Consider the following 52,324-nt stretch of genomic DNA (forward strand, 5'->3'; position numbering starts at 1 on the left):
ATTCCCGCAGTAGTTCTAGTGCCGCTTCGCGGAAGTAATAAGTAATAAGTAATGAGTAATAAGTCTTGATACATCGGCTTTTTGCTCTTCGTTGATAGATAGCTTATTTACGCCCGCGTTCACTAGTAGTTTACCAAGTTAATTATTACAGGTGAATATTCTCCCTAATTCCCCATTTCCCTAATTCCCCATAACTTAAACTTTGAAGGCAGACGGCAGAGGGCAGACGGCAGAAGGTTCAAATCCACTTCTTACTTCCGTGTAGCAGCACTAGTTAACAATTAGAGGGTAATCGGGAGTGGGATTTAAAGGGCAACTAATCCAATATTTCCCAGGGCGTAAAGTTACCTTATATTCTTTGGTAGTTCCAGCAGTTAACCCTCCACCACTAGTAGTAGGTAAAGTTGCTCGACTAATGCCTTGTCCCCGCAGAAAAAAGCCTAGTTCGTAGGGAACATTTTCGTTAGTAACCTGGAAAACATATTCCCCTGCTGCTAACTCAAGGGGTTTAAATTCTTTTTCTCTCTCAGCTAAAGTATCCCCATTAATTTTTTTGCAATCAGCAGCACTTGTCGTCTGGTAATTATAATTTTGGGCTTCTGTCTCGACAAACTGGCATCCTGTTTGAGTCAGGGCAATAACGGTGGCATTGTCTGATTGCGAGTTCACAGGAGAACTGAGATTAGCGATCGCGATCGCACTTATGCTAGCGGCTAAGAATAGTTGACTTCCCTTAAATAATTTGTTTTTCATGTCTGTATGTATCCCCATCTACAACATTAAAATTTCTTTTGTTAGTATCACTACCAAAAATGATTTTTTGCTGAGATTTCTTAAGGAAAATTTCTAATTTCTTTTGCACAGGTTTCTCAGGTTATTTTAATATTTCCAGCTTTAGATGATAAACAAGCTTTAAAGTTCAAAATACTTCACATAAGGAGAACAAAAATTATGAAATTGCAATATATCGCCACCGTTGCTGCGGCTTCCCTCTTATCTACTAGTCTAGTTGGGTTCTTTCCCACTAATGCCAGCGCTTCACCCTTAAGAGGTTCATCCATTCTAGTTGCCGACGGCCATGCAGATGCTTGTGCTGGGGCAAAACCTTGTGCCGCTTCTGACCCTTGTGCGGGAGCTAATGCTTGCGCCGGTGTTGATCCTTGTGCAGGAGTTGATCCCTGTGCGGCAGTTGATCCTTGTGCTGGAGTTGACCCTTGTGCGGCAGTTGATCCTTGTGCTGGGGTTGATCCTTGTGCGGGTTCATAGTAATTAAATTATTCAGATACTATAGATTTTTTCTTATCAAGGATCTTATTTATTTTGTATGCGGAAATAGGTTAGCTATTAGGAGTATAGTTGGTTGCTATACTCCGTTTTTATTTAGGTATTTAGGTTTTATCCGGTAACCCCAACATCTGAGCATTGCTTTTCCCTGGGGCAATCATGGGGTAACAATTTTCGTCTTTCTTCACCCTAGCATCAAGTAATACAGGGCCATCATAGGCCAGCATCTCGGCGATCGCATCTTTTAATTCCGAGCGGTTGCTAATAGTCATTCCTTTAATGCCATAGGCTTTAGCCAATAATTCAAAATCAGGCATTCCCACTTCCATATTGGAAGAAGAATAACGTTCCCCAAAAAAGGTTTCTTGCCACTGCCTAACCATGCCCTGCCAACCATTGTTGATAATGATGGTTTTAACATTAATTCCAAATTGAGCTAAAGTTCCCAACTCTTGAGGATTCATTTGAAAACTAGCATCACCACTAATGCAAATTACCTCTTCTTCTGGCACAGCAACTTTAACCCCCATCGCAGCAGGCAAGCCATAGCCCATAGTGCCCAAACCAGCACTAGAAATCCAACGCCGAGGCCCATTTTTCAGGAATTGAGCGGCCCACATTTGATGTTGACCCACATCTGTCGTGTAATAGGCATGAGGAGCTTGATTGCCGACCTCTGTAATTACCTCCTGAGGAGATAAGCTATCTTCAGGATAGGGCACAACGAGAGGATAATCAGCACGCCACTGGTCGATCTTTTCCAGCCAAGGCTTGGTCTTGGTGTTATCAACTGGTACATTGAGCTCTTTGGAGCGGGCAATCATCTTTTCTAATACCCAGCGGACATCTCCCACAATTGGAACTTCGGGGCTGCGGTTTTTGCCTACTTCAGCGGGATCAATATCAATATGAATTACTTTAGCCGTCGAAGCAAATTCATCTAGTTTCCCCGTAACGCGATCATCGAATCTTGCCCCTACAGCAATCAGCAGATCGCATTCACTAACAGCAAAATTAGCATAGGCTGTCCCATGCATTCCCAACATACCAACGGACAGAGGATTATGCTCATCAAACGCCCCCAATCCCATTAAGGTCGTGGTGACAGGGAGATTAAATCGTTCTGCCAACTCTTGAATCTGAGCATGGGCATCAGCGGAAATAGCTCCGCCACCAACGTAAAGCAAAGGTTTTGTTGCCATCTCCAGCAATTCCACAGCCGCATTAATTTGGCGGGGATTGCCTTTCAATGTTGGTTTATATCCTGCAATGTGAATTGTTCCTGGTTCAACTGGAATATAGTCAAATTCTTCTAACCCAACATCCTTTGGCACATCAATTAGGACAGGGCCAGGGCGACCAGTGCTAGCAATATGAAAAGCCTCAGCGACAATTCTTGCCATATCTTTGGCCTGCCGCACGACATAGGAGTTTTTGACAATGGGAAGGGTAATCCCAAAAATGTCCGTTTCCTGAAATGCATCAGTGCCGATCGCCGCGCGGGCTACCTGTCCTGTAATAGCAACCATCGGAATAGAATCCATATGAGCTGTAGCAATGCCTGTAACCAAATTAGTTGCTCCTGGGCCAGAGGTGGCAAAGCAGACTCCGACTTTACCTGTTGCGCGGGCATAACCATCAGCGGCGTGGGATGCGCCTTGTTCGTGTCTGACGAGAATATGTTGAATTTCACCCCTAGCTTCTGCGAGATACAGCTCATCATAGATTGGGAGAATTGCCCCACCAGGATAGCCAAAAATATGTTTAACGCCATGACGGCACAAGCTATCAATTAGGGCAAAACCGCCTGTATGACGCTCTGGAGAAGAAATCGGACTGTTAGTTTGGGGAATGCTTGTTGAAACCACTAGGTTAACCGTAATACTTGCCTACTGTTTATCTTAGAATTTGTTGCCTATAATGCAACAGAAAATTTTGTGATCTGATATGTCTAAATTCTTAATTCTAGAGGAATATTGATTGACTGTCGATATTGTGAAGATCTTGTTTACAAAGTTATGTAGCATTCATCTATAAATTCCTCTGCTTGTGCATTGAGCAATGCTTGTATGGGATGTAAAGGTCGCCATTGGTCTAGTCGTGTTACTTGAGAACGACAGGAAAATCCTGTTGCTAGATAATAAGGTTTATCTTGGGGATCTGTGGGTAAATGTTGGCCCCAACTAAGTTGATAAATAGCTTTTGAGCTTGCTACATGTTCAGCTTCATAACCATAGAGCCCCGCCATTCCACAACAACCGGTTTCAATAACATTCAGTTGTAATCCTGCTGATTGAAATACCTGCTGCCACTGACGTTGCGAAGCTAATGCTAGGGTTTTTTCACTACAATGTCCGAGTAGATTATAGGGCTGAGCAAGTTGAGATGGGCTTAAGCAATCTTTGAATAATGTTGCTATGCGATCGCGATTGGCCAGAAGAAATTCTTGGGGCAATTGAATATTAAGGGAATTTACGCGATCGCGCTGTGAAGGAGAAACTAGATGGGCAAAATCAGCATATTCATCCCGATAGGTAAGGACAATACTGGGTTCAATCCCCACAATGGGAATTCCTAAATCTTGAACTTTTTTAATATACTTAATGTTCTTTTTTGCTGCGATCGCAAATTCTTCGAGAAAGCCTAGAACATTCAATGGTTTGCCACTAAGCAATGGCGGCAAGAGATGGACTTGTAATCCTAGCTTAGTAAATAAATCATAAGTGGCCAAAACCAATTCTGCTTCGTAATAACTGGTAAAAACCTCAGGTAGCAGAATAACGCTGTTGCGAGGATCAGCCTTGCTCAATTTCTCTAGGTCAGACGAGGCCAGGGTTTTCTGTTTCAGGTTTGAGATTAGGGCTAAAGAACTCATCCTTGGGGGATCGAAAATGCCGAAACCAGATTGCAATAATTTGCGAGTGAGGGGATTTTGTAGCGCCAGATTGGTTAGCCGGGGAAATTTGCCTTGCCATTGAGTTAGGAATTCGATGTGCCCCATCAGGAAATCTCGGGGCGATCGCAGATAACGAGTATGATAATGCTGCAAAAATTTAGCTTTCAGACTGGGAATATCGACATGAATCGGACATTCGCTGGCACAAGCTTTGCAAGAAAGGCAGCCGTGCAAACCCTCATAAACCTCATGGGAATAATCATATTGACCAGCCATTTTCCCCAAACTATTCCAGAATTTGACCAGAATATTCCCAGGTTGCCCTGAATCTTGATGGGGATGCAGAGCAATTTGGCGTAACCATTCCCGTAGCAAACCAGCACGACCTTTAGGCGAATGAATTCTATCTAAAGAACCCTTATAGGAGGGACAAATAACCTGATCTGGATTGACAGTAAAACAGGCCCCATTGCCATTGCAATTAAATGCCACCTCATAATCTGCTTGACTGGCAAGAGAAACTTGTCGATCAAAATGCCCTCTAAGAGGTGATTCTAAGCTGACAACCTGGTCTTTGCTATCAAAAGGAGTGACAATCTTCCCAGGATTTAAGCGATTATCCGGATCAAAAGCTGCCTTAATTTTCCTGAGATCTTCATAAAGTTCCGTACCAAAAAACATACTGGTATATTCACTCCGAAAACCCCGCCCATGTTCTGCCCACATCACTCCGCCATATTTGCGCACCAGGGCAACTACTTGATCTGATATTTCACGAATTAGTCTTTCATCTTCGCTAATTTGTAAGTTTAAGGCTGGACGCACATGGAGACAGCCCACATCCACATGCCCAAACATGGCATAGTCTAGGTTGTAGCGATTTAATAAAGCTTTGAATTCTTGAACATAGTTCGCCAGATTGACTGGAGGAACTGCCGTATCTTCGATAAAAGCAATGGGCTTAGGTTTTCCTGGGCGATTTCCTAATAAACCGACACCTCGTTTGCGCAATTCCCAAAGATACTTGGTCTCTTCTGGGGAGCCCGCTTGATAGTAGCCGATCGCGGTGGGACTTATTTCTAATTCTTGTTGCAGTTGCTCTGCCTTTAACTGTAACTTGCGAGCATCTTCTGAGATAAACTCCACCAAATTAATTGCGGCTGCATCAGCAATAAAGTCTTTCACATATTGATAAATTTCATCTTGTTTCGCCAGTTCAAGAATTGTTTCATCAATAGTTTCAATGGCCGCAGGCTCAAAATCTAGCAAAGTTTGAGACGCATTCAGCGCATCATCAAAGCAGGCGTAACGAATCACCAATAATTCTTGGAACCGAGGAATCGGGTTAAGCTTAAGTTTTGCCTCTGTGACTACGGCCAAAGTACCTTCGGAACCAGCAAGAATTCGGTTGAGGTCAAAAAATTCGCGATCGCAATCGTAAACTTTTGCCAAGTTATATCCCGTAAGAAAGCGCGGCATTTTGGGAAACTGCTGCTCAATCAACTCTTGTTTGGTTGTGACAATTTGCTCCACCTGCTGGTAAATTTTTCCCAAGGGATTAGATTCTGATTTGAGTTGATTTAGTTGTTCCTTATTTACCGGTTGGGATTGAAACACATTGCCATCGGGAAGCACCCCAGTGAGCTCTAAAATGTGATCGCTAGTACGACCGTAGATACGAGAACCCTTACCACAGGCATCAGTATTAATCATGCCGCCCAAAGTAGCTCGACTACTAGGTGACAGATTGGGCGCAAAGAAAACACCCTGAGGTTTGAGATAATTATTTAATTGATCCAAGACGACCCCAGGTTGCACCCTAACCCAACCAGCCGACAAATTGACTTCGATAATCTGGTTCAGATATTTGGAGCAATCGAGTATGATTCCTGTAGCTAAAGATTGTCCATTGGTTCCTGTTCCACCACCGCGAGGAGTAAAGGTTAGCTTTTGGTAGGCAGGCTGATTTGCTAATTGAAATACTGTGGCGATATCTGCTGTCGTGCGTGGGAAAATAATTGCTTGAGGCAGGATTTGATAAATACTATTGTCGGTAGAGGAGAGTAAACGACTCGCAAAATCTGCCCGAATTTCCCCACTAAAATCAGTTTTCGCGAGTGAGTTGAGAAATCTATCAACCTCATTTTCTGGAGTAGCTTGTTGAGATAAGCGAGGAAGCATTGCTTGGATATTAACTTCAGGGCTGCGACCTTGGAGGCAGCCCTATTCAATTATTACTTACTTAGTTTTGATGGAATTAACCCAAGAACGTAATTGTTCTTTGGCAACATCTCGACCACCAAGACCAAAAGCCAGCGCGATCGCTACTGCAACAGCACCTAGTAGTAAACCAAAAGCTAGGTTAACGATATCAGGAGCAACCCCAACTCTCGACAATGCCATCGCACCAACGAAAATAATGATAATCGCTCTAGCAGCTTGAGCTAATAAGCTGGATTGATTGGTACCAGAAGCAATAATCAATTTGTAAACCCAGTTAGCAAAGAATAAGCCAATAGCAAAGAAAATTCCCGCAATTACTACTTGACCCGCAAGTTCTATTAGTACGCCGACAATTTCTTCTAAAGCTTCATTTCCTAAAAGACTAAGAGCTTCTTTAATCGCAAACAGCATAATTGCGACGAACAGAATTAGCCCTGCAAATTCGGAAGGAGTTTTAGCCCCAACAGAACTAGGTTGTAATAAGGTGGGTTGTTCAGTAGATTCTGGATCTGCTACTTCCTGAGGTTCTGGACCAGCAATTCCCACCCATTCGAGAACATTATCAAACCCAATATCGGCCAAAAATTTGCTGACCAATTCAGAAATAAATTGTCCTATAACATAGAAGATCACGAGCACTACTGCTGCGGAGAAGAGATTGGGTAGTAATCCAAATACTTCGTTGAGCATATCTGTTGCTGGTGCAGAGATCGCTTCAATTTGAAGTTTCTCTAGAGCAGATATAACCCCTGGAACCAATATTGTGATAAAAACAATTGTCCCAATCAATGAGGACAAGGTTGGTCTTCCTGAGTTGGAGGATAACCCTATTTTTTCTCCGATACTATCAATACCTGTTGCCGAGAGTAATCCTGCAACAATACGGCTCACAATCTTAGCGACAAACCAGAATACAGCACCGATCAGTAGGGCTTCTAAGATATGGGGTAAAGATCCGAGGATCTTATCCATCATTCCCTGAACTGGAGCTAATGTTCCATCTAGTTCGAGGGTACTCAGAATAGAAGGCAAGAACAATAGGAAAACAAACCAATAGATAACGTTCCCAAGAGTATCTCCCAGCGCAAAATCCGTGCCATCGCCGGTGGCTTGCTCCAACTTTTCATCAATCTTAAATGCGCTAAGACTTCTGGTAACTAAAGTTTTTGCGAGAGTGGCTAAGACCCAAGCAACCCCTAAAAGAATTCCGGCACCAATCACTTGAGGAATGAATCTTGTTACCTGCTCTAGTAATGAGTTCAAAGGAGCAGATACGGCTTCTAAATTCAGAGCATTTAAAAATGCCACGATTACAAAGAGCCGGATTAACCAACAAAATAAATTGGCGACCCATTCTTCTATCGGGAGAGATTCCCCCCCTCTTTGGCCTGTGACCCAAGCGGCAATGCGATTATCAATGTCGGTAGAATTAAGGATTTTCTTGATGATGCTTTTGGCTATTCCAGAGATAATCCAACCAACAATCAGAATAATGACTGCTTTGATTACATTAAGCAATGATGAACCAAAGTCGGTACCTACATTCGATATTAACTGGTCTACCCCCGAAATTTGGGCCAGCACCAGTGGTGATTCTGACGTAAGGGGACTAATGAGATGTGTCATGTCTTTTAATTGTGTTAATTTACCTAATGATTTTCGTCAGATTAACGACAAAAACTCGAAATAAACATTGTTCTTTTGAATAAGTCAATATATTTTCTGCGACAATTATGCCAAACTTACACGAAAATACGGAAAAAATTAAGAATATTTTGTTAAATGGTGGCAATTACTTAGTAAAACGTCAACGAAAAGAAAAATTATCTAATAAATGTTTTCTTAAATACTGTAATTGATTAGTATTGTTTGTTACGATTAGAGGCTATATAGTTTTTTATGTCCAAATTTCAAGTCTTTGAACAATCCATTCCCATCAAGGCAAGCGCGATCGCGGTAGAAAGCTGCCTCCAAGATCTAGAGTTAATGCATCGTTGGCTCAATCCTGCTCTCAAATGTGAACCTATTGGTACCTGGAGCACTACCGAGGGTAGTTTTAGTCGCTTCACAATCAAGATCCCTTTTTGGCAACCATCTTTGAGAAGCGTGGTTATAGAAAGAGAGCCTGGGTTAATAGTTTGGCAATTTGACGGGTTTTTCCGAGGTCGCGATCGCTGGGAATGCCGGCCCACTGCTCAAGGTACTTTATTACTGAATCGTTTTGAGTTTGAAATTCCTAATCCAATTGTTGGCTGGGGTTTTAAAATTTTTGCGCAAAACCTAACCAAAAAAGATATGGAAGCCCAACTGAGGAGATTAAAAAAGGTAGCAGAGGAAGTCTATATCAGAGATCAATTCTAGTATTCTTACCCAGTAAATAGCAAAAACTGCTAAGTAATTACCGATTTATCATCATCCAAACTTTATCTAAAAATAACGCAAAGTTGCAGAAACTTTAAATTATTACTTAAGTAATTGGGTTAGATTAAGAAAGTGAAAAGTTAATACTTAATTACACAGTAATTTTTTATAAAAAACTATCTAACTCTGTTATGAAAACTATTGATGTTGACCAAAAAACAGTTCGTGTTTTAATTGTAGATGATCAAAAATCTGTCAGACATACTCTTAAATTATATTTAGAATCAAATTCTCAGATTGAAGTAGTTGGTTTAGCAGAAGATGGAGTCGCAGCTTTAGAGAAAATAGCTGAACTCACACCAGATATTGCCATTATAGATTTGGAAATGCCTGGTATGAATGGCATTACCACTATTGAAATTATTAATGAACGCTTTCCCTTGACTAAAACATTAGTACTTAGTAGTCATGATCAAAAAGAATATATTCATCAATCCATAGTTGCTGGTGCTAATGGTTATTTGATGAAAGGAGCTTCCGAAGAGAAATTGACCACAGCTGTCTTAAAAATGAATCAGGGGTATTTTCAGCTAGACACAAAATTATCAGAGAAAATCGCCCTCAATACTAAGGTGAATTTTGAGGAAGAATATCTTGCTGTTGATATAGATGAAATAGATTTATTGCCCATGGCAGGGAATAAGCAAGAAAACTCAGCCGAAGCGAGTAATGAAGACCTTACGGCAATGCGACGGGAAATAGTTGATATTTTAGAATTTAAAATTCATTTACTAGAATCCAAAAAAAATACAATTAATCTAAGCTTTCAAAAACTGCAACGTAGATTTGCTTGGCTGCTAGCTTCCCAATTAGTCTTATTCTTTATGGTGCTTGGCTCAACCTCTTCTATGTTAAAGATGAGACAACAAACTAAAAACAATATTCAAAGTTCTAATTTTGTAAATATCGCTCAATTAGTAGAATTGCCACAATATCATCGATAGGACAAGGGGGAATTCGCATAGTTTGAGGGATAAGTTTTCTTAGCCCTTTCGCGGGATAAAGTTCCCAATAGCGATCGCGTGCTTCTAAGCTACTGTTGTTTTCATCAACCATGACAATCGGAGTCTGCTCAAAATTAGCTGTCAATTTTTTGTGCCAAGTTTTTGCAGTGGTCAAGTTTCCCATGACGATTAATCCTACAGAATATTTTTGGGTTAATTGCTTAATCTTTGCGATCGCGTCAGCCGATTTTATTACCTGGTGATAATGTACATTCAGATCTTCATCAGCAACGGCAACTCCACATTTATCTCGTCCAGGGTCAAAACCTAAAATCATTTTATGGGCTCCTAATGGCTTAGTATTTAGGCAAGAGGCCATGAGGAAATAGAAAAAATCCTGGGCCAAAAAACAAGAGCAAACAGATAACTAGTTTCCTAGCAGGTAACTTTGTACCGCATAGGGTTGCTGAGCTGAGTTTGTAATCCTCTTTTTCCATAAAGGATTATATGGTAAATCTTGCAGCTTGATGTAACCTTGAATTTCTTGGAAGGATTTATTGAGTTGCTTGCTTATTATTTGAACATCCTGGAATTTTTCGCCTTCTTTCATATGTGAGATAAAAATTACGGGAGAATTTAGTTCATTATTATTTATTTTTTTTAGAGTATTGCTTCCCAATTTAACTACCTGCGCTGCTTCGATTTTAGATTGTTCTATTTGCTGGCTAAGATAGCGTTCAATCGATAGGGAATTCAAAGAATTGTTTGATAATAGAATGGTATTTGCCTTTTGACTCTTTGCCAAATTTAAAGTATCTGTCGCAATTTGTTCATAAGGGATTAAATTATAAAGTCTTAACGTTGGTCTGATTACTTCCTTGAGGCAAAGAGATATCATCAGGCCCAGGATCAGATAGCTCGCGACTTTCCATGTTTTGCTCATAGAGCTAACATGATAAACAATAATGAAAACCATAAAAAAATGGCTAGGTAAAAAAATACGAGTAAAAGAATATCCGGTAACAGAAGCAAAGACCCAAATAACTGAAGATATTAAAATCAATTGCACAGCTAAAGAACTTTTATGTGTCTTCCAAATTGAGACAAAACTATAGGCATACAAGAGTAGTAGGACAATTGGTAAGCCCAAGGCCAAAGGCAGACTAATCCCCGCACTATAAATTAGATCCAAGCCAGGTCTAAGAGACAAATAGGCTAATTTGGCAAGCTCCACTAATCCTCGGCTTGAATTATTAATATTTTGAGAAGCGGCTACAGGCCAATTGAGAATATTATGTACAGTTTCTAGAAAGTTAAAGCAAGAAAAAATAATTATCACAAATATTAAAACTGATACCAAAATAGGAATCAGTGGTTTATAGGAACGCATACGAAATGCTTGAACAATCAAAAATATTAAGCCAACTAAAAAATATACTATTCCTGAATAATCACTTAGTAACAATCCTAGAGAGGACAAACCCAAGGCTGTAATTTGCCATTGGCTGAGATTCTTGCTGTTTTCCTGTAATATCCAAGCTACTGTAGCAATAAATGCCATTGAAAACATAAACAATAATGAGTACATTCTCAGGTTCGTAGCATAGAAAATATAGTTTGGAAGAATAACTGCGATACAAAAGCTTATTAGTGAACTTCTTGTTCTGCCAAAAACATTGACTAAAGTGAAATATCCCAGTAGCAAGCCAATGATAAAGGGTATTGTATGGATAACTCTCAGGAGGACTTCTCTTTGTATTCCTAGTTGTCTGATCAGTTTTAATAATAGATAGTAGGTGGGTGTATGTGTGGAATTTACCATCAAAATATTTGCGATCGGAGACTCAGATGAAACCATTGACATTGCTTCATCTCCCCACAAATTAATTTGAGTTGCATAATTCAGGCAAATTAGAAAAAATATTAGAGAAGTTACTACTAGTACTAATGATCTTGACGATAATTTTAATGGTTTTACTGGCATAAGTTGACTTTCGTTTCTGATTGGCTATTAGCTTTAGCTTAAATGGAGTTTTTCTTGTCTACTAGATCATAAATTTTGCCAGATCGTCTGTAAGATGATAATTCGGCTCTCCCATTGCACTAGTACTCAGTAATAGCTAAAGTCTATGCAGATTAGTACATTACTTTTGACTTATTTACTCTTCAACGATAAATAAATTATAATTGCTTAATAATTGGTATCATCACCATAACCATTGCCAACATAGCAATATTATGGATGGTTAAATTATGTTTTATCCAGTTTGGATATCCAGCGACCAGCCTTTTGCTGGCGCTTCGCGATCGCAAAAGCTCTTGAAATCTTACTTCAAGACAATCTCTGATGGAGATCCCTTCGCCGATCCGCCCAAAAATTCTAACAATTAGTTACACAGTAAATTATGAAAGACCTCACTCGTTACCGAAATATTGGCATCTTTGCCCATGTAGATGCTGGAAAAACCACCACAACCGAAAGAATCCTCAAATTAACGGGTAAAGTCCACAAAATCGGTGAGGTGCATGACGGTGAAGCGACAACTGATTTCATGGCTCAAGAGCAAGAACGGGGTATTACAATTCAGTCTGCTGCGACAAGCTGCTTCTGGAATGACCATCAACTTAATATTATTGATACTCCTGGACACGTTGATTTCACAATTGAAGTATATCGTTCTCTAAAAGTTCTTGATGGTGGAGTTGGTGTGTTTTGTGGCTCGGGTGGGGTCGAACCACAGTCCGAAACTAACTGGCGTTATGCCAACGATTCTAAAGTAGCTCGGATTATTTACGTCAATAAACTAGATCGTACTGGCGCCGATTTTTACAGTGTGATCAAGCAGGTAAAAGAAATTCTCGTTGCGGAACCTTTGGTAATGGTATTACCTATTGGGATCGAAAATGATTTTGTTGGTGTTGTTGATCTCCTCACTCGGAAAGCTTGGGTTTGGGATGAATCTGGCGATCCCATGAACTATGAGCTTAAAGATGTTCCCGAGGATATGGTAGATGATGTCGAAACCTATCGTGAACAACTAATCGAGACTGCGATTGAACAAGATGATGATTTGATGGAAAAATATCTCGAAGGAGAAGAAATATCTATCGATGAAATTAAATCCTGTATTCGCAAAGGAACTCGCGAACTAGCTTTCTTCCCCACTTATTGTGGTTCTTCCTTCAAAAATAAAGGTGTTCAGTTAGTACTTGATGCAGTAGTAGATTATCTTCCTAATCCCGTAGAAATTGCTCCTCAACCAGAGGTAGATCTCGAAGGAAACGAAACCGGTGTCTTGGCTTATGTTGATCCTGAAAAACCCTTAAGAGCATTAGCATTCAAGATTATGGATGATCGCTTTGGTGCTCTTACTTTCATTAGGATTTATTCAGGAACTCTTAATAAGGGTGATACAGTCTTGAACACCGCTACAGGAAAAACAGACCGTGTAGGTCGTCTGGTAGAAATGCATGCTGATTCCCGCGAGGAAATTAATTCAGCCCAAGCCGGGGATATTGTCGCGATCGTGGGCTTGAAAAATATTCAGACAGGCCATACGCTTTGCGATCCTAAAATGCCAGCAACCTTAGAGCCAATGGTTTTTCCCGATCCCGTTATCTCTATTGCGATCGCACCGAAAAACAAAGGTGGTTCCGAAAAAATGGGCTTGGCACTCAGCAAAATGGTACAGGAAGATCCTTCTTTCTATGTGGAAACTGATCAAGAAAGTGGTGAAACTATTATCAAAGGAATGGGTGAGTTGCACCTAGATATTAAGGTCGATATCCTTAAAAGAACTCATGGGGTGGAAGTCGAAGTTGGTAAACCTCAAGTTGCTTATCGTGAGTCCATTACTAAAGTAATTGATGATTCCTATACCCATAAGAAACAATCTGGTGGTTCAGGTCAATTCGGTCGTATCGACTATACTATTGAGCCTGGTGAACCTGGTAGCGGCTTCCAGTTTAATTCTAAAGTAACTGGTGGTAATGTTCCTCGTGAATTTTGGCCTGCGGTACAAAAAGGATTTGAGAACAGTATTGATAAAGGAGTTTTGGCGGGATTTCCTTGTGTTGATCTCAAATTTACACTTACGGATGGTGCTTTCCACCCTGTTGACTCTAGCGCGATCGCCTTTGAGATCGCCGCCAGAGCAGGTTACAGACAAACTATTCCTAAAGCGGGCCCCCAATTATTAGAACCCATTATGAATGTTGATGTCTTCACCCCAGAAGATCATATGGGAGACGTCATTGGCGATCTTAACCGTCGTCGGGGGATGATTAAAGCCCAGAATACCAATCCTATGGGTGTTCGCATCAAAGCCGATGCCCCTTTAAGTGAAATGTTTGGTTACATTGGAGACCTGCGCACCATGACTTCCGGTCGGGGTCAATTCTCCATGGAATTCTCTCACTATGCTCCTTGTCCCAAAAACGTTGCAGAAGAAGTTATTAAAGAAACCAAAGAACGTGAGGCTGCACTTGCTAAATAATCTTGCTAATAGCTGATTACGATTAGGTTTTTGATTGGTTCAGAAGGAAATTTAATTCTTTCTGAACTTTTTTTTTAATCACATCCTAATAATGCGATTGAGTTTGTCAAGGAAATTTAAGATAAATTCACTAAGAATTATTGAGTCGTAACTTTAACAAACGCCCCAAACATAGGATAATTGAAGATTACTGAAGATTCTGTATCCCTCAATAGAGCTATTTTATCCACAAGGATTTTTTCGCCATCAGTTTAAGCTTAGAGTTGAAAGCGTAAAGCTTTAAGCTATTTATCGCGAAGCGAGTTAAGGAGAGATACAAAAGACAAGATTATATATAAGGAGCAACTATTGGTTACTACAACTTCCTTTAACACCACCAAATCCGAAGAGATTTTCACTGCTGCACAAAAACTAATGCCAGGAGGGGTTAGTTCCCCAGTCAGAGCCTTCAAATCTGTAGGCGGACAGCCCATTGTTTTTGACCGCGTTGAAGGCGCTTATGCTTGGGACGTTGATGGCAATAAATATATTGACTATGTAGGCACTTGGGGACCTGCCATTTGTGGACATGCCCATCCTGAAGTAATTAAAGCTTTACAAGCAGCTTTGGTTAAGGGAACTAGTTTCGGTGCACCTTGTGTTCTAGAAAATGTCTTGGCCGAAATGGTGATTGAAGCAGTGCCCAGTATTGATATGGTGCGCTTTGTTAACTCTGGTACAGAAGCTTGCATGTCGATATTACGTCTCATGCGTGCCTTTACTGGGCGAGAAAATATTATCAAATTTGAAGGCTGTTATCACGGACATGCTGATATGTTCTTGGTTAAAGCCGGTTCTGGAGTTGCAACTCTCGGTTTGCCCGATTCCCCTGGTGTACCGAAATCCACAACTAAAAGCACCCTAAATGCCCCCTATAATGATCTAGAAGCCGTCAAAGCTCTATTTGCTGCAAATCCCGATTCTATTGCAGGAGTTATTCTAGAGCCAGTTGTGGGTAACTCTGGTTTTATCACTCCTGATGCCGGTTTTCTGGAAGGTTTGCGTGAAATTACCAAAGAAAATGGCGCCTTGCTCGTATTTGACGAGGTAATGACAGGTTTTCGTATCTCCTACGGTGGTGCACAAGCTAAATTTGGAGTAACTCCTGACCTCACTACTTTAGGAAAGGTTATTGGTGGTGGCTTACCTGTAGGTGCTTATGGGGGCAGAGCAGATATCATGTCAATGGTCGCCCCGGCAGGCCCCATGTATCAAGCAGGAACATTATCAGGAAATCCCTTAGCAATGACGGCAGGGATTAAAACTTTAGAATTGCTAAAAAAACCTGGTACTTATGAACAATTAGATCGCGTTACGAAAAAACTAGCTGATGGTCTGCGAAATATCGCCCAAGAAGCAGGACATGATGTAGTTGGTGGTCAAATTAGCGCCATGTTTGGCATGTTCTTTGCCAATAGTCCGGTTCATAACTATGATGATGCGAAAAAATCTGATCTTCAGAAATTTTCTCGTTTCCATCGTGGCATGCTGGAGCGAGGCATTTATCTGGCTCCTTCGCAATTTGAAGCTGGGTTTACTTCTCTTGCTCATACAGAAGAAGATATTGAACAAACTTTAGTAGCAGCCAAGGAAGTATTATCAATCATTTAAGATAAAAATATCCTCAAGATTCAAATCACAAAAGCCACGACAGGATAAGGGAAACATTCACCTTGCGATCGTGGCTTTATTTGTTATTATTGATTAACTATTTTAATTCTTTCTCTCTATAGCCACACTGGTAATTGATTCCTGCTCAAAAGGTAAGAACACTTGGGTTTCCTCTTCTAAAGTTGCTTCTTCTTGCAATTGACCAACAATTTTAGCAACCTCCACTCCATTCTGTTCCAAGATGACTGTAGGTTCAGGAAAGCCCGGTTCAATTCTTTTAACTAATATTTGACCATTAGAAAGATATTGTCCTATTTCAACATAACGAGCAGAAGACTCTTCTGGAGCTTGAATGATTAGCTTAATGCGATCTCCTAGTTCAATCAAACCAGTGACAAGAACGTTTTCTGCCAGTTCCGCTAAAGGAGTTTCGGGTTCTATGGTCGGAACTTTACTAATATCTTCTGATGTCCCCGGAGGGTTCTTTGGCGACTTTAATTGTTTTGGTTTTGCCTTCTCAATAATTTCTATTTGAGGTTGTATCGGAACCACCGCAAAAGGATCTTGTCTTCCTCTAATGCTGCCTCTAACTCTAATGTCTGGTTTAGTTGCCGGAATTAATCCTGCCACTTTCTCTTCTTTGGTCTCTTCTGCTTTATTAATCTCTTTTGTTTCTGGATCTTCACCTTCTGTTTTAACTGACTTTTTGGATGAGTCTCCTTGTTTAGCCTCTTGTTGTGCAGTAACTACAACCGTATTGACAGACTTATTTCCTGATGAAGATCGTGAAGAACAACTTTCGAGGGAAAAAGCTAAGATTCCTACTAATATTAAAAATGAAATTTTTCTCATACCAGTTTCACCAAAACTACTACTTCAAATTGCCCCGAAAAATTGTTCCGAGAAACAACTGCGACTCCAAGATAACAGTTGGGTTAAAAAACTGGTAGAGGTAATTTTTAGGTTGGCATTCGCAGAATTTTATGTTACTAATCTTGTGCCATAGATTCTTGGAGAAGGTTCAGCCCCTTTTTTATTTGGCGGGATACAGTTATAACGCTAATTCCCATTCTGCTTGCTGTCTCTTTTTGAGTTAAGTCCTGAAGAAAAACAAATTCTAAAACATTTCTTGTCCGATCTTCTAGTTTGGATAATGCTTGTTGCAAACGCATTCGATCTTCGCGAACTAATTGAAAACTACGATGTTTGGGATCAGCTACTAGATCGCATAAACTGGTTTGACTGTCATTATCGTTATTTACTGATATATCCAAGCTCAGAGGCTTTCTGTTTTTATAAGCAAGCTTGATGTCCTGCCATTCTTTGAGAGAAACGTCTAAATACTGGGATATTTCCAAATCCGTAGGTTGACGATTACAATCCTTGCGAAAATTATTAATAAAAGTAACTGATTTCTGTTTTTTTTCTAGCCAACGTCGGGGAATACGAAGAGTTGAGCTTTTATCTCTTAAATAATGTTGAATTTCTCCTCTGACATAAGGCATTGCAAAAGAACTAAAGGCGTTTCCCTTATTGATATCAAATCTTTCAATTGCTCTGATTAGACCGATACAACTAACTTGAAGTAAGTCTTCGTAGCTTTCATTACATTTATGTACCCAATGATTGGCTTCCTTTTTAACTAAACCAAAATTTAATTCGACAATTTTATTACGTAATTTTGTACTGGGATTTGCTCGATAATCTTGAAATAACTTTAAGCTATCTACTTTAATATTTTTAGTTAGGCAAGTTGTCATTTATATAATCCCTGCTATATGTGGATTTTTGGAGTTATAAAAGCTTGATACTTTTATAAAAATAAGTTCGCTATGAATTAAAAATATTTCAACTAAATCAAGCTTAGTATTCACTCTGATGTAGAGACAACAGCATTTATACGATTTTTTTTATATTAAGAGATTGTCAAGTTCCATTATGATTGCACTGAGGTTTTTTCCTTTTTGAGTAAAAATACCGATATTTTTTAAAGAATTTGATCCTATTCATATAAAAAAAGTATCGAAAGTCTTTACTATATAAATCTAGCCAACAATACATCCTGACTTTAATATCGGTGTCAGTATTTTTAAGCATAAAAAAAAGGGCAAACCTGCCCTTAACTAACTTATTTTTTATTTAAGTCTTTAAGAATATTAACTCGCTTCTCGCTTTATACTTTAGGTTCAATCCGACCGTAAAAGACTCCACGAATTTTGACTTCTTCTGGATTGTCTGCACCTAAATCAGTATCGGAGGGTTGTTCGCTTTCAAAAACTCCCGCAATTTCTCCTGTATTACTATCTACTTTAGTAACATTCAGGGCAATTGTGCCTGTTCCCGTTACATACTGCTTGACATTGGCACGAACGAAATCGTCCTCTCTTCCAAGCAAAGCGACTGAGTAATCATAACCACTAGCAATGCTACGACCTTTGGGATCTAGGAATACTTGTCCGCGATAGGAAGGAACGCGGAATTCGCCTTCAAAGTCTGTGGAAGAATTAATCGATTCTTGACCTGATTCTGTATTAGCGACTAAGCCTTTAATAGTGAATAAGAAAGGTACTTCTTCTCCACCAGGAAGCAGCACAGTTACAGCTTGGAAATCAATCCCACCGAGTTCAGTAAATGTTAAACTGCCATCTTCATTAGCTGTAATATCACCTACGACTTGATCAAGACTGGATGTATATCTAGTTAATAGTTTACCGGCAACAAACTTGGCTTCCTGACGTTTATTTACTGGCTCTTCTTTAACAAAATATTCTCTTGGTTCAATACATAAATCTCTCAACATATAGGATTTATTTGGGTCAATCTCGATGATTCCTCGACTAGTGTCGGGAATATCTAGACAACTGTTAGCTATTCCTGTGTTGACGATATCATCGTATGTGAGTTGGCTTCTATCAAGATTACGAGGGTTTTCACTACAAGCTGTTAATACCCCTAAACATAATGCTAAAAAAGCTGCTATTATTGCACGATACCTCATGGTCTACCTCTTTTCGTTTAATTTTGGATTTAACATCGAGCGCGAAATATTGAGAAAAAAAATAGGTCGTTTTACAAGCAATTTCATCAAGAATAATCTTCATGAGAAAGCGCGCATTTGACTAACCTAGCTAATCTGGATGGTATATACTGTACCAAATAAGGGATTACTTATTCTTGCTGTTGTTCAAGTTCAACTGCAAAATGCTTTAGCAATAGTTGTATTACTATCTACTTAATGAACTACTCTAGGAAAGTGTTCGCCCTGGAAAGGGTTGAGAAGTCTTGATCTCAAATGATTAGTCTTGTAATTTTGGCGGGTAAGTTTCTTGAAATGTTGCTTTTTATACAGACTTTCTCTTTATATTTCGTTACATTCGTTTGCGATCAACAGGCCCTTATAAAACTGCTTTAGACTATGTTATAGGTTAAGCTTTTTGCTTTTTTTTGTGATTAACAAGACAGATTTGAGAGAGCGTTTGACTTCGTTTCCGTCTTTATCTAGACGGCCATAGATGATTTGTCCTTGATAGGATATGGCGGAAGAGCTTCCACCATCAAGATTCATTGCTTTGACCACGCCAAGATTGGAGAGGAAATTGGCGAGTTCTGATAGTGACATGCCCGAGTTTTTGTGCGATCGCTGTGCAACCATGACGAGCAGGATGTCTTGGTTTTTGGTGATGGCAATAGCGCTTCTGGCATTTTGAGATGTTGTTCCAATCGCATTGCGCACCAGTTTGCCATCTTTATAGGCAACAAATCCTTCTTGTACAGAAGTTTCTAAGGGTATTATCTTAGGGCCAGCACCCAAGGCGTCTTGTAGTCGACATCCGAGGGGAATGGGATCGGAATGTAAGCTGATGTCATAACTGATATTATCTCCGCAGAGGTAGCTACGAAATTCGCTACGATTGAGAATTTTGCCTAGATAGGGTTGTATCTTGCGATTTGTGATCAACCCAATGTTATTTCTGGGATCAGCAAGAACTGTGCCTTGTTGCAGAATATAGGATGTAGTTTGTTTATTTTTGGGATCAAAAAAACCTCCATTAATTCCAGCGATCGCATCGCTTTGCATCATAAACTTTTTCAAGGTAGCTAATTCCCCAGTGGCCATAGGTGTAATTTGATAATTACTCTGATGGGGAATGGTAATTATATGAACAACACTATTGGCTTGCGGATAGGTTTGATAGCTGATTTCTCTGCTGGAGGATTTTGCAGGAAATAGGCATAAACTGAGGACAAAGAATAATATTAAGCCGAGATTAATGAAAAACGCATTGAAACATTTTTGCTTGATCATTAGTAAAAGAAAATAATATTATTATAAATAATTGATAGTTTATTTTCTCTTCATTATAGGATAGTAAATAATACTGTGGCCAGTTTTACTTTGTTTCGAGTAAATTTGCTTAGAAAAAATCAGTTGTTTTAGACAAACTTGTAGCATGGACACAGGTCGATTTAAAGTTTTACTCAGTTGTTTAATGGTAATTCCTGTCGCCTGTTCTTGAACAATTTTTAGAATTTCTTCTTGGGTCGTTAGTCCTGGAGTGGCGCTAATTATTTTGAGGTAAGTCACAAAAAAATCCTCAGATATATTGAATAATATAAAAGTGGATAACTATCATTATTTTAGATTAGAAAATTTAATTAGTTTACTTCAGTAAAAATACTGAGAGTACAGATAAAGTTACCCCTTTGCTTTTATACTCGCGATTTTTCAAAATGACAATAGAGGGAGTAATTAAGAATTGACGAGCGACCCTGCGGTCAGACCCCGCGCCGACCGAGCAAGGGAACGCTGACTAAGAGAGCGGATTTTGACACGACTTAGCAATTTTATGGTCTAGTCAGGACTGGTGTTAGGTTTTAGGTAGTAGGTTTTAGGTAAAAAAAAGTTATATTTTGATTTAGATTGGAGAATATTTTAGATCTAAAGAATTTTGATGTCTATCATTGCTGGATTAATCGTTTTTTGGGATTTCCTTAACACCTAACACCTAACACCTAACACCTTTTACCCGCAATTAACTTAATTTTGCCTCGTGTACCTATAATTTACTTATTCCATTTAATTGGTAAGCTGCAATCTTGAGAAGACAAGCTTGTTTCTTGGTTTAAAATTTGCTCTACATGATTATAAATTTCTTCAGCTTCTGAGCGAGAATTACCAATGCTAGTTAAGCCTAGTTTGCCAAATTCCGATAATGAGCCCATGAGATGGAAAACATTTCCCGTGCAAGTGCTGCTGTCGAAATGGAGTCTTGCTTGGGCAATAATATCCATCAAATCATTAGGTAACAATCCTTGGTAACAATCTTGTTGTAAATTGTCAGAGGCAATATAGTATTTAGGTTGGTTTTGTTGGCTAAGAAATAATCCTGTGTCATAGTCGTATGTACCATTGCTTAATAGCTTCAAGGTCATAAAAGGATGTGTTGTGCCGCCTTTTCTAAGATTAATTTCGATCGCGTTGATTTCCCATTCTTGACTATGGGGCTTTTGCACCGCCACAAAATCTACTCCATATCTTTCGATCGCACCTTTTTTTGCTAGGGCATAACCTACTCTTAAGCCGATGTTTTGTAGTTCCAAACGGTATCTTGAATCGGCAGGAAAATGGCAACCGAGATAAATTTGACCATCGGCACCACCCAAAATTTGATCATGAGTTGAAAGAATCTCTACTTCTCCAGAAGGTTGGATATAGCCTTGAACACTAGGAGATGTTTTGACTTCTCCTTCAATAAAAGCTTCGACGATTGCTCCTAATTCGGGAATACGGCGAGAGAAATTACTCCAGGTTTCACCTGCTGCTTGAAAGCTCAGATTTTCTAATTCTTGGGTAATCGCATTAATGGTTTTGGTCTGCTCGCAAATATGGGGGGCATATTCTTTAATGGGGTTTAGATTTAAGACTGCATTGCCTTCTCCAGAAAATCCTTCATTAAGCTTGACTACGATTCGTTGGAGATCTCGTTGTCTTGTCCAGAGATTAATAATTTCTGTGATCAGATCTTCTGTGTTTGTAACGGTATAGCTACCGTCGGGATGGGGAATTTGACATTCGGCAAAAACTTGGCGACTACCACTTTTGGAACCCCAATAAAGTAATTTGGGATCTGAAGCCAAGAGGGGAATACCCAGTTGTAAAGAGAGGTCTTGTTCTAAATTGGTGGAGTTGTAACAGACCATGTAAGAGCGATCGCTGCGAAGAGCGCGACGAATCTTGGCCACCAAACGGGGACGCTCCAAAATTTTTTGGGTTAATGGTTTAAAAGAAGCATCATAAAGGCTAATTTGTAAGAGTCTTTCTCTGGCATGGGAGAAAGGGATGCCCGGAAGTAGTTGTAAATAGTAATCAATAATAATCGGACATAACGGAAGGGCAGAGACATAAATGACTCTAGTGTGAGGATTCCGTAGGCGAATTAGGGAAAACAGTAATCTCTCTTCGTAATGTAAAAATCCCGGAATTTTCTGTCCTAATTGAGGATCGATACTAAATGAAGGGACAACTAAAATATCGCAATCATCTTGATCGAAGATATCAATACTTTGCCAACGATCTCTTAATGTGTCTTGTAATTGCTGAAATTTGAGATTTGAGTTATCTTCTGCAATCATATTACTCTCGCTTTTCCAACTTAAAGCCAACCTTTTGCCAGGGATATTAAGATAGTAATTCCAAAACCGAGACGATACCAAACAAAAACCCAAGTACTTCTTTTTTGTAAAAACTTAAGCAGCCAAGCGATCGCTAAATAAGAAAAAATCGCCGAAGAAATCAAACCGGCAATTAGAGGAAGTAATTCACTCCGCATGATCCCAGTTTCCCATAAGGATCTAAATTCTACTAAACCAGCTAGGGTAATTGCCGGAATTCCCAACAAAAAAGAAAAACGGGCTGCAGTTGCGCGGTCTATATTATTAAATAGGCCTGCAGTGATCGTAGAGCCGGAACGAGAAACTCCAGGAATAATCGCTAAGGCTTGAGCAAAACCGATGATAATGCCGTCTTTAGTGGTTAAATCCTCGAAATTGCGTTTATGATTTCCGATGTATTCTGACAACCCCAAGAGTAAGGCCATGACGATAGAGGCGATCGCGATCGAGGTCATACTTCTTAGGGGAGAATTATCAAAGTCGGGAACAAATAGTTTAATTCCCAAGCCACAAATCACAATCGGAATCGTCCCCACCCCAATCCCCAGGGCCAACCAAAAATTTTGGGAGTCATAATCAGATTGTGCGACAGCTTTGACCATTCCTTGAGTAATCTCCGCTAGATCATCCCAAAAATAGGATAAAACCGCTGCAATGCTACCCAATTGGATAATGGCACTAAAAGCAACCCCCGGATCTCCCCAACCCAAGAATACTGGGACAGCCTTGAGATGGGCCGTGCTGCTGATAGGAATGAACTCGGTTGCACCTTGAACAAAACCGAGGACAATTGCTTGGAATAAATTGACTTGCGACACTGTACTTGTTGCATCAGGAGTCGTTGTCAACTGGGCAATAACTTCTGGATAGTCTGCCGCCTTGGCATAGACAACATTGGCTTGTGCCACAAATAAACTTAAGATAAAACCCAAAATTATCAAAAATACATATTCTAGATATTTTTTTGCAAAATCAGCCATGGAAAATTAGATCCTAAAAAATTCTTCCTTAGTTTATCTGTAAACTTAGTATTTGGTAATCAGACGAGTTTCCCAAACTAAAATCAAAATTTCGATATTATAGGGAAAGAAATTATCGAAGAAGCTCAACGAATTAAAATCTAATCAATATATGAGTTATGCAACCTCCTCTGCTAGAGCAGAAATCAACGAATTGAGACGCTTGAAAACCTTATTGCCTCCTGAACTACAGAGTTGGGTGATTGTCGAAGGTACGACAGAGGTTAATCCTCCTCTGATTCGTAGTGAAGAATTGGGCAAAGATGAGATTGAAATTCAAATCGATCTCCCCAAATGGGACAATTTGGCGATCGATCAGCGTAATTTGTTGTTTTGGCATGAGGTAGCGAGAATTCAAAATGACTCGATTCCCCGTGAAGGTTGGGAAATGGCCGCTTTAGCTATTGGGTTAGGTGGTGCTGTGGGAGAACTTTGGGTTCAAGATGGGCTTCTGTTATTGCTCGCTTTGGCTTTGTGCGGAATCTCTGGTTATCGTCTCTGGCAGAAAAATAATAATGAAAAAACCCTAGTTGATGCGATCGAAGCCGATGGCAAAGCAATTATCTTGGCGACTCGCTTTGGTTATTCTCTACCCAATGCCTACAAAAGTTTAGGAAGTGCTTTGAAAACTCTCATTGAACAAACTCCTAGCCGTCGTCAACGAAAAAAATACGAAGAACGTCTACAATCTTTAAGGCGTAGCGCTGCGAAGGCTAAGTCCCAGATGAATGACCCTCAAGGAGCCCCTATTGGAGGAAGAAGAGACAATCGGATCTAATCTAAACTGTGAACAATCTCAGAAATTATGATCTTTCAGGCGGCTCTTCCTCAGAGCCCATATCATCTCATCTATTATTTTTTATAGCTATCTTCATCGATTAACCCCTCAAAAACATTTCGTAAATGTTAGCCTGTATAGGATAATGAGTTATTGATGTAACTTAATAGCAATTTATTATTTAGTTAATTGAACCCACAAACTAAGCATCGCGAATCAATGACTACTCCATCACCTAACTCAGGTTTTTCATCATTATCTCTGTCTGACAAACAATCTGTAATTGAGTTGCCAGAAAGACTGACGGTATTAGAAGCGGTGACTTTCAAGGATATGGGAGAGGACTTATGTCAACAAGATCAGCCTCCCCAGAAAATTGTGCTTAATTTTAGTAAAACTAAATTTATGGATAGCAGTGGTCTGGGCGCACTCATTGGTATTTATAAGACCGCGACGAAACAGGAAATCGAATTAATTCTTGAATCGGTGCAACCTCCTGTTATGGCTGTTTTTTCGATGGCGGGATTGCTAGATATTCTCAAGATCAATGCTGCCCCAGAATGGTCAGAAGAATCGCAACCAGAAACCCATCCTTCAGTCAATTCTAAAATTAAGCGCATGCTCGACATCATTGGTGCTTTGGTTGGATTACTAATTACAGCCATCATTTTTCTGCCGATTGTCATTGCAATTAAAGTAGATAGTCCTGGGCCGATCTTTTTTCAGCAAACTCGTTGTGGTTGGTTGGGTAAAAAATTTAAAATTTGGAAGTTTCGCTCTATGTGTAGTGATGCTGAGGCTTTGAAAAAACAGGTAGCAAATCAAGCTAGTGGTGCTTTTTTCAAAAATGATAACGATCCTCGGGTTACTAAGGTTGGGCGTTTTCTCCGCCGTACTAGCCTTGATGAATTTCCTCAGTTTTGGAATGTGCTCAAAGGAGACATGAGCCTTGTGGGGACTCGTCCTCCAACTCCTGAGGAGGTTGACTCTTATCAGGTGCCTCAATGGCAAAGATTAGATGTGAAACCAGGTATTACGGGGGAATGGCAGGTTAATGGGCGATCGCAAATACGCAATTTTGAGGATGTAATTCGTCTGGATCTGCGCTACCAGCAGAACTGGAGTTTAAAGCATGATCTTACCTTAATCATTAAAACAGTCACTATTATTTTTAATAAGGATAGTGGTGCGGTTTAGATGAATTGATGTTTAGTAACTAACAATGTTGCTTGACAAGCAAAACCCGCGATCGCGCCGAGCCTGTTTCGTGAACCACGAAACTCCAGCTTTAGTGACCGCGGGTCCTTCAATTGAAAGACTCAAGACTTTGGTACTTAAACAGAAACCTCACTAAATTCACGAGACAGATGATCAAAGGGCTGATCAACAAACGAAACATCGTCAATGCCTGCTTCCTGAGCCATTTTCTTCACCATATCTTTCATTATTTGAATACCGACAACTGTTGGAGCAATCGGAACCCCTAAGGAATTATAGGTTTCTCGTAAACCTTGAAGTACCCGTTCGTCCAAAAGATTGTTATCTGCTGCCACCAAAGCATAACTTGCATAACGAAGATAATAGTCCATATCTCGCAAACAAGCAGAGTAGCGACGGGTCGTATAAGCATAACCCCCAGGCCGAAGTAATTCGGGTACTTCCTCAAATAGTGCTAATCCAGCCTGTCTCACAATGGAAGCTGCATTACCGCTAATCAAAGTGGCAACTGCTACTCTAGCAGCACCTGATTCAAAATATAGTTTTAAACTATCAATGGCATTCCGATCAAGATAACGACCAGAGAGGTCGTAATTCTTGATTAAGCTGGTTACCGCGTCTCGCATCAAAGATTTCTCCTAACAGCAATTAATTTTTTTTAATTAGGCATAAAGTAAGCCCGATTTTTAATGCTTTGTTCATCTATAATCCCATAAACCGTGACAGTCTACAGCTTCCCTTCCGGATTTTAACCGTAGTTGTAATATTTCTTTTAGTATCGGGTACGATAATGTCGGTGTTATAATAATTGGCATGATTGTTTTTTTGGCAAAAAAAATGCCTCCCCCTCTGGGAAGACATCGTCAAACAACACTTTAAACAACACTTAGATAAAAACTAGATTTAATTTCTGACACAATTCACAACGAGTGTCAGTTTTTTTTATTCAGCAGGTTCGATAGCTTCAGCAGATTCTTCCTCAGTGGGGATTTCTGCATTATCAGTTGCAGGAAGAATGATATCTCCGTTAGCATCAGGATTGATTTCGCTAGCTTCTATTTCCGCATCTTCGCCGGCGCCGATGGTAGCATCTTCCAAGCTTTCTTCCGCACTGATAGTAGCATCTTCTAAGACTTCTTCAGCGCTGATAGTAGCATCTTCTAAAGCACCTTCAACAGCCTCGCCATCAACGATAGGAAGTTCTTCTTCTGCTTGAGCTTCTAGAGTGGGCTCTTCTAATTCAACATTGAAGCCCTCAGCGGTGGGCTCCTCAGCACTTTCAAGAATTACAGAACTGTTGGCAGTAGGCTCTTCGTTTACGGGAGTCTCGCTGTTAACTTTATTGCAAGCACCCATTAGAGTGACAACACCGAGAGTAAGAAATAAAGATAAATTTTTCATGATTGTTAAGTTTTTTTGGCTGTTCTTGACATTCATTACGATATGAATAAAAAGTAAAAAATCTGATAGCCTAGATTGTGATTTTGTGAATTTCTTTGATTTCATGAGCACTACAAGATATGGTATTTGGGGTTTTAGGGACTTAGCGAGAAGTGCTGAATGGAGAATTTAGAACAGACAAAGGCGATACTTGGATCTTTCGCGATAATATCAATGAGCAATTAGCAGTGAAATAGCGAAATAGTTTCTGATATATATGAAAATTGCGATTCTTGCTTCCGGTTTTCTGCCGGTTATTGATGGCGTTACAGTCAGTGGATTTTATCGGCTACAAAAACTTAGTCAGTGGGGACATGAAGTATTGTTCTTTTGTCCCGACTATAGTGCGCTGGCCCATATCTATCCTAATTGGCAGGATTATACCGGCAATATTTTCCCTGGGGTAAGAGTTGTCAGTCTTGAAAGTAAGGCTTTTTTCGTCGATTTTGAGCGAGATGTCGCCTGGGGTTCTTATCGGCAGGTCAAGCGAGAATTAGCTGAGTTTCAACCAGATATTATTCATGTTGATGAGCCTGAACGTTTATTTGTAAGTTTTTGGCGACTAGCAGGAATTAAGTTTGCTCGTCGTCATCAGATACCTTGTGTCGGCTTTTTTAGGACTAATTTTTTGGAATATTTAGAGGATTTTTTTGCTCTGCCAAAACCTTTGCTAGCAAGTTTACATTGGGCACTTAAAAAAATAATTGTCTATGTTTATAATTCCTATGATGTCACTCTAGTTTCGAGCACGATTACTAGAGATAAAATTATCGCACTAGGAATTAAAAATAGTTTGTATGGGAATTTACTGGGGTTTGAATCAGAGAAATTTGATCCGGATTTGCGTCAGGACAATTTTTTTGAAAGCAAGTATGGTTTGTCGCCAACAGGCGATCGGGTTAAGTTGATTTTCTTAGGCCGCTTAACTCCCGATAAAGGATGGGATTTTACCTTATCTTTGCTACCCAAATTATTCCAAAAAATAGACAAAGACAAAGTTATCTTTTTAGTTGTAGGAGATGGCGAAACTAAAGAAAAAATTGTCAATAAACTAGCTGATCTTAAGACTAACTTTCATCTATTTGGTCGCATTGCTCCAGAAGATATTCCCGAACTTTTGGCCAATTGCGATCTTCATGTAACTACTTCAGAAAAAGAAACTAGAGGCTTAACTATTGTCGAAGCTTTTGCTTCTGGCATTCCTGTTTTAGCACCTCGTGCTGGAGGGGTTGTGGAAAATATTCAAGATGGAATAAATGGCTATTTATATGAGCCTGGTGATGAGAATGACTTTGTAGAAAAACTCACCTGTCTGGTAGAAGATACTACCTTGCGCCACCATATGGGACTCAGGGGTAGAGAGTCAATTCAAGATAAGTATAGTTGGGATAATACAATTAAAAACTTAGTCAATATTTGGCAAGAACAAATTAAGAGCAAAGCAAAGAGATAGTAGATCTTTAATAGGATCTACAATGTGCCAGAATTCCAACAACCGTTAACATGCGCTGGCTAACTGCTCCCGTGCGGGTTTTCAGAATCAGACTCAGGATCAAACATTTTGTTGCTGTTGGGCTATTGCTTGGAGTTGCTGCACACGCTCTTGGGTTGGCGGATGGGTACGAAATAGGGATTGTAATCCACCACCGGAAAAAGGATTAATGATTAGTACTGGTTCAAAAGCAGGATTGCCATTCATGGGAACTTGTCTGCCGATGGATTCTAGTTTCTGTAGAGCATTGGCCAAGGCAAGAGGCTTTTGCGTAATTTCGGCAGCACCCCGATCTGCGGAAAATTCTCTGGTGCGAGAGATTGCCATTTGAATGATCGATGCGGCGATCGGTGCTAACACTACTAAAAGCAGAACCCCAATTGGGTTGCTACCTCGACGATCATCTCGGCTCACAGGCCCATATAAGGCCCCAAAAGTTAGCATTTTACCCAAAAATGTGATTGCGCCACCTAATGTTCCGGCTACTGCTTGAGTTAGGGTGTCGCGATTTTTGATATGGGTCAATTCATGGGCAATTACCCCAGCCAATTCCTCTTGATTTAGTATTTGCACAATTCCCTGTGTTACTGCCACCGCAGCATGTTCGGGATCTCGCCCTGTCGCAAAAGCATTAGGAGTTTGCGTGGGCACAATACATAATTTGGGCATGGGCAAATCTGCTTTGGTTGCTAAATCTGCAACTAAATCATAAAGTTCTGGTGCTTGCTCCCGATTTATGGGCTGGGCTCGGTAAGCAGCAAGGGCTGCTTTATCGGAATAAAACCAAGAGCCAAAACTACCCATTGCAGCCATCACTAGACCGACCATGGCACCTTGTGCGTTGCCTGTTGCCCAGTAACCTCCTAGAACCAAAAGACCACTTAATAATCCCAACAGAGCGGCAGTTTTAATTTGATTATTTCCAGACATAGAATTGATTAGAATTTAATTATATTTTTTCTTAAAGTAGATCACGTCTTTAATCGAACGCACTTAATTTACAACTCGTAACTTATTTTTTTTATCTATCTCAATGAATGATCCTAATCTTAGCTAACAAAAGTAGATTGATTACGGTTTTCCGAAAATATTAGTTCGGGACAAAAACCGCACCAGAATTTTCAGGTAAGCCACACTGCAATCTCGTTCTAGTAGTGATTATTATAAAAATAACGAAACGAGCAAAACTCAAGTTTCTCAAACAACAATTTTAAGACTATTAATCACACGGAGACCAAAAAATATGGCTTTAGTAAGATATAATCCTTGGCAAGAAATGAATTCTTTACAACGACAACTAAATCGTCTATTTGACGATGCATTAACTCCTGATAATTGGGATAACTTTGGTAATTTATCTAAAGTTCCTGCTGCTGAGCTCACTGAAGCAGATGATGCTTTACATCTCAAGCTAGAAGTTCCTGGCATGGAGGCCAAAGATATAGATATTCAGGTAATGGCTGATCGGGTTGCAATTTCTGGGGAAAGAAAATCGCAAACTGAATCCGAGTCTAACGGTAGTACTCGTTCTGAATTCCGTTATGGGAAGTTCTCTAGAGTAATTCCATTACCAGGACGAATCCAAAACACTAATGTTACTGCTGAATACAAAGATGGTATTCTCAACCTCACTTTACCAAAGTCAGAGGAAGAGAAAAATAAAGTAGTAAAAGTTAATCTTGGTGATGCTAATAGCTGATTCTCTTTTAAGATTTAACTGACACTAAACCGATGATATAGATTAATAGTGAAGCCCAGTCACTTTTGTGGTGGCTGGGTTTTCTGTTGGTACTCACCGTTCGCTTTAAATTGAATTACCAATTAAATTGCTATTTAACGGAGCCAAAATCTATCTGTGTATGACTTATAGACGTTTGATTGGATAATGAAGGAGCATTCCAGCGATCGCATTAAAATATTAATGTCCAAACGCGATCGCAAAAAGATAATTTTATGGGACATAATTTTGCTATTTCTGCGATCGAGATCGCGGACTTTAAGGATAATTCTGAGTTCTTAAGGCGATCGCGTTTTCTTTATTTATAACGACTCTTGCTCCTTGCGACCTTCATTTTTAGAAGGATCAACATTACAATATATTAAACAAGCTTAAATTTTACTTTTATAAATATTTATGACCGACGTTCCCGTCTCTCGAATTCGTAACTTTTCTATTATCGCTCACATCGATCATGGTAAGTCTACTCTCGCCGATCGCATGTTGCAAATGACAAAAACCGTTGCCCAAAGAGAAATGAAAGAGCAATTTCTCGACAATATGGATTTGGAAAGAGAGCGGGGCATCACAATTAAGCTCCAAGCTGCCAGGATGAACTTTACTGCCAAGGATGGCAAAGATTACATCATTAATCTGATTGATACTCCTGGCCATGTAGATTTTTCCTACGAAGTTTCCCGTTCCTTGGCCGCTTGTGAAGGTGCTTTACTTGTTGTCGATTCTTCCCAGGGCGTGGAAGCGCAAACTTTGGCTAATGTTTATTTGGCATTAGAAAATGATTTAGAAATTATTCCAGTTCTCAATAAAATAGATCTCCCAGGGTCTGAACCAGAAAGGGTTGCGGGGGAAATTGAGGAAGTGGTCGGCTTAGATTGCACTGATGTAATTAAAGCTTCAGCCAAAGCAGGAATTGGCGTTGAAGATATCTTAGAATCGATTGTTGAGCATGTTCCGCCACCAGCAGACACAGTAGATGAACCCCTTAGAGCTTTAATTTTTGATAGTTATTACGATGCCTATCGTGGCGTAATTGTCTATTTTCGCGTGATGGATGGCAAAGTTAAAAAAGGCGATCGCGTTCGCTTGATGGCATCGGGCAAAGAATATGAAATCGATGAGCTGGGAGTATTATCTCCCAACCAAATCCAAGTCGAAGAACTACACGCAGGAGAAGTTGGTTATTTTGCCGCGGCAATTAAAACCGTAGAAGATGCCCGTGTTGGCGATACAATAACCCTCTCAGAAACTCCTGCTGCTGAAGCCTTACCAGGTTATACCGAAGCTAAACCCATGGTCTTCTGTGGTTTGTTTCCCACGGATTCTGATCAATACGAAGATCTGCGAGATGCCCTAGAAAAGCTAAAACTTAATGACGCAGCTTTATCCTATGAGCCTGAGACTTCTAGTGCGATGGGTTTTGGTTTCCGTTGCGGTTTCTTGGGGCTGCTTCATATGGAGATTGTCCAAGAAAGATTGGAGCGTGAATATGACCTTGAACTTATTACCACCGCACCATCAGTAATTTATCGGATTACCACTGTTGACGGTGATGTGATCGAAATTGATAACCCTTCCCAATTGCCACCTCCTCAACAACGCACCAAAATCGAAGAGCCCTATATCAAAGTAGAAATCATTACCCCAGAAAATTTTGTCGGTACTTTAATGGATTTATGCCAGACTTGTCGTGGTGATTTTAAGGACATGAAATATTTCACTCTCAATCGAACTTGTCTTGTTTATGAATTGCCTTTGGCCGAAGTAGTCACAGACTTTTTTGATCGCTTGAAATCCCGTTCTCGTGGTTATGCCAGCATGGAATATCAACTGATTGGTTATCGCGAAAATAATCTAGTGAAGCTGGATATTTTGGTGAACAAAGATGGAGTAGATGCCCTGTCTACTATTGTTCATCGGGATAAAGCTTATTATGTTGGTCGGGCTTTGACCGAGAAACTCAAAGAATTGATTCCCCGCCATCAGTTTAAAGTTCCGATTCAAGCCTCGATTGGCACCAAAGTTATTGCTAGTGAACATATTCCCGCATTGCGTAAGGATGTCTTAGCCAAATGTTATGGCGGTGATATTTCTCGGAAGAAGAAACTTTTGCAAAAACAAGCCAAAGGGAAGAAACGCATGAAAGCGATCGGTACTGTGGATGTGCCCCAAGAAGCATTTATGGCTGTCTTGAAGTTGGATTCTTAGTAATAAGAGCTGATGGTTCTAAATAATTTGGAATTTAGATGGGTAAACGTTGAATATCCTTATTATTGCCTAAGGCGATCATAATCGAGCCTTGGGTGAGCTTATAATGAGAATCGGGATTAGCAATAAACTGATCATCTTCCGCAACAGCTAAAATACTCACGCCATAGCGTATTCTTAGTTCCAGCTCGGCCAGAGTTCTGTTATGGAATTCTTCTGGAACTAATACTTCCACAATGCTATTGTCCGTATCTAATTCAAAGCGATCTAGCAGAGCTGGTTTAGTTAAACTTTCGGCTAAGGTACAACCAGCTTCATACTCAGGAAAAACTACTTTATCAGCTCCTACTCGTTCTAACAATTTACCATGGACTTCTGAAGATGCTTTCGCAACTACATATTTCACTCCAGCTTCTTTGACATTTAAAGTTGTAATAATGCTTTCTTGTAGATAATTACCGATCGCAACAATTACTGTGTCCATTTCATAAATGCCAGCTTCCTTCAAAGCTTCTGGCTCGGTAGAGTCTAGCTGAACTGCGTGGGAGGCAATTTTTTGGGTCAAAGCCTGGGTAACTAATTTCTCATCAATATCTGTTCCCAAAACCTCATAGCCCATTTGGTGTAAAGAACTGCATACTGCTCTACCAAAACGTCCCAATCCAATCACTGCAAACTGACTACTCTCTTTACGAAAATTAGTCAAGAATTTTAAGGATTTCAAGTTCGCCCCCTCTCCCGTCATACTTTAGCTCCTGGACGAATACTATCTTACAGCGATCATTCAGGTTTAGGATCTCAATAATTAACCAACTAATAAATTTTCCTTAGGATATTGCAGAGAAGTGGGCCGCGCATCCCCAATAATGGCTGCAATAACTATTAAAATACTCACTCGCCCAATATACATTGCCAAAACCAAAATCAGTTTGGCTCCTGTTGATAAACCGGCGGTGATTCCCATAGATAAACCGACTGTCGCAAAGGCCGAAATAACTTCAAATAATATTTGGATAAATTCTAGATTGGGTTCGAGAAATGCGATCAAAGTCGTAAACAAAACAATGCAAGTGCCAGTCCCAAAGACTACGGCAACTGCTTTTAAAATTAAAGTACTGGGAACTTCTCTTTGATAAAGTACAACTTCATCTTTGCCTTCTAATGCTGATTTGGTACAGTTCATCAAGACACTAAAAGTCGTGGTTTTAATACCGCCGCCTGTGCCACTAGGACTAGCCCCGATAAACATTAATCCCATGGTCAAAAATAAACCCGCAGTACTCATTTTCCCAAGATCAATACTATTAAAACCTGCTGTGCGCGTTGTCATAGACTGAAACCAAGCTGCTAAAAACTTGTGTTCCAGACTAAGATCTCTGAGGGTTGCGGGGTTATGCATTTCGGTTAAGAATACGACCAATGTGCCAAGGACTAACAGCATCATTGTCGTGCGAGTTACCACCTTAAAGTTCAGAGAAAAACAAAATTTTGCCTTACTTTTCGATAAGAAATTAATAATCCATAAATAGATTTCAATAATTACCTGATAACCAATACCGCCAAAGATTACTAGCCCAGGGATTACGATGTTAATTAGCCAAGAACTTTTATATCCTACCAAACTATCAGAAAACAAACTAAAGCCAGCATTATTCCAGGCACTAATACTGTGAAAGATGGAAATCCATAAGCCTTGAGAAAATCCATATTCGGGAACAAAAACTATTAATAAAAGAAAAATACCCGTAATTTCTAAAATTAGAGTTGTGGCAATAATAGAACGAACTAAATTATTACTTCCTTGTAAAAAAGGGCGGTCAAAAGATTCTTGAATGGCAAATTTTTGCATGAGATCGAATTTTCTACCGATCAGCAACATTAAAAATGTTGTAATCATCATATAGCCCAATCCTCCTATTTGAATTAATAAGAGAATAGTCAATTGACCCCACAAGGAAAAATAACTACCAGTATCTACGACTGCTAACCCTGTCACGCAGACAGCAGAGGTGGCGGTGAATAATGCCACAACAGGATTAGTCCAAATACCCTCAGTATTGGTAAAAGGCATCAGAAGCACTAGAGTTCCTAATGCAATACAAGCGAAAAAACCCAGGCAAATAGTCCTAGCAATAGTCATAAATAATTTGGTCGGTTATTAGTTTTTAATATTTTAGCTATTATGGGGCTTGATTCGATAGATGATATTATACAAACGATCATAAAGTAGCTTAATTCTTACTATGCCAGATTCCATAATGTATCAAGAGGACGGCTACGTGGTTCTCGAAGCAGATAATCCCGAACAATTTATGACACCAGAGGAATTACAAAATAAACTCAAAAATATTTTGCTATCTGGAAAAGTGGAAATTCCTAGAGAATTATTCAAGTTAGAATCTATAGAAGAGAAATCCCATTATCTCATGGAAAATTACTTTGAATTAGATGTCGGGGAAGATAATTTTTTACAGTGGTATGTAGTGCGACTGGAAAAATAAGTTTAGGATTTGGGTTTTCGGTCTTAGGTTTTAGGTTTTAGGTTGATAATTAATTGTTACTTGATAAGTTACATCTTTTAAAGACTAAGTCAGTATGGTTACGACTGATAGGTTTTCTGGTTTGTTTGTTAATCATTTGGCTACCCTTGGCAATTCCGCTCAATTCTATATTGACTGGCGATCGCAATTTGGCAACGATTATTATTATGAGCTTGCTCTTGGTAGACTTTATTGCCTTACAAAAATTATGGGGTAAATATGTTTACCAACAGCCGAAGATTTTTACTAGTTATGGTTTAGTTGCCAATCGTCTTAATTTTATTGAGCTATTTTCTGGATTAGCGATCGGCGTTGGCGTTTGCTGGAGTCTATTTTTCATTGAGGCAATATTGGGTTGGGTTACGATTAATCCCATTGAGCTATCCCTAGTAAGAATTATTATCGAAGGTTTTATTAGTGCTTTAGGAATTGGTGTTGCTGAGGAGTTAGTTTTTCGCGGTTGGTTATTAAAAGAGTTGGAGCAAGATTTTAGTAAAAATAAATCTTTATGGCTTAATAGTCTAATTTTTGCCTTAGCTCATTTCATCAAACCTTTAGGAGAAATTATTCGAACCTTTGTTACTTTTCCAGCTTATATAATTTTGAGTTCGGCCTTAGTTTGGGCTAAATGGAGTAAACGCGATCGCCTAGGAATAGCTATTGGACTACATAGCGGTTTAGTCTGGGGCTACTATATTCTCAATGTGGGAAATTTGTTGACATATACAGAACAAGTGCCAGACTGGGTAACCGGAATTGACGGAAATCCTATTGCAGGGATTTTAGGATTAATATTTTTAACCGGACTCGCGATCTTGATGAGAACAAAATTCCTTGCCCTTGCCCCGAAAAAGTAGATCAACGAGCGCGTCAGCATTTGGCCTCTGCCTTCTGCCTTCTGCCTTAATTCACTCGATCTTCTCCATCGAGATATTTTGAGAAATAATTTTAGTTCCTTTCATGTCGAGGAATTTTACCGCCAGAGTTGGTTTCGTTCCTCCATTGAGAATATGAGTAACTTGTCCTTCGCCAAACTCTTTATGCAAAACGCGATCGCCGACTGACCAGTCAATAGCAGTCTCAACCTCACCAGCCTCTTCCTTTTGCCGACGACGACGATAACTAGATTTAGTAATATTACTAGAGATCAAATCCTCGGGAATTTCCTTCAGAAATTGGGAAGAAACCGCGGGTTCTCGATAACCCCAAAGGCGACGTTCCCTAGTATAAGTTAAAAATAATTGTTCCTCGGCACGAGTGATCCCTACATAGCACAAGCGACGTTCTTCTTCTAGTTGTAGAGGATCTTGAAGCGTACGACTATGAGGTAACAAACCCTGCTCCATACCGACAAGGAAAACGATAGGAAATTCTAAACCTTTGGCCGAATGAAGAGTCATTAGAGAAACTTTTTCATCTCCTTCCTCCAAATCATCTAAGTCTGAAGCTAATGCAGCACTTGATAAAAATGCCTCTAAACTAGTTTCCTCATTGTCTTCCTGGAACTGAGTAATCGCATTATATAATTCGTGAATATTCGCCAAACGATTATCCGCTTCATCCGTACCTTGTTCTTTTAAAACATCGACATATCCCGATTGTTCCATCACATAATCGAGAATTTCAGCTGCGGTGTATGATTCTAATTTACTTTTGGTTGTTTTAATTAAATCTACAAATTTGCCAACAGATTTGGCCGCCCTTCCCGACATTGTATTGACCGAAGTTTCATCACTTAAAATTTCCCACAGAGGAACGCCCAATTGTTGTGCGGCATCAGTCAAAGAGGTAATAGTTGTTTTGCCAATTCCTCGACGAGGGGTATTAATAATGCGTAGCAAACTAACAGTATCATCGGGGTTAACGAGCAATCTCAAATAGGACAAGGCATCTTTGATTTCCTTGCGATCGTAAAACTTCAAGCCTCCAACAATATTGTAGGGAACATTACCTTGAATCAACAGATCTTCAAAAGGACGAGACTGGGCATTTGTCCGATACAAAATGGCAAAAGCACCCCAATTTAATTCGGGATTATCCTTGACTAAAGAGGTAATTTGTTTAACCACAAACTTGGCTTCTTGTTGCTCTTCTTCTGCCTTATGGAGATAAATTTGTTCTCCTACTCCTCTAGTCGGCTTCAATATTTTCTCAATCCGTTGGCTATTATGATCTATCAGTGCATTCGCCGCTTGGATAATATTTTCTCGGGAACGATAATTCTCTTCCAATTTGATCATACTTCTCGTATCATCATCAGGTAATCCGTCCCCAAAATCCTGTTGAAAATTAAGTAAAATAGTAAAATCAGCTAACCTAAAAGAATATATAGACTGATCGGCATCTCCTACCACGAAAAGCGATCGCCCTCGCCAATCCCATTCTTGCTTATTAGGTTCATTATTAGTACTCAGAAGTCTGACAATATCATATTGAATGCGATTGGTGTCCTGGTATTCGTCAACTAAAATATGTTGAAATTGACTGTACCAATAGCCGAGTAAAGATTCATTTTGCTGAAATAATTTGACGGGAATTAAAATCAAATCATCAAAATCCAAAGCATTATTGGCAGCTAGTTGAGACTGATATTCGTTATAAACTTCGGCAATTATGCGGCCGCGATAGCCTGGTTCTTGCTTGAGGAACTCTTGAGGAGTTAAACCCTGATTTTTGGCATTACTAATTGCATAGCGTACCTTACGTGGCTCAAATTTTTTATCATCCAAATTCAATTGCTTGGTGACAATATTCTTCATCAGATTCTGCACATCTGATTCATCAAAAATAGAAAAATTTTGTTTCCAAGTACGTCCTTTTTCATCTTGGTACTTGTTAATGTCGAGACGTAAAATGCGAGCAAATAAACTATGGAAAGTTCCCATCCATAGAGGCTTAGTAATCTTTTTATATATTTTAGAACGTATTTTTTTTTGTTCGTATTCTGGTAAAACCTCTAATTGTTGACCATGAATTTCTTGCGCCAAATCTTGAGAGAAAATATTCTCAATGCGCTCTCGCATTTCCTTGGCTGCTTTATTTGTGAAGGTGACTGCTAAAATATTTTCTGGATCTACACCGTGATGACGAATTAAATTGGCAATCCGATAAGTTAAAGCTCTTGTTTTACCTGAGCCTGCTCCTGCGACGACTAACATCGGCCCAAACAAATGTTCTACCGCGTTACGTTGAGAGGGATTGAGATGGCTGAGAAATTCTGTACTGGCGGTCATAGAAGCTAACAACAACAGTTTTAGTATGTTTATATTACCGTAGATAGGATATTCCTTTGTATTTTTAAAGTTGAGAAATATCCTCAAAACCAGAAATCTCAGTCACAGCAGTTGTTTCTATTCGCAACTTCGATAATAAATAATCAAAAGCAGCAGCAACTCTCATGGTGAAAAAAATAGAGAATTGCTGCGGTATCTTAAAGTTTTACTTTGAACGCATACGACCTATGCAAATAGGAAATTATCAGCGGTTAAATCTCCAACAGCAACATTTTCTAGAGTAACTGAATCATCACCACCGAAGTCGATGACTGTATTATTGCCATTCTGCGTTGTCGCACCAAGAACTTGATCAACATTGTTATAGAACAGACTGACATCCAAGATATCGATACTCTCAAAATCAGTTACGATATCCAAACCAGAATCAACTCCAAAACTGAAAGTATCAGACCCATGACTACCAGTTAGAGTATCGTTTCCTGCACCACCGATCAGGGTATCATTTCCCCCACCAGCTATAACCTGGACATTTTCGCTGGAATTTTGCACAAAAAGATCATTGCCTTCTCCTAGTTGGACTGCACCATCTAAGCTGCCATTATTTTCGATAATAATTTGACCATTAGCACCAGCCGCATCGATCGCCAAACCATTGCCACCACTAATAGTTCCATAATTAATGATTTCACCGCTAAAGATAATTCCTTCCTCAATCAGAATTCCCGCTTCAGTTTCCGATTGAATGAGATCTCCAGCCTCATTAATAATCTCGCCACTAAAAGTCGATTCAGTTAGTCCCGAACCGACAAATAGCCGTATTCCAGCTCCAACATTTTCCGTCCCACGACCATAAATCGAACCACTATTAATAATATTCACTGAGGTTTCAAGATCATCAATCCCTTCTCCAAAACCATCTGCTGAGCCAACTTGAACCGAAATTCCACTACCAGAATTTTCTTCTCCAGCATCAATAAGACCAGTGTTGTTGATCGTAATATTATCCCCAGTACCATCTATATAAACAGTCCCGTTGCGTTGATTACCAGTTCCTAGAACCGAGCCAGTATTATTGAACAGAATATTGTCACCGTCTAAGTTGACAGCCCGACTGCCAGAAGAAATAGAACCAGAGTTATTAATAGTCAGATTATGATCGGCATTCCCGATATACAAACCGTTGCGAGGCCCTGTAATTACATTTTCATTGTTAATATAGCCATCGAATCCCACGCCATCTTCTACAACAACGCCACCAAGAAAACCCACATTGACTTCTGCTGAAATAAAACCAGTATTCGTCAAAGATCCAGTTATTGTAGCTTCGGGGGAACCAGAGCCATTAAAAAAGCGAAGGCCACTAGAGCCATTAGCACTTAAACGGCCTTCGCCAGGAGCAAACTCTGCTTGTCCACGACCAATAATCGAGCCGCTGTTGAATATATTGATGGATTCACTTATAGAATCTTCGCTAGCTGAGCCAGCTTGTATAGTTACACCGTCACCTAAATTTCCCTCACCAGCATCAATAAGACCAGTATTATTAATCGTAATATTGTCACCAGTACCATCTATATAGACAGTCCCGTTACGTTGATTTCCCGTTCCCAGAACTAAGCCAGTATTATTGAACAGAATATTGTTGCCATCTAGGTTGACAGCTCGACTACCAGAAGTGATGGAACCAGCATTATTAATAGTCAGATTATGATTGGCATTCCCGATATACAAACCGTTGCGGGGCCCTGTAATTAAACCTTCGTTATCAATGTAGCCATCGAATCCCACGCCATCTTCTACAACAACACCACCAAGAAAACCCACATTTACTTCTGCTGAAATAAAACCAATGTTGCTCAAAGAGCCCGTTACTGTGGCTTCAGGGGAAACAGAGCCATTAAAAAAGCGAACGCCGCTAGAACCATTAGCACTTAAACGGCCTTCGCCAGGAGCAAACTCTGCTTGTCCACGACCAATAATCGAGCCACTGTTAAAGATATTGATAGATTCACTTAGAGAATCTTCGCTGGTCGCCCCGACTTGTGTTGATAGGCCATCTCCTGTATTCCCTTCTCCCGAATCGATAAGATGTTGATTATCAAGAGTAACATCATCCACTGTTCCATCAATATAAACTGTACCGTTGCGTTGGTTGTCAGTACCGATAATGGAACCTGTATTTTCTAGGGTAATTCCATCTCCATCGTCTAATTGAATCGCACGACTATTAGAGGCGATGGTTCCGTGATTAGTCAGATTAAAGTAATCTCCATCGGAGTCGATACCGTTAAAATCTCCAAAAATATTGCCAGAGTTAAGAATCTCGACTTGATTACCCAATGATTGAATTGCTGTATTGCCATCATCAGGAGCGGAGATTTCGCCTGTGGGCGTAACGATGAGTTGAGCATTATTTCCTGGAATATTTACTGCGGGTTGTCCTGCGATCGCGATGACACTGTTGGAGATAGTTACAGTCTGTTCATCTTCGACAATGATTGGGCTTTCTAGTTGTTCTGTCATGACTTATATATCAAAAGGTATTGATTGAGAGATAGTGTTGTTTGAATATCCAACTTATTTGAACATGGTAATTATTCTGCGATTAGGACTTGAACTCTTGATGAATTGGTTATTAGAAAAAATTAGAAAAATTTCAGCTGATTATCATATTTAACTCTTAGCTAGCAGATTAAATTATGTTTTGTCTATATAATTGTTCCAGCCCAATAGCTAAAGAAATCCCATATGCTCACTAATGAAAAGAAATTTGCTATTTTAGAAGCTGTTAATAAAGCAAGTGAATCCTGGAAATTGGCTTTTAATTCAGGTGATGCTGCTGGTTGTGCAAGCCAATATGAAAAAGATGCTGTGATGCATGCCAGACCTTTTGGCATTTTTACTGGAACTGAGGAAATTCAGGGTTTTTGGCAAAAGTTGATTGATGATGGTTTTGCAAATGTTGATTACATTGAGCCTAATATAGAAATTGTTGATGAAGTGAGTGCGGTGCTCACATCTGGGTGGAAAATGAATAAAGCTCAAGGGGTTATTCATAAAGAGCTTTGGGTATTGCAGTCAGATGGCACAGCAAAATTACGCGAGGATGATTTTGAAGCCCAGGGTTAGTAAACTACTCAGTAGAACGTTTTAGATTTAATTCGAGCTCAATATTTTGTTACATAGTTAAGTCTTTTCTTATTTGCCTACTTATAATAATAACCATCAACCCCAATCACATTGATTAATTGCAATATTCAGTTAACTTTCCCCTCTCTTATAGCCTTTGTCATATCAAAAAGATTTTGTGCTTGAGGGGCAATAAAACCTTCAAAAAGACTTTTCTTTCCAGTCTTATCTTCTCTAAAATATCTCTGGGCTAGTTCATAATAAGCATAGCTCCAGAGTATTTGCTCCGGCTCTCCTTGCTCATCAAGAACTGTTACCGGTTCAACCACAGCATGGGTCGCTGTTTGTTTTAATCCGCTAGTCGGCCCCCCTTCAAAGCTATCTTTCATCGGTACATCTTGACTAGCCAAAGCTTGAGCCGTGGTCTCGATATCAGGATAGGTCGGAGTATTTTGCCGATTAATATAAGCTGTGAAGTGATTAACTCCATAGCCGTGTAACAGAACCCAAGCTCCATATTGACTTACTTTATTTACGGCTTCTACTATTGTGCGTTTCGGAGGTAACCAAGGGCTAGTAAAGACAGGAACTAAAGCTTGAGCAATTTTTTTATAATCTTTCTCTGATGCCAGGGATGATTGTTGCAGAGACGATGGATCGAAAAACGAACCCGATCGCACAGTGTCTTGAATCGCGAGGATAAGAGATGGTGGTAATTGCTCCACAATCAGTTCACTAATAAAGAGTTTTGGTAAATCCAACTCATCTTGTGCCGGATGTCGATAGTGACGAGCATAAAGATTGCGATCTCTGAATTCATATTCCCCTGCCACCTCGTAACCTAACCATTTAACAATCTTTTCTAGATAGGGAATTCCTAAATTGACGGATCTAGATACGCTAGATTGACTATCCACAATCAATCGCAAAGAACGGAAAGCAATATGATCATTCGCCACCATGCCCCCCGCATCTTGAATCATCGTTTCATAGATTTGGGCATAGCTAACACGTTGACGATAGATTTCCCAGAGTTGAGCCCATAGTTCTTGGGCAAGATAGGGTGAGTTCATGAGTAGTTTTTGAATATTTCATGGAGAATATTGAGGGCAACGGCAATTTGTTCAGAAGTTATTACCAGAGGCGGACAAAAGCGAATTGCGGATTTGCCACAACCAAGGAGTATTAGACCCTGATAAAAAGCGTCTTGGAGAATGTGATCGCGCTTAGCTGGATCTGGTTGCCCCTGTTGGTTCCAAATGTCGATCGCAAGCATTAATCCCTTACCGTGAGGCTGGGAAATAAAAGGATAATCAGAAGCTAATCGCGTTAAGCCTTCCTCTAGCTCTAGACCTCGTTCCCGAGCATTCTCGATTAAGCCATCTTCCAGCAATTTTAAGGTAACATTGGCCGCAGCACAGGCTACTGGATTGCCACCAAAAGTATTGGCATGGGAGCCAGGTGGCCAGGTCATAATCTCTGGACGAGATAAAATAGCGCCCAAGGGTAAACCACTAGCAATTCCTTTGGCTAGAGTGATAATATCGGGCATAACATTCCAATGTTCAACCGCAAAAAGCTTACCTGTGCGTCCCATCCCAGATTGCACTTCGTCGAGAATCAGAAGTATATTATGGCGATCGCAAATTTCTCTTAACCTTTCTAAAAAACCATCGACCGGTACGATATATCCGCCCTCTCCCTGGATTGCTTCTACCACAACAGCTGCTACATCCGAGGGCGGCAGCATCGAAGTAAAAAGCTGTTTTTCTAGGTAATCTAAACTCTCATGAGTGCCATAGGGAATATGGGTGACCCCAGGAACTAAAGGCCCAAATCCTTGGCATTGAACTGACTTAGAGCCAGTCAGCGACATTGCGCCATAGGTACGTCCATGAAAGCCTCCGACAAAAGCAATCACTCGCCAACGCTGGGTATAATACCTTGCTAACTTTAACGCTCCCTCCAAAGATTCTGCACCAGAATTGGTAAACAAGACTCGGGCTTTAGCACCTTGAGCAGTTTGGGGAAAAGGCGCTCTGGCAGCTATGGTTTCTGCTAGTTGTGCGAGGGGTTCGTAATAGAAATCAGCGCCGCACATATGTAATAGCTTGGCTGATTGCTCTTGAATTGCCTGAACCACCTGAGGATGGGCATGACCAGTCGCCGCCACTGCAATTCCTGCGGTCAAATCTAAAAAAATATTGCCATCGACATCTTCGATCAGACAACCTAAACCTCTCTCGACAACTAGGGGATATTCTCTGGTATAAGAAGGAGACGTCACAGCGCGATCGCGATCAATAATTGCTTTGGCTTTGGGCCCAGGCAGTGAAGTTATTAACTTGGGGGATTCTATATTGTGAGATTTGGTTATAGTAAACATTTTTTAAGTAATAAGTAATGAGTAATTAGTAATAAGTAAATTTCTAACGGGCTTTCTCCTTAATCCTTAAGGATTTAAAATCCCTTATCTGAACAAGAGAACTTCTGCCATCTGCCATCTGCCCTCTGCCCTCGTTTAGTTATCTATTGTCAATTTGAGCTCGTTGTAACTGGCCTGAAAAATCGACATAGACAGTTTTCCAATCCGAGAAAATATCTAATGCCGCACTACCGGCTTCTCGATGACCGTTCCCAGTAGCTTTGACCCCGCCAAAAGGTAGATGAACTTCTGCTCCAATAGTGGGACCATTAATATAAGTAATGCCAGCTTCAATATCTCGCATTGCTTGGAAAGCCCGATTAACATTCTGGGTATAAACCGCCGAAGAAAGACCGTAGCGAGAGTCATTGAGAACCGCGATCGCCTCTTCAAATGATTTCACTTCTATTAGTGAAACCACTGGGCCAAAAATTTCTTCCTGAGCCACCCTCATCTGAGATGTCACATTATCCAGAATGGTAGGTTCAAAGAAATAACCTTGTTCTAATCCTGAACCCTGAGCCACCTTCCCTCCAGTAAGAACAGTCGCACCTTCCTCTCTAGCTACTTCTAGATAATGTTTAACTCGATTTAACTGAGCCTCATTGATCAAAGGGCCAACATCAGTATTAGGATTAGTTCCTGCACCTAACTGTAATTTGCTGGTTTTTTCTAAAAGTTTTGACGTAAAATCAGCTTTAATATCCCGATGTAAAATTAGACGACTTGTGGCAGTGCAACGTTGTCCTGTTGTACCAAAAGCTCCCCAGATCGCACCTTCTAGGGCTAGCTCCAGATTTGCATCTTCCATCACAATCTGGGCATTTTTCCCTCCCATTTCCAGGGAAACTCGCTTATGACTTCGTCCGCAAATCGCTGCCACTTCAGCTCCAGTTTGCGACGAGCCAGTAAAAGAAACTAGGTCAATTTCAGGATGGGTAGTCAAGCTCTGACCAACTTCTGGCCCTGAACCATGAACTAAGTTAAAAACTCCTGGCGGCACTCCCGCATCAGCAAAAATTTCGGTCAGGAGAGTTGCGCAGGCAGAAACATCTTTAGCTGGTTTAAAAACTATAGTATTGCCACATACCAGAGCCGGTAATGCTTTCCAGCAAGGAATCGCTACGGGAAAATTCCAGGGAGTTATTAAAGCAGCAACCCCAATCGGCATGCGCATAGTCATGGCAAATTTGTTGCTTAATTCTGAAGGAGTAGTCTGGCCAAATAAACGACGACCTTCTCCTGCATAATAAAAAGCGCAATCAATTCCTTCCTGGACATCTCCTTGGGCTTCGGTCAAAACTTTGCCCATTTCTCGACTCATAACAGAAGCTAGTTCTTCTTTGCGAGACGATAATCCTTGACCAATTTGATGAATGATTTCTGAGCGGACAGGTGCCGGAACTAGCCTCCAAGACAGATAAGCTTGTCGAGCAGCAACAACCGCAGCCTGGACATCAGCTTCACTAGATAAAGGTACATTAGCAATGCATTCACCCCAGTTAGCAGGATTCAGACTCTCAAAAAATTTTCCCGATTGAGCCGATCTCCACTGTCCGTTAATGTAATTGCGACAAGTGAGTGGTTTATTCACCGAACTAGCCTCCTTGAGCTGGAGATTATATAAATCTTATGAGGCTAGCACAAGCCAACAGTAGCAGGCTAAGCTAACCCTCTACCCATAAAATTCGCTTCCAGCATAGCAACAAGATATCCAATTTGGGGTCTCACAATACACAAAGCAGATATTTTGTCAAAATAATATTTAAATCGTTGATGTCTAGTTAGCTTTCCTTTCCAATTATAAAGGGTTCCTTAGTGAGTTTGCCTTGGCGTCTTACCTCGACGCTTAATCGTAGCTTCACTGCAATCAGCAATTCCTCAATTAATAACTATTCGAGGATAATATCAGTGGAAAGATGTCAAGTTTATGCAACTTAGCAGTTATAATCAATAATGTGTAAGAGTACAAATAATATACATCTTTAGTTTAGGTCACTAATGGTATTTAACTTCGATTTTTCGGACTCCGAATCACCACAACATGAAGAAGTACAGAACACTTTGATGCAATATTTGCGTCAACAACATCCTGAAATCCTATCGAGAATAGCCCAATCGGCTAGTCCTGAGATCAAACAAATTATTTCTCATAATGTTCAAGGTTTAGTGGGAATGTTGCCTTCTGAAGATTTCAATGTCAAAGTCACTACAGATCGCGAAAATTTGGCTAATCTTTTGGCTTCGGCAATGATGACTGGATATTTTCTCTCCCAAGTAGAAAAGAGAATGGATTTAGAAGAGAGTTTCTCTGAATCTAGTTCTTGGGGAAATAATACTCGCGATCATTAAACCATTAGAAATACTCAATAATGCAAGTTGCAACCTGGAATGTCAATTCGATTCGGACTCGTCAGCAGATTGTTATAGATTGGCTTGAAAGCAACCCCGTAGATGTTCTTTGTTTACAAGAGACTAAGGTAAGAGATGAACAGTTTCCCCTTACTCCTTTTGAAGAAGCCGGTTATCATCTTCATATCTCAGGGCAGAAAGCCTATAATGGCGTGGCAATGTTTAGTCGCAATCCTCTTAAAGATGTTTCCTGTGGTTTTGCTCCAATCATTGGCGATCGCGCTGGTGATTTTGATCTTCAGAAACGAGTGATTACAGGAATATTCGATGGAGTAAGGATTGTCAATCTCTATGTTCCCAATGGTGCGGCAATTGGAGACGACAAATACTCCTATAAATTATCTTGGCTCAAATTATTACAAGAGTATTTGCAAGTATTAGACCAAGAAGAAGATACAGAGATCTGCATTTGTGGTGATTTTAATATTGCCCTTGAAGATCGCGATATTTATGATGATAAAGACAAAGAAAAACATATTATGTCTTCTCCCCCGGAAAGAGAAGCCTTACGAGAAATTTTAGACTTGGGGTTCCAAGATGCTTTTCGAAAATTCACTACAGAAGAGGGGCATTTTAGTTGGTGGAATTATCGAGCGGCGGGTTTTCGTCGTAATCGCGGTTGGCGGATCGATCACATGTATCTAACTTCTGAATTATATAATCGTGCTACTAAATGTTGGATCGATGTTGAACCGAGAAAACTGGAAAAACCTAGTGATCATGCTCCAGTTGTCGTTGAATTTTGAAGAGTAAATGAAAGAAATCGCACAAAAATATCTCGGGAACATTACAGAAGATTTTGCGTTGGAACAACGCCTAACAATTGCTCGTAACAATAATCGTTATCTAGAAGTTTTTTTGCAAAAAAATGATCTTGTTAAAGGTCGAATTTTAGTCGACTCAAGTTCTGGTGTCGAAATTGGAATTATTAAAAGTCGTGATTTGGTTGTTCGTGCGGGAGATGTTTTTGAAACCGAGAGTGAGAATTTAGTATTAATTAAACTCAAATCAGAAAAATTAATGGTTCTTAGTTTTGAAGATTCTCTCAATAATAATTACGATATGAAGTTGGTCAGTTTGGGTCATATTTTAGGTAATCATCATTATCCAATTCAAATTGAACAGAACAAAATTTATGTGCGTCTGATTACTGAGGCTAAAGTTCTGATCAAAATGATTGAAGAACTAGATATCCTTGGTTTGAAGATTACTTTCGAGACGAGCAGCGATCGCGAAATTCCCCAGTCAAAACATAGTCACTGAAGTCGAGGAAATATCGTTGCTCATGAAAAAATGTAACAATAATCCTAAAATACCGATTTTAAGACATGACCTTAGCTGTAGAAAAAACTTTTAATAAACTAGATTGGACTTGGCAAAATCATCAAATTCGCTACACCGTAGCTGGCGAGGGCGAACCTTTATTCTTAATTCATGGGTTTGGCGCTTCCATCGGCCATTGGAAGAAAAATATTCCCGTTTTAGCTGCCAATGGTTATCAGGTGTATGCGATTGACTTACTAGGTTTTGGAGACTCAGCAAAACCCCCTTTAGACTACAGCTTAGACTTGTGGCAGTCTCAAATTAGAGATTTTTGGTTAGCTCATATCAATCAACCTACAGTTTTTATTGGCAATTCTATAGGCGCGTTACTCAGCTTGATGTTGGTTACAGAGCATCCTGAAATGTCAAATGGAGGAGTCCTAATCAACTGTGCTGGCGGATTGAATCATCGACCCGATGAGTTGAACCTTCCTTTACGTCTGGTTATGGGAGGTTTTACGAAACTAGTTAGTTCCCCAATTACAGGAAAATTTATCTTTAATCGGATTCGACAAAAGAAACGAATTCGCAATACTCTTTATCAGGTCTATCGCGATCGCGCCGCGGTCACAGATGAATTAGTAGAAATGCTCTACGAGCCATCCTGCGATCCTGGAGCACAAGAAGTCTTTGCCTCAGTTCTCACTGCTCCCCCTGGCAAAACTCCCCAGGAACTATTACCCAATCTACAACATTCTTTATTGGTTTTATGGGGCGAGGAAGATCCTTGGACACCAATCAAAGGAGCCAAAATTTATCAAGATTTAGCTTCGGCAAATGGCAATGTCGAATTTAACGGCATTCCCCAAGCAGGCCATTGCCCCCAAGATGAAAAACCAGAAATCGTCAATCAATATATTCTAGATTGGCTCGCTAGTAAATAATTAGAAGGCAGAGGGCAGATGGCAGATGGCAGAGGGAGGGACAAAGACTAAATAACTTTCCTCACTCCTCATCCTTCATCCCTTAAGTTGGAACTGGTTCTCCTGGACGTAACTTCGCCCATTTACCAGTTTCCCTGAGAAAACTGTGACAACCCACCACATCCCATTCCATTTCGATGAGATCATCGTTGGTGCGGATATTAACATTGATAGTAGGTTCTTTGGCTTCAAAATCTGGGTTCTCAGAAAGATGAGGCTGTTGATGTTGAGTTTCCACTGCATTGTAAGTTTGACAGCGATCAACAAAATGACAGTTCACACAAATACACATAACCTTGACGCAAGTACTTTCTTGTTAATGTACCTCTAACTAGAGTATATTGGAAACTTTGCTTGATTTTTATTAATTAATGAGATTGAAAACGGCGAGATTAAATCTAACTCTTCCAAATTTACCTTTCGAAATTGGTCTTCTACCTTCTACTACCTGTTTAGTGGGGGGTGCAGTGAGAGATGCCTTACTCGGAAGACACAAACCCTATTGGGATTTAGATTTTGTCTTACCAGAAAAAGCTGTCGAAACTGCGAAAATTATTGCTCATAAATATGATGGTGGATTTGTTGTGTTAGATGATGCACGACAAATTGCTCGGGTAGTTTTTCCTCAAGGCACCTTAGATTTTGCCCTACAAGAAGGAGAGACTTTAGAAAAAGATTTGCGAAGACGAGATTTTACAGTAAATGCGATCGCCTACAACATGCGACAAAGAAAAGCGATCGATCCTTTAGGTGGTATCCAAGATTTAGAGCATCGTGTTATTAGAATGGTATCCCCGGAGAATCTTCAAGATGACCCCCTAAGACTATTAAGAGCCTATCGCCAAGCATCTCAACTGGATTTTCAAATTGATTCTGAAACTAGAAATACTATTCATGATTTAGCGAATCTCTTACCCAATATTGCCGCAGAAAGAGTTCAAAATGAATTAACTTATCTGTTTGAAAGTCCCTTAGGGAGTAAATGGTTACAAGCAGCTTGGGAAGATGGGTTAATAGATCCTTGGTTGAGTGATTTAAATCGTGAAAAATTTGCCCAAATAGCAACTCTTGAGACAATTCAACAGTTTCTCACCCAAAAATGGCCAAACTTTGGGTCGACTACGCCTAAATATTTGATGTTAGCCAAGTTATCCACTTTGGTGTCTTCTGATCCTGACATAGCAGAATTGGAATTAGAAAAGCTTAAATATTCGCGATCGCATATCAAGGCAGTAGTAGCTACGGTGAGACATTTACCAAGACTGCAAATCTTACAATCAACCATGAGTTTGCGCCAACAGTATTTTTTCTTTTTAGACGTTAAAAACTTTTTTCCTATTTTGGCACTCAGGGCGATCGTAACTGGTGTGGCCAAAGATATTATTTTGCCAATGATTGAGCGTTATCTTAACCCCCAAGACCCTGTAGCTCATCCAAAACCTTTAGTCTCAGGAAAAGACTTGATTCTGAGATTAAATCTCAACCCCTCTCCTATTATTGGTGAATTACTAACAGAAATTCAAATTGCGTATATTGAGGAAAAAATTTTTGACGCTGAAGATGCAATGCTTTTTGCCACTGATTATTTAGCTAATAACTGGGGAAAATAAATAATATTGTTTCCTAAGAAACTACTGCAAAGATAAAACAGAAAAATTATCGAGCCATTTTTGGGCTTCTTGATAGGACTTAAACTGTTTTTCACTGCGGCGAAATTCGGGAGTATGAGCCCTGGATTTTCCGTTTACCCATTTGATTCCGTGATGTTTGTGGAGCAATTCGTGATACAGGACTAGTTCCACCACAATTTGAGGAACTTTTTTATTGTCCAAAGTCCGACTCATGACTACTCGGTCCCGCAATGGTTCATAATGTCCCAGTTTGCGATGAGTGAGGATTTTATTCCAAGTTAGACGAGGTTTAACCATCTCCCCTGCAAAGTATTCTTGATTAATCCGATGAAACATTTTTTCCAAATCGTAATGATCTCCTTGCGGGACTTCGGCATCGAGATCGGCAATCAGATCAAGTTCTAAAACAACATCACTATATTCTTCTGTTAACCCAAATTTACGGATTAATTGTTTGTCTTGGGAATTATTTCCTAGAAGGATTATCCTAATAATTGCTCGGAAAACATTTTCTGCTGCTCGGATGAATCCTTCATTAAGTTGTAGTTCAATCTTACCTTGATGATTTTTCTTGTATTTGAATAAGCCATTGTAGTTAGTGATTTCAACTTCAATTTCTTGGATATCTAGCTTATTATTCCAGATCAATTCTTGGGATAGAGCTTTGATTTTCTTAAAGGCTGCCAAATGTAATTGGAAGTTATGGCGATCGCTAAGAAATTTCATCCAAGCATAGGCTTTGCGAGAAGGGGTAGTGAGGGCTGCGGGGGTAACATTGTTCTGCTGGCAAATACGATCTATTGCTTGAGTACAACTGATTAAATTCTGTGCGATCGCTTCCGTTTCGACAGCAGTATAGTCAAGCTTTAGTTGTGCGATTTGTTGTTGAATATTTTTTTGTTGTTTAACAATATTTTTGATTCTGAGGGTTGGACTCGGCATGACAGCTATTTCTCCTCAACCTGGTAGGCGATCAATTAGTTTAAAGTTTCAAATAAATCTCATACTCAGATCAAGCCAATGAGAACGTGTAATTGGCGCACTGCTAGAAATATAGTCAACTCCTGTTTGTGCCACCGCAGCAATGCTCTCTAGCGTAATATTCCCTGAAGCTTCAATTATTATTTTTCCATCCATTGTTCGAATAAGTTGTACGGCTTGAGTCATCGTCTCTAGTGACATGTTGTCGAGCATAATAATATCTGCTCCATGCTCAATTGCCTCTTGCACTTGTTCCTCATTACTGGTTTCTACTTCAATAGTCAGAGGATAGGGCATATTTTTGCGAATAAGCGCGATCGCCTTACCAATTCCCCCCGCAGCCTGAATATGATTATCTTTAATCATCACCGCATCATCCAAACCTAGCCGATGATTAATTGCCCCTCCCACACGAGTTGCATACTTTTCCAGAATTCTCAACCCAGGAGTTGTTTTACGAGTATCTACCAATTTTGTGGGCAAATCCTCAATCTTCTCCACATATTTTCTAGTCGCTGTGGCAATCCCACTCAAGCGCATCGCTAAATTTAATGCTGTTCTCTCTCCTTCTAATAAAGCTTCTAACTTACCTTCTATCTCGGCAATCCTAGTTCCAGAACTGCAAAACTGACCTTCGGCAATCAAAGGGGTAAAAACAATTGCTCGATCCAATATCTCAAAGACCCTAGCTGCGATCGTCAAACCAGCAACTATTCCATCTTCCTTAATAACCCATTCAGCCCTTCCCGGACTGTTCTTTAGTAATAATCCTTGAGTGGTTATATCTCCCCTTCCAATATCTTCCAATAACCATTGGCGCAAAAGAGATTCTAAAACTATTCCCGAGGGTATCGCTAATTCCATGATTTTGTAATTCTGGCAATCCTATTTTAAGTAAGGCTTAGTGAGTTAAATCCTAAGCTTTTTCGGGTTAAAGCGGTCAAAAAATAAAAATGATGTTTTTTGCTTTTTATTGAAATTTCTTTAGCCTTTATCCTGTAAGCATTTCAAAGGCTGACTCTCTCTCTAGATCGAAAAAAAGGGAAAAAAAGTTGGGAAAGGGGGTTGACTTTTATATTTAGGAGATATACATTGGTAAATGCGCGGTTGAGGGAAACGAACCCCGAGACAACGCCCAGAACCTAGACAAATCAATAGTTTGAAGAATTTTGACAGACAATTAGTACCTGAACAAAAATACATAAGAAAAGAAAAATCCTAAGTCAAACTAGGATAACTCAAAAGAAG

The 52,324-nt window shown here is 39.9% G+C and carries 45 protein-coding genes; 19 read left to right on the forward strand and 26 right to left on the reverse strand.

Going from position 1 to position 52,324, the window contains the following annotated elements:
* Window positions 1-270 precede the first annotated feature (270 nt).
* Window positions 271-753 carry a hypothetical protein gene (locus XEN7305_RS16520; protein ID WP_144053299.1) on the reverse strand — a complete coding sequence of 161 codons (483 nt, stop codon included), beginning with the start codon at window positions 751-753 and terminating at the stop codon, window positions 271-273.
* A gap of 198 nt (window positions 754-951) precedes the next feature.
* Here XEN7305_RS16520 and XEN7305_RS16525 point away from each other — a divergent pair, with 198 nt between their 5' ends.
* Complete coding sequence (locus XEN7305_RS16525; protein WP_006510617.1) at window positions 952-1,266, forward strand: hypothetical protein; 315 nt, start codon at window positions 952-954, stop codon at window positions 1,264-1,266.
* Window positions 1,267-1,388: 122 nt separating this feature from the next.
* Here the strand turns inward: XEN7305_RS16525 and ilvB are convergent, their stop codons facing one another.
* The 3 genes from ilvB to XEN7305_RS16540 all read right to left on the reverse strand — a co-directional run bounded on the left by ilvB (window position 1,389) and on the right by XEN7305_RS16540 (window position 8,029).
* Window positions 1,389-3,152 carry a biosynthetic-type acetolactate synthase large subunit gene (ilvB, locus tag XEN7305_RS16530; RefSeq protein ID WP_006510618.1) on the reverse strand — a complete coding sequence of 588 codons (1,764 nt, stop codon included), beginning with the start codon at window positions 3,150-3,152 and terminating at the stop codon, window positions 1,389-1,391.
* A gap of 140 nt (window positions 3,153-3,292) precedes the next feature.
* Window positions 3,293-6,361 carry an FAD-binding and (Fe-S)-binding domain-containing protein gene (locus XEN7305_RS16535; protein WP_006510619.1) on the reverse strand — a complete coding sequence of 1,023 codons (3,069 nt, stop codon included), beginning with the start codon at window positions 6,359-6,361 and terminating at the stop codon, window positions 3,293-3,295.
* A 57-nt stretch (window positions 6,362-6,418) separates the two neighbouring features.
* A complete protein-coding gene (locus tag XEN7305_RS16540; RefSeq protein WP_006510620.1) occupies window positions 6,419-8,029 on the reverse strand; it encodes a mechanosensitive ion channel in 1,611 nt (536 codons plus the stop codon).
* 273 nt (window positions 8,030-8,302) lie between these two features.
* Here XEN7305_RS16540 and XEN7305_RS16545 point away from each other — a divergent pair, with 273 nt between their 5' ends.
* On the forward strand, window positions 8,303-8,764 hold the full coding sequence (locus XEN7305_RS16545) for an SRPBCC family protein (RefSeq protein ID WP_006510622.1): 462 nt from the start codon (window positions 8,303-8,305) through the stop codon (window positions 8,762-8,764).
* A gap of 191 nt (window positions 8,765-8,955) precedes the next feature.
* Complete coding sequence (locus XEN7305_RS26845; RefSeq protein ID WP_006510623.1) at window positions 8,956-9,768, forward strand: response regulator transcription factor; 813 nt, start codon at window positions 8,956-8,958, stop codon at window positions 9,766-9,768.
* Here XEN7305_RS26845 and XEN7305_RS16555 read toward each other — a convergent pair.
* On the reverse strand, window positions 9,716-10,105 hold the full coding sequence (locus XEN7305_RS16555) for a pre-16S rRNA-processing nuclease YqgF (protein ID WP_006510624.1): 390 nt from the start codon (window positions 10,103-10,105) through the stop codon (window positions 9,716-9,718). The two genes, XEN7305_RS26845 and XEN7305_RS16555, sit on opposite strands and share 53 nt — an antisense overlap.
* 90 nt (window positions 10,106-10,195) lie before the next feature.
* The gene (locus XEN7305_RS16560; protein ID WP_158500411.1) at window positions 10,196-11,632 is read right to left on the reverse strand and encodes a glycosyltransferase family 39 protein; all 1,437 of its coding nucleotides are present in this window, start codon (window positions 11,630-11,632) and stop codon (window positions 10,196-10,198) included.
* Between the two features lie 389 nt (window positions 11,633-12,021).
* On the opposite strand from XEN7305_RS16560, the gene XEN7305_RS29090 reads away from it, so the two are divergent.
* The 3 genes from XEN7305_RS29090 to hemL all read left to right on the forward strand — a co-directional run bounded on the left by XEN7305_RS29090 (window position 12,022) and on the right by hemL (window position 15,914).
* Window positions 12,022-12,159, forward strand: a complete 138-nt coding sequence (locus XEN7305_RS29090; protein ID WP_158500412.1) for a hypothetical protein — start codon at window positions 12,022-12,024, stop codon at window positions 12,157-12,159.
* A 14-nt stretch (window positions 12,160-12,173) separates the two neighbouring features.
* Window positions 12,174-14,264, forward strand: a complete 2,091-nt coding sequence (gene fusA / locus XEN7305_RS16565) for an elongation factor G (protein WP_006510626.1) — start codon at window positions 12,174-12,176, stop codon at window positions 14,262-14,264.
* A gap of 348 nt (window positions 14,265-14,612) precedes the next feature.
* Window positions 14,613-15,914: a glutamate-1-semialdehyde 2,1-aminomutase gene (gene hemL / locus XEN7305_RS16570; protein WP_006510627.1), complete on the forward strand. Its 1,302-nt coding sequence runs from the start codon at window positions 14,613-14,615 to the stop codon at window positions 15,912-15,914.
* 102 nt (window positions 15,915-16,016) lie between these two features.
* On the opposite strand, the gene XEN7305_RS16575 is transcribed toward hemL, so the two are convergent.
* The 7 genes from XEN7305_RS16575 to XEN7305_RS16605 all read right to left on the reverse strand — a co-directional run bounded on the left by XEN7305_RS16575 (window position 16,017) and on the right by XEN7305_RS16605 (window position 23,566).
* Entirely contained in the window at window positions 16,017-16,766 is a 750-nt protein-coding gene (locus XEN7305_RS16575; RefSeq protein ID WP_006510628.1) for a hypothetical protein, read from the reverse strand.
* Window positions 16,767-16,903: 137 nt separating this feature from the next.
* A complete protein-coding gene (locus XEN7305_RS16580; RefSeq protein ID WP_006510629.1) occupies window positions 16,904-17,674 on the reverse strand; it encodes an RNA polymerase sigma factor SigF in 771 nt (256 codons plus the stop codon).
* A 413-nt stretch (window positions 17,675-18,087) separates the two neighbouring features.
* On the reverse strand, window positions 18,088-18,912 hold the full coding sequence (locus XEN7305_RS16585) for a photosystem II manganese-stabilizing polypeptide (RefSeq protein ID WP_006510630.1): 825 nt from the start codon (window positions 18,910-18,912) through the stop codon (window positions 18,088-18,090).
* Window positions 18,913-19,332: 420 nt separating this feature from the next.
* Window positions 19,333-20,220: a phosphodiester glycosidase family protein gene (locus XEN7305_RS16590; RefSeq protein ID WP_006510631.1), complete on the reverse strand. Its 888-nt coding sequence runs from the start codon at window positions 20,218-20,220 to the stop codon at window positions 19,333-19,335.
* A 39-nt stretch (window positions 20,221-20,259) separates the two neighbouring features.
* Window positions 20,260-20,499, reverse strand: a complete 240-nt coding sequence (locus tag XEN7305_RS16595) for a hypothetical protein (RefSeq protein ID WP_006510632.1) — start codon at window positions 20,497-20,499, stop codon at window positions 20,260-20,262.
* Between the two features lie 479 nt (window positions 20,500-20,978).
* Complete coding sequence (locus XEN7305_RS16600; protein ID WP_006510633.1) at window positions 20,979-22,547, reverse strand: peptide ligase PGM1-related protein; 1,569 nt, start codon at window positions 22,545-22,547, stop codon at window positions 20,979-20,981.
* A gap of 20 nt (window positions 22,548-22,567) precedes the next feature.
* Window positions 22,568-23,566, reverse strand: coding sequence for an undecaprenyl-diphosphate phosphatase (locus XEN7305_RS16605; protein ID WP_006510634.1), 999 nt, complete (start codon window positions 23,564-23,566; stop codon window positions 22,568-22,570).
* Between the two features lie 151 nt (window positions 23,567-23,717).
* Between XEN7305_RS16605 and XEN7305_RS16610 the strand changes: the two genes are divergently transcribed.
* Both XEN7305_RS16610 and XEN7305_RS16615 read left to right on the forward strand, forming a co-directional pair.
* A complete protein-coding gene (locus XEN7305_RS16610; protein WP_006510635.1) occupies window positions 23,718-24,383 on the forward strand; it encodes a DUF3318 domain-containing protein in 666 nt (221 codons plus the stop codon).
* A gap of 219 nt (window positions 24,384-24,602) precedes the next feature.
* Window positions 24,603-25,580: an anti-sigma factor antagonist gene (locus XEN7305_RS16615; RefSeq protein ID WP_006510636.1), complete on the forward strand. Its 978-nt coding sequence runs from the start codon at window positions 24,603-24,605 to the stop codon at window positions 25,578-25,580.
* 137 nt (window positions 25,581-25,717) lie between these two features.
* On the opposite strand, the gene apcB is transcribed toward XEN7305_RS16615, so the two are convergent.
* Together apcB and XEN7305_RS16625 are read right to left on the reverse strand one after the other, a co-directional pair.
* Window positions 25,718-26,227: an allophycocyanin subunit beta gene (gene apcB, locus XEN7305_RS16620; protein ID WP_006510637.1), complete on the reverse strand. Its 510-nt coding sequence runs from the start codon at window positions 26,225-26,227 to the stop codon at window positions 25,718-25,720.
* Window positions 26,228-26,543: 316 nt separating this feature from the next.
* Window positions 26,544-27,002: a hypothetical protein gene (locus XEN7305_RS16625; protein ID WP_040898325.1), complete on the reverse strand. Its 459-nt coding sequence runs from the start codon at window positions 27,000-27,002 to the stop codon at window positions 26,544-26,546.
* A 256-nt stretch (window positions 27,003-27,258) separates the two neighbouring features.
* On the opposite strand from XEN7305_RS16625, the gene XEN7305_RS16630 reads away from it, so the two are divergent.
* On the forward strand, window positions 27,259-28,494 hold the full coding sequence (locus XEN7305_RS16630) for a glycosyltransferase (RefSeq protein WP_006510639.1): 1,236 nt from the start codon (window positions 27,259-27,261) through the stop codon (window positions 28,492-28,494).
* Window positions 28,495-28,593: 99 nt separating this feature from the next.
* Here XEN7305_RS16630 and XEN7305_RS16635 read toward each other — a convergent pair whose 3' ends face one another.
* A complete protein-coding gene (locus tag XEN7305_RS16635) occupies window positions 28,594-29,463 on the reverse strand; it encodes a M48 family metalloprotease (RefSeq protein ID WP_006510640.1) in 870 nt (289 codons plus the stop codon).
* 313 nt (window positions 29,464-29,776) lie between these two features.
* Here XEN7305_RS16635 and XEN7305_RS16640 point away from each other — a divergent pair, with 313 nt between their 5' ends.
* Together XEN7305_RS16640 and lepA are read left to right on the forward strand one after the other, a co-directional pair.
* Window positions 29,777-30,232, forward strand: coding sequence for an Hsp20/alpha crystallin family protein (locus tag XEN7305_RS16640; RefSeq protein ID WP_006510641.1), 456 nt, complete (start codon window positions 29,777-29,779; stop codon window positions 30,230-30,232).
* 435 nt (window positions 30,233-30,667) lie between these two features.
* Window positions 30,668-32,476 (forward strand): translation elongation factor 4, encoded by a 1,809-nt coding sequence (gene lepA, locus XEN7305_RS16645; protein ID WP_006510642.1) that lies wholly within the window; start codon window positions 30,668-30,670, stop codon window positions 32,474-32,476.
* Window positions 32,477-32,510: 34 nt separating this feature from the next.
* Here the strand turns inward: lepA and XEN7305_RS16650 are convergent, their stop codons facing one another.
* Window positions 32,511-33,221 carry a TrkA family potassium uptake protein gene (locus XEN7305_RS16650; RefSeq protein ID WP_006510643.1) on the reverse strand — a complete coding sequence of 237 codons (711 nt, stop codon included), beginning with the start codon at window positions 33,219-33,221 and terminating at the stop codon, window positions 32,511-32,513.
* 60 nt (window positions 33,222-33,281) lie between these two features.
* On the reverse strand, window positions 33,282-34,616 hold the full coding sequence (locus XEN7305_RS16655; protein ID WP_006510644.1) for a TrkH family potassium uptake protein: 1,335 nt from the start codon (window positions 34,614-34,616) through the stop codon (window positions 33,282-33,284).
* 103 nt (window positions 34,617-34,719) lie between these two features.
* On the opposite strand from XEN7305_RS16655, the gene XEN7305_RS16660 reads away from it, so the two are divergent.
* Together XEN7305_RS16660 and XEN7305_RS16665 are read left to right on the forward strand one after the other, a co-directional pair.
* Complete coding sequence (locus tag XEN7305_RS16660; RefSeq protein ID WP_006510645.1) at window positions 34,720-34,977, forward strand: chlororespiratory reduction protein 7; 258 nt, start codon at window positions 34,720-34,722, stop codon at window positions 34,975-34,977.
* 53 nt (window positions 34,978-35,030) lie between these two features.
* Window positions 35,031-35,873, forward strand: a complete 843-nt coding sequence (locus tag XEN7305_RS16665; RefSeq protein ID WP_006510646.1) for a CPBP family intramembrane glutamic endopeptidase — start codon at window positions 35,031-35,033, stop codon at window positions 35,871-35,873.
* Between the two features lie 51 nt (window positions 35,874-35,924).
* On the opposite strand, the gene pcrA is transcribed toward XEN7305_RS16665, so the two are convergent.
* The gene (pcrA, locus tag XEN7305_RS16670; RefSeq protein WP_006510647.1) at window positions 35,925-38,249 is read right to left on the reverse strand and encodes a DNA helicase PcrA; all 2,325 of its coding nucleotides are present in this window, start codon (window positions 38,247-38,249) and stop codon (window positions 35,925-35,927) included.
* 225 nt (window positions 38,250-38,474) lie between these two features.
* A complete protein-coding gene (locus XEN7305_RS16675; RefSeq protein ID WP_006510649.1) occupies window positions 38,475-40,775 on the reverse strand; it encodes a hypothetical protein in 2,301 nt (766 codons plus the stop codon).
* A 225-nt stretch (window positions 40,776-41,000) separates the two neighbouring features.
* Between XEN7305_RS16675 and XEN7305_RS16680 the strand changes: the two genes are divergently transcribed.
* A complete protein-coding gene (locus tag XEN7305_RS16680; protein WP_006510650.1) occupies window positions 41,001-41,381 on the forward strand; it encodes a hypothetical protein in 381 nt (126 codons plus the stop codon).
* A 128-nt stretch (window positions 41,382-41,509) separates the two neighbouring features.
* Here the strand turns inward: XEN7305_RS16680 and XEN7305_RS16685 are convergent, their stop codons facing one another.
* From XEN7305_RS16685 to XEN7305_RS16695, 3 genes are all read right to left on the reverse strand, one after another.
* Window positions 41,510-42,454: a DUF1338 domain-containing protein gene (locus tag XEN7305_RS16685; RefSeq protein WP_006510651.1), complete on the reverse strand. Its 945-nt coding sequence runs from the start codon at window positions 42,452-42,454 to the stop codon at window positions 41,510-41,512.
* Window positions 42,451-43,767, reverse strand: coding sequence for an acetyl ornithine aminotransferase family protein (locus tag XEN7305_RS16690; protein WP_006510652.1), 1,317 nt, complete (start codon window positions 43,765-43,767; stop codon window positions 42,451-42,453). The genes XEN7305_RS16685 and XEN7305_RS16690 overlap by 4 nt, the downstream gene beginning before the upstream one ends.
* A gap of 139 nt (window positions 43,768-43,906) precedes the next feature.
* Window positions 43,907-45,400, reverse strand: a complete 1,494-nt coding sequence (locus XEN7305_RS16695) for an aldehyde dehydrogenase family protein (protein ID WP_006510653.1) — start codon at window positions 45,398-45,400, stop codon at window positions 43,907-43,909.
* 407 nt (window positions 45,401-45,807) lie between these two features.
* On the opposite strand from XEN7305_RS16695, the gene XEN7305_RS16700 reads away from it, so the two are divergent.
* From XEN7305_RS16700 to XEN7305_RS16715, 4 genes are all read left to right on the forward strand, one after another.
* Window positions 45,808-46,158 (forward strand): DUF760 domain-containing protein, encoded by a 351-nt coding sequence (locus XEN7305_RS16700; protein ID WP_006510654.1) that lies wholly within the window; start codon window positions 45,808-45,810, stop codon window positions 46,156-46,158.
* A 20-nt stretch (window positions 46,159-46,178) separates the two neighbouring features.
* Complete coding sequence (xth, locus tag XEN7305_RS16705; RefSeq protein WP_006510655.1) at window positions 46,179-46,964, forward strand: exodeoxyribonuclease III; 786 nt, start codon at window positions 46,179-46,181, stop codon at window positions 46,962-46,964.
* A 7-nt stretch (window positions 46,965-46,971) separates the two neighbouring features.
* On the forward strand, window positions 46,972-47,481 hold the full coding sequence (locus tag XEN7305_RS16710; protein ID WP_006510656.1) for an urease accessory protein UreE: 510 nt from the start codon (window positions 46,972-46,974) through the stop codon (window positions 47,479-47,481).
* Window positions 47,482-47,546: 65 nt separating this feature from the next.
* On the forward strand, window positions 47,547-48,425 hold the full coding sequence (locus tag XEN7305_RS16715; RefSeq protein ID WP_006510657.1) for an alpha/beta fold hydrolase: 879 nt from the start codon (window positions 47,547-47,549) through the stop codon (window positions 48,423-48,425).
* An 82-nt stretch (window positions 48,426-48,507) separates the two neighbouring features.
* Here the strand turns inward: XEN7305_RS16715 and XEN7305_RS16720 are convergent, their stop codons facing one another.
* Window positions 48,508-48,756 carry a Ycf34 family protein gene (locus tag XEN7305_RS16720; protein WP_006510658.1) on the reverse strand — a complete coding sequence of 83 codons (249 nt, stop codon included), beginning with the start codon at window positions 48,754-48,756 and terminating at the stop codon, window positions 48,508-48,510.
* A gap of 79 nt (window positions 48,757-48,835) precedes the next feature.
* Here XEN7305_RS16720 and XEN7305_RS16725 point away from each other — a divergent pair, with 79 nt between their 5' ends.
* A complete protein-coding gene (locus tag XEN7305_RS16725; RefSeq protein ID WP_006510659.1) occupies window positions 48,836-50,074 on the forward strand; it encodes a CCA tRNA nucleotidyltransferase in 1,239 nt (412 codons plus the stop codon).
* Between the two features lie 21 nt (window positions 50,075-50,095).
* Here XEN7305_RS16725 and XEN7305_RS16730 read toward each other — a convergent pair whose 3' ends face one another.
* The gene (locus XEN7305_RS16730) at window positions 50,096-51,037 is read right to left on the reverse strand and encodes a SprT-like domain-containing protein (protein WP_006510660.1); all 942 of its coding nucleotides are present in this window, start codon (window positions 51,035-51,037) and stop codon (window positions 50,096-50,098) included.
* 48 nt (window positions 51,038-51,085) lie between these two features.
* The gene (gene nadC, locus XEN7305_RS16735) at window positions 51,086-51,940 is read right to left on the reverse strand and encodes a carboxylating nicotinate-nucleotide diphosphorylase (RefSeq protein WP_006510661.1); all 855 of its coding nucleotides are present in this window, start codon (window positions 51,938-51,940) and stop codon (window positions 51,086-51,088) included.
* Window positions 51,941-52,324: the final 384 nt, after the last annotated feature.

The sequence above is a fragment of the Xenococcus sp. PCC 7305 genome (assembly GCF_000332055.1).
In the GTDB taxonomy this organism is placed as follows: domain Bacteria; phylum Cyanobacteriota; class Cyanobacteriia; order Cyanobacteriales; family Xenococcaceae; genus Xenococcus.

Coding starts and splice junctions, on each gene's coding strand:
- XEN7305_RS16520 (WP_144053299.1), bottom strand. CDS start 753: ATGAAAAACAAATTATTTAAGGGAAGTCAACTATTCTTAGCCGCTAGC.
- XEN7305_RS16525 (WP_006510617.1), top strand. CDS start 952: ATGAAATTGCAATATATCGCCACCGTTGCTGCGGCTTCCCTCTTATCT.
- XEN7305_RS16535 (WP_006510619.1), bottom strand. CDS start 6,361: ATGCTTCCTCGCTTATCTCAACAAGCTACTCCAGAAAATGAGGTTGAT.
- XEN7305_RS16540 (WP_006510620.1), bottom strand. CDS start 8,029: ATGACACATCTCATTAGTCCCCTTACGTCAGAATCACCACTGGTGCTG.
- XEN7305_RS16545 (WP_006510622.1), top strand. CDS start 8,303: ATGTCCAAATTTCAAGTCTTTGAACAATCCATTCCCATCAAGGCAAGC.
- XEN7305_RS26845 (WP_006510623.1), top strand. CDS start 8,956: ATGAAAACTATTGATGTTGACCAAAAAACAGTTCGTGTTTTAATTGTA.
- XEN7305_RS16555 (WP_006510624.1), bottom strand. CDS start 10,105: ATGATTTTAGGTTTTGACCCTGGACGAGATAAATGTGGAGTTGCCGTT.
- XEN7305_RS16560 (WP_158500411.1), bottom strand. CDS start 11,632: ATGTCAATGGTTTCATCTGAGTCTCCGATCGCAAATATTTTGATGGTA.
- XEN7305_RS29090 (WP_158500412.1), top strand. CDS start 12,022: ATGTTTTATCCAGTTTGGATATCCAGCGACCAGCCTTTTGCTGGCGCT.
- fusA (WP_006510626.1), top strand. CDS start 12,174: ATGAAAGACCTCACTCGTTACCGAAATATTGGCATCTTTGCCCATGTA.
- XEN7305_RS16575 (WP_006510628.1), bottom strand. CDS start 16,766: ATGAGAAAAATTTCATTTTTAATATTAGTAGGAATCTTAGCTTTTTCC.
- XEN7305_RS16580 (WP_006510629.1), bottom strand. CDS start 17,674: ATGACAACTTGCCTAACTAAAAATATTAAAGTAGATAGCTTAAAGTTA.
- XEN7305_RS16585 (WP_006510630.1), bottom strand. CDS start 18,912: ATGAGGTATCGTGCAATAATAGCAGCTTTTTTAGCATTATGTTTAGGG.
- XEN7305_RS16590 (WP_006510631.1), bottom strand. CDS start 20,220: ATGATCAAGCAAAAATGTTTCAATGCGTTTTTCATTAATCTCGGCTTA.
- XEN7305_RS16600 (WP_006510633.1), bottom strand. CDS start 22,547: ATGATTGCAGAAGATAACTCAAATCTCAAATTTCAGCAATTACAAGAC.
- XEN7305_RS16605 (WP_006510634.1), bottom strand. CDS start 23,566: ATGGCTGATTTTGCAAAAAAATATCTAGAATATGTATTTTTGATAATT.
- XEN7305_RS16610 (WP_006510635.1), top strand. CDS start 23,718: ATGAGTTATGCAACCTCCTCTGCTAGAGCAGAAATCAACGAATTGAGA.
- XEN7305_RS16615 (WP_006510636.1), top strand. CDS start 24,603: ATGACTACTCCATCACCTAACTCAGGTTTTTCATCATTATCTCTGTCT.
- apcB (WP_006510637.1), bottom strand. CDS start 26,227: ATGCGAGACGCGGTAACCAGCTTAATCAAGAATTACGACCTCTCTGGT.
- XEN7305_RS16625 (WP_040898325.1), bottom strand. CDS start 27,002: ATGAAAAATTTATCTTTATTTCTTACTCTCGGTGTTGTCACTCTAATG.
- XEN7305_RS16630 (WP_006510639.1), top strand. CDS start 27,259: ATGAAAATTGCGATTCTTGCTTCCGGTTTTCTGCCGGTTATTGATGGC.
- XEN7305_RS16635 (WP_006510640.1), bottom strand. CDS start 29,463: ATGTCTGGAAATAATCAAATTAAAACTGCCGCTCTGTTGGGATTATTA.
- XEN7305_RS16640 (WP_006510641.1), top strand. CDS start 29,777: ATGGCTTTAGTAAGATATAATCCTTGGCAAGAAATGAATTCTTTACAA.
- lepA (WP_006510642.1), top strand. CDS start 30,668: ATGACCGACGTTCCCGTCTCTCGAATTCGTAACTTTTCTATTATCGCT.
- XEN7305_RS16650 (WP_006510643.1), bottom strand. CDS start 33,221: ATGACGGGAGAGGGGGCGAACTTGAAATCCTTAAAATTCTTGACTAAT.
- XEN7305_RS16655 (WP_006510644.1), bottom strand. CDS start 34,616: ATGACTATTGCTAGGACTATTTGCCTGGGTTTTTTCGCTTGTATTGCA.
- XEN7305_RS16660 (WP_006510645.1), top strand. CDS start 34,720: ATGCCAGATTCCATAATGTATCAAGAGGACGGCTACGTGGTTCTCGAA.
- pcrA (WP_006510647.1), bottom strand. CDS start 38,249: ATGACCGCCAGTACAGAATTTCTCAGCCATCTCAATCCCTCTCAACGT.
- XEN7305_RS16675 (WP_006510649.1), bottom strand. CDS start 40,775: ATGACAGAACAACTAGAAAGCCCAATCATTGTCGAAGATGAACAGACT.
- XEN7305_RS16680 (WP_006510650.1), top strand. CDS start 41,001: ATGCTCACTAATGAAAAGAAATTTGCTATTTTAGAAGCTGTTAATAAA.
- XEN7305_RS16685 (WP_006510651.1), bottom strand. CDS start 42,454: ATGAACTCACCCTATCTTGCCCAAGAACTATGGGCTCAACTCTGGGAA.
- XEN7305_RS16690 (WP_006510652.1), bottom strand. CDS start 43,767: ATGTTTACTATAACCAAATCTCACAATATAGAATCCCCCAAGTTAATA.
- XEN7305_RS16700 (WP_006510654.1), top strand. CDS start 45,808: ATGGTATTTAACTTCGATTTTTCGGACTCCGAATCACCACAACATGAA.
- xth (WP_006510655.1), top strand. CDS start 46,179: ATGCAAGTTGCAACCTGGAATGTCAATTCGATTCGGACTCGTCAGCAG.
- XEN7305_RS16710 (WP_006510656.1), top strand. CDS start 46,972: ATGAAAGAAATCGCACAAAAATATCTCGGGAACATTACAGAAGATTTT.
- XEN7305_RS16715 (WP_006510657.1), top strand. CDS start 47,547: ATGACCTTAGCTGTAGAAAAAACTTTTAATAAACTAGATTGGACTTGG.
- XEN7305_RS16720 (WP_006510658.1), bottom strand. CDS start 48,756: ATGTGTATTTGTGTGAACTGTCATTTTGTTGATCGCTGTCAAACTTAC.
- XEN7305_RS16725 (WP_006510659.1), top strand. CDS start 48,836: ATGAGATTGAAAACGGCGAGATTAAATCTAACTCTTCCAAATTTACCT.
- XEN7305_RS16730 (WP_006510660.1), bottom strand. CDS start 51,037: ATGCCGAGTCCAACCCTCAGAATCAAAAATATTGTTAAACAACAAAAA.
- nadC (WP_006510661.1), bottom strand. CDS start 51,940: ATGGAATTAGCGATACCCTCGGGAATAGTTTTAGAATCTCTTTTGCGC.